The 56,648-nt window shown below is 75.0% G+C and carries 51 protein-coding genes and 4 tRNA genes (2 of these 55 only partly in view); 32 read left to right on the forward strand and 23 right to left on the reverse strand.

Annotated elements, in window-relative coordinates:
- A protein-coding gene (locus KKR89_RS06430; protein WP_208197497.1) for a DEAD/DEAH box helicase crosses the window boundary here: on the forward strand, positions 1 to 1,173 show its 3' portion. 633 nt of this gene lie to the left of the window's left edge; only the last 1,173 of its 1,806 coding nucleotides appear in the window; the start codon falls outside the window, past its left edge; the stop codon is at positions 1,171 to 1,173.
- Between the two features lie 256 nt (positions 1,174 to 1,429).
- The gene (locus KKR89_RS06435) at positions 1,430 to 1,585 is read left to right on the forward strand and encodes a hypothetical protein (RefSeq protein WP_013116552.1); all 156 of its coding nucleotides are present in this window, start codon (positions 1,430 to 1,432) and stop codon (positions 1,583 to 1,585) included.
- 120 nt (positions 1,586 to 1,705) lie between these two features.
- Here KKR89_RS06435 and KKR89_RS06440 read toward each other — a convergent pair whose 3' ends face one another.
- Positions 1,706 to 3,106, reverse strand: coding sequence for a nicotinate phosphoribosyltransferase (locus KKR89_RS06440; RefSeq protein WP_255540057.1), 1,401 nt, complete (start codon positions 3,104 to 3,106; stop codon positions 1,706 to 1,708).
- Positions 3,107 to 3,175: 69 nt separating this feature from the next.
- Here KKR89_RS06440 and clpS point away from each other — a divergent pair, with 69 nt between their 5' ends.
- The 7 genes from clpS (at position 3,176) to KKR89_RS06475 (ending at position 9,013) form a co-directional block, all read left to right on the forward strand.
- On the forward strand, positions 3,176 to 3,469 hold the full coding sequence (gene clpS, locus KKR89_RS06445; RefSeq protein ID WP_208197498.1) for an ATP-dependent Clp protease adapter ClpS: 294 nt from the start codon (positions 3,176 to 3,178) through the stop codon (positions 3,467 to 3,469).
- The gene (locus tag KKR89_RS06450; RefSeq protein ID WP_208197499.1) at positions 3,469 to 4,110 is read left to right on the forward strand and encodes a DUF2017 domain-containing protein; all 642 of its coding nucleotides are present in this window, start codon (positions 3,469 to 3,471) and stop codon (positions 4,108 to 4,110) included. Before clpS ends, KKR89_RS06450 begins: the two co-directional genes overlap by 1 nt.
- Before the next feature lie 10 nt (positions 4,111 to 4,120).
- Positions 4,121 to 4,933 (forward strand): glutamate racemase, encoded by an 813-nt coding sequence (murI, locus tag KKR89_RS06455; protein WP_208197500.1) that lies wholly within the window; start codon positions 4,121 to 4,123, stop codon positions 4,931 to 4,933.
- A complete protein-coding gene (locus tag KKR89_RS06460) occupies positions 4,930 to 5,718 on the forward strand; it encodes an MBL fold metallo-hydrolase (RefSeq protein ID WP_208197501.1) in 789 nt (262 codons plus the stop codon). The genes murI and KKR89_RS06460 overlap by 4 nt, the downstream gene beginning before the upstream one ends.
- Positions 5,719 to 5,859: 141 nt before the next feature.
- On the forward strand, positions 5,860 to 6,705 hold the full coding sequence (gene rph, locus KKR89_RS06465) for a ribonuclease PH (protein ID WP_208197502.1): 846 nt from the start codon (positions 5,860 to 5,862) through the stop codon (positions 6,703 to 6,705).
- Positions 6,702 to 7,355: an RdgB/HAM1 family non-canonical purine NTP pyrophosphatase gene (gene rdgB, locus KKR89_RS06470; protein ID WP_208197503.1), complete on the forward strand. Its 654-nt coding sequence runs from the start codon at positions 6,702 to 6,704 to the stop codon at positions 7,353 to 7,355. The genes rph and rdgB overlap by 4 nt, the downstream gene beginning before the upstream one ends.
- Positions 7,352 to 9,013 carry an ABC-F family ATP-binding cassette domain-containing protein gene (locus KKR89_RS06475; protein WP_208197504.1) on the forward strand — a complete coding sequence of 554 codons (1,662 nt, stop codon included), beginning with the start codon at positions 7,352 to 7,354 and terminating at the stop codon, positions 9,011 to 9,013. The genes rdgB and KKR89_RS06475 overlap by 4 nt, the downstream gene beginning before the upstream one ends.
- A gap of 28 nt (positions 9,014 to 9,041) precedes the next feature.
- On the opposite strand, the gene KKR89_RS06480 is transcribed toward KKR89_RS06475, so the two are convergent.
- Together KKR89_RS06480 and KKR89_RS06485 are read right to left on the reverse strand one after the other, a co-directional pair.
- The gene (locus KKR89_RS06480) at positions 9,042 to 9,725 is read right to left on the reverse strand and encodes a Pr6Pr family membrane protein (RefSeq protein WP_208197505.1); all 684 of its coding nucleotides are present in this window, start codon (positions 9,723 to 9,725) and stop codon (positions 9,042 to 9,044) included.
- Positions 9,704 to 10,258: an NUDIX hydrolase family protein gene (locus KKR89_RS06485; RefSeq protein ID WP_208197506.1), complete on the reverse strand. Its 555-nt coding sequence runs from the start codon at positions 10,256 to 10,258 to the stop codon at positions 9,704 to 9,706. Before KKR89_RS06485 ends, KKR89_RS06480 begins: the two co-directional genes overlap by 22 nt.
- A 123-nt stretch (positions 10,259 to 10,381) precedes the next feature.
- Here KKR89_RS06485 and trxA point away from each other — a divergent pair, with 123 nt between their 5' ends.
- A complete protein-coding gene (trxA, locus tag KKR89_RS06490; RefSeq protein WP_208197507.1) occupies positions 10,382 to 10,750 on the forward strand; it encodes a thioredoxin in 369 nt (122 codons plus the stop codon).
- Positions 10,751 to 11,036: 286 nt separating this feature from the next.
- Positions 11,037 to 14,069, forward strand: a complete 3,033-nt coding sequence (locus KKR89_RS06495; protein WP_251141045.1) for a glycosyl hydrolase — start codon at positions 11,037 to 11,039, stop codon at positions 14,067 to 14,069.
- 53 nt (positions 14,070 to 14,122) lie between these two features.
- On the opposite strand, the gene KKR89_RS06500 is transcribed toward KKR89_RS06495, so the two are convergent.
- Positions 14,123 to 14,205: transfer RNA gene (locus tag KKR89_RS06500), tRNA-Leu, on the reverse strand.
- Between the two features lie 45 nt (positions 14,206 to 14,250).
- Positions 14,251 to 14,718, reverse strand: a complete 468-nt coding sequence (bcp, locus tag KKR89_RS06505; RefSeq protein ID WP_208197509.1) for a thioredoxin-dependent thiol peroxidase — start codon at positions 14,716 to 14,718, stop codon at positions 14,251 to 14,253.
- Positions 14,719 to 14,842: 124 nt separating this feature from the next.
- Here bcp and KKR89_RS06510 point away from each other — a divergent pair, with 124 nt between their 5' ends.
- The 4 genes from KKR89_RS06510 (at position 14,843) to KKR89_RS06525 (ending at position 17,338) form a co-directional block, all read left to right on the forward strand.
- Positions 14,843 to 15,139 (forward strand): GroES family chaperonin, encoded by a 297-nt coding sequence (locus KKR89_RS06510; RefSeq protein WP_243883313.1) that lies wholly within the window; start codon positions 14,843 to 14,845, stop codon positions 15,137 to 15,139.
- 118 nt (positions 15,140 to 15,257) lie between these two features.
- Positions 15,258 to 15,518, forward strand: coding sequence for a hypothetical protein (locus KKR89_RS06515; RefSeq protein ID WP_208197511.1), 261 nt, complete (start codon positions 15,258 to 15,260; stop codon positions 15,516 to 15,518).
- A gap of 77 nt (positions 15,519 to 15,595) precedes the next feature.
- A tRNA-Lys gene (locus KKR89_RS06520) sits at positions 15,596 to 15,671 on the forward strand.
- A 158-nt stretch (positions 15,672 to 15,829) separates the two neighbouring features.
- Complete coding sequence (locus tag KKR89_RS06525; protein ID WP_208197512.1) at positions 15,830 to 17,338, forward strand: dihydrolipoyl dehydrogenase family protein; 1,509 nt, start codon at positions 15,830 to 15,832, stop codon at positions 17,336 to 17,338.
- A 22-nt stretch (positions 17,339 to 17,360) separates the two neighbouring features.
- Here KKR89_RS06525 and KKR89_RS06530 read toward each other — a convergent pair whose 3' ends face one another.
- The 3 genes from KKR89_RS06530 to KKR89_RS06540 all read right to left on the reverse strand — a co-directional run bounded on the left by KKR89_RS06530 (position 17,361) and on the right by KKR89_RS06540 (position 19,945).
- Positions 17,361 to 18,374, reverse strand: coding sequence for a glycine betaine ABC transporter substrate-binding protein (locus KKR89_RS06530; RefSeq protein WP_208197513.1), 1,014 nt, complete (start codon positions 18,372 to 18,374; stop codon positions 17,361 to 17,363).
- An 87-nt stretch (positions 18,375 to 18,461) separates the two neighbouring features.
- On the reverse strand, positions 18,462 to 19,232 hold the full coding sequence (locus KKR89_RS06535; protein WP_208197514.1) for an ABC transporter permease: 771 nt from the start codon (positions 19,230 to 19,232) through the stop codon (positions 18,462 to 18,464).
- A complete protein-coding gene (locus KKR89_RS06540; RefSeq protein WP_208197515.1) occupies positions 19,220 to 19,945 on the reverse strand; it encodes an ABC transporter permease in 726 nt (241 codons plus the stop codon). The genes KKR89_RS06535 and KKR89_RS06540 overlap by 13 nt, the downstream gene beginning before the upstream one ends.
- A gap of 183 nt (positions 19,946 to 20,128) precedes the next feature.
- On the opposite strand from KKR89_RS06540, the gene KKR89_RS06545 reads away from it, so the two are divergent.
- The 3 genes from KKR89_RS06545 to KKR89_RS06555 all read left to right on the forward strand — a co-directional run bounded on the left by KKR89_RS06545 (position 20,129) and on the right by KKR89_RS06555 (position 22,379).
- Complete coding sequence (locus tag KKR89_RS06545) at positions 20,129 to 21,124, forward strand: ABC transporter ATP-binding protein (RefSeq protein WP_208197794.1); 996 nt, start codon at positions 20,129 to 20,131, stop codon at positions 21,122 to 21,124.
- A gap of 106 nt (positions 21,125 to 21,230) precedes the next feature.
- Positions 21,231 to 22,154 (forward strand): ATP-grasp domain-containing protein, encoded by a 924-nt coding sequence (locus KKR89_RS06550; protein WP_208197516.1) that lies wholly within the window; start codon positions 21,231 to 21,233, stop codon positions 22,152 to 22,154.
- Positions 22,155 to 22,305: 151 nt separating this feature from the next.
- Positions 22,306 to 22,379: transfer RNA gene (locus tag KKR89_RS06555), tRNA-His, on the forward strand.
- 50 nt (positions 22,380 to 22,429) lie between these two features.
- Here KKR89_RS06555 and orn read toward each other — a convergent pair.
- Both orn and KKR89_RS06565 read right to left on the reverse strand, forming a co-directional pair.
- Positions 22,430 to 23,023 carry an oligoribonuclease gene (orn, locus tag KKR89_RS06560; protein ID WP_243883318.1) on the reverse strand — a complete coding sequence of 198 codons (594 nt, stop codon included), beginning with the start codon at positions 23,021 to 23,023 and terminating at the stop codon, positions 22,430 to 22,432.
- Between the two features lie 127 nt (positions 23,024 to 23,150).
- On the reverse strand, positions 23,151 to 23,456 hold the full coding sequence (locus tag KKR89_RS06565; RefSeq protein WP_208197518.1) for a hypothetical protein: 306 nt from the start codon (positions 23,454 to 23,456) through the stop codon (positions 23,151 to 23,153).
- A gap of 438 nt (positions 23,457 to 23,894) precedes the next feature.
- On the opposite strand from KKR89_RS06565, the gene KKR89_RS06570 reads away from it, so the two are divergent.
- Both KKR89_RS06570 and KKR89_RS06575 read left to right on the forward strand, forming a co-directional pair.
- On the forward strand, positions 23,895 to 25,457 hold the full coding sequence (locus KKR89_RS06570) for a DUF2079 domain-containing protein (protein ID WP_208197519.1): 1,563 nt from the start codon (positions 23,895 to 23,897) through the stop codon (positions 25,455 to 25,457).
- Complete coding sequence (locus KKR89_RS06575) at positions 25,450 to 26,058, forward strand: CPBP family glutamic-type intramembrane protease (protein ID WP_208197520.1); 609 nt, start codon at positions 25,450 to 25,452, stop codon at positions 26,056 to 26,058. Before KKR89_RS06570 ends, KKR89_RS06575 begins: the two co-directional genes overlap by 8 nt.
- Positions 26,059 to 26,095: 37 nt before the next feature.
- Here the strand turns inward: KKR89_RS06575 and KKR89_RS06580 are convergent, their stop codons facing one another.
- Positions 26,096 to 26,923: an NUDIX hydrolase gene (locus tag KKR89_RS06580; RefSeq protein WP_208197521.1), complete on the reverse strand. Its 828-nt coding sequence runs from the start codon at positions 26,921 to 26,923 to the stop codon at positions 26,096 to 26,098.
- Entirely contained in the window at positions 26,920 to 27,516 is a 597-nt protein-coding gene (locus tag KKR89_RS06585; protein ID WP_208197522.1) for an isochorismatase family protein, read from the reverse strand. The genes KKR89_RS06580 and KKR89_RS06585 overlap by 4 nt, the downstream gene beginning before the upstream one ends.
- 479 nt (positions 27,517 to 27,995) lie before the next feature.
- On the opposite strand from KKR89_RS06585, the gene KKR89_RS06590 reads away from it, so the two are divergent.
- Positions 27,996 to 28,844: a hypothetical protein gene (locus tag KKR89_RS06590; protein WP_214765742.1), complete on the forward strand. Its 849-nt coding sequence runs from the start codon at positions 27,996 to 27,998 to the stop codon at positions 28,842 to 28,844.
- 366 nt (positions 28,845 to 29,210) lie between these two features.
- Here KKR89_RS06590 and KKR89_RS06595 read toward each other — a convergent pair.
- Positions 29,211 to 29,283: transfer RNA gene (locus tag KKR89_RS06595), tRNA-Arg, on the reverse strand.
- Positions 29,284 to 29,456: 173 nt separating this feature from the next.
- Here KKR89_RS06595 and KKR89_RS06600 point away from each other — a divergent pair.
- From KKR89_RS06600 to KKR89_RS06630, 7 genes are all read left to right on the forward strand, one after another.
- The gene (locus KKR89_RS06600; protein WP_251141046.1) at positions 29,457 to 31,118 is read left to right on the forward strand and encodes a dynamin family protein; all 1,662 of its coding nucleotides are present in this window, start codon (positions 29,457 to 29,459) and stop codon (positions 31,116 to 31,118) included.
- Positions 31,115 to 32,689: a GTPase gene (locus tag KKR89_RS06605; RefSeq protein ID WP_208197525.1), complete on the forward strand. Its 1,575-nt coding sequence runs from the start codon at positions 31,115 to 31,117 to the stop codon at positions 32,687 to 32,689. Before KKR89_RS06600 ends, KKR89_RS06605 begins: the two co-directional genes overlap by 4 nt.
- A gap of 165 nt (positions 32,690 to 32,854) precedes the next feature.
- On the forward strand, positions 32,855 to 33,499 hold the full coding sequence (locus KKR89_RS06610; RefSeq protein ID WP_208197526.1) for a single-stranded DNA-binding protein: 645 nt from the start codon (positions 32,855 to 32,857) through the stop codon (positions 33,497 to 33,499).
- Positions 33,500 to 33,636: 137 nt separating this feature from the next.
- The gene (gene ettA / locus KKR89_RS06615; protein ID WP_208197527.1) at positions 33,637 to 35,319 is read left to right on the forward strand and encodes an energy-dependent translational throttle protein EttA; all 1,683 of its coding nucleotides are present in this window, start codon (positions 33,637 to 33,639) and stop codon (positions 35,317 to 35,319) included.
- A 102-nt stretch (positions 35,320 to 35,421) separates the two neighbouring features.
- Positions 35,422 to 37,398, forward strand: a complete 1,977-nt coding sequence (locus KKR89_RS06620) for a dynamin family protein (RefSeq protein WP_208197528.1) — start codon at positions 35,422 to 35,424, stop codon at positions 37,396 to 37,398.
- The gene (locus KKR89_RS06625) at positions 37,395 to 39,041 is read left to right on the forward strand and encodes a GTPase family protein (RefSeq protein ID WP_208197529.1); all 1,647 of its coding nucleotides are present in this window, start codon (positions 37,395 to 37,397) and stop codon (positions 39,039 to 39,041) included. The genes KKR89_RS06620 and KKR89_RS06625 overlap by 4 nt, the downstream gene beginning before the upstream one ends.
- Positions 39,042 to 39,169: 128 nt before the next feature.
- Positions 39,170 to 39,664 carry an acyl-CoA thioesterase gene (locus KKR89_RS06630; protein WP_208197530.1) on the forward strand — a complete coding sequence of 165 codons (495 nt, stop codon included), beginning with the start codon at positions 39,170 to 39,172 and terminating at the stop codon, positions 39,662 to 39,664.
- Here the strand turns inward: KKR89_RS06630 and KKR89_RS06635 are convergent.
- From KKR89_RS06635 to ptsP, 5 genes are all read right to left on the reverse strand, one after another.
- On the reverse strand, positions 39,645 to 41,354 hold the full coding sequence (locus KKR89_RS06635) for an SDR family oxidoreductase (protein WP_208197531.1): 1,710 nt from the start codon (positions 41,352 to 41,354) through the stop codon (positions 39,645 to 39,647). The two genes, KKR89_RS06630 and KKR89_RS06635, sit on opposite strands and share 20 nt — an antisense overlap.
- 47 nt (positions 41,355 to 41,401) lie before the next feature.
- Positions 41,402 to 42,394 carry a DNA topoisomerase IB gene (locus KKR89_RS06640; protein WP_208197532.1) on the reverse strand — a complete coding sequence of 331 codons (993 nt, stop codon included), beginning with the start codon at positions 42,392 to 42,394 and terminating at the stop codon, positions 41,402 to 41,404.
- A 92-nt stretch (positions 42,395 to 42,486) separates the two neighbouring features.
- On the reverse strand, positions 42,487 to 43,368 hold the full coding sequence (locus KKR89_RS06645; protein WP_208197533.1) for an acyl-CoA thioesterase: 882 nt from the start codon (positions 43,366 to 43,368) through the stop codon (positions 42,487 to 42,489).
- Positions 43,361 to 43,744, reverse strand: coding sequence for a globin (locus KKR89_RS06650; protein WP_307802235.1), 384 nt, complete (start codon positions 43,742 to 43,744; stop codon positions 43,361 to 43,363). Before KKR89_RS06650 ends, KKR89_RS06645 begins: the two co-directional genes overlap by 8 nt.
- Before the next feature lie 73 nt (positions 43,745 to 43,817).
- Positions 43,818 to 45,500 (reverse strand): phosphoenolpyruvate--protein phosphotransferase, encoded by a 1,683-nt coding sequence (gene ptsP / locus KKR89_RS06655; protein WP_208197535.1) that lies wholly within the window; start codon positions 45,498 to 45,500, stop codon positions 43,818 to 43,820.
- 200 nt (positions 45,501 to 45,700) lie between these two features.
- Here ptsP and KKR89_RS06660 point away from each other — a divergent pair, with 200 nt between their 5' ends.
- Complete coding sequence (locus KKR89_RS06660) at positions 45,701 to 45,931, forward strand: glucose PTS transporter subunit EIIB (protein ID WP_208197536.1); 231 nt, start codon at positions 45,701 to 45,703, stop codon at positions 45,929 to 45,931.
- A 13-nt stretch (positions 45,932 to 45,944) separates the two neighbouring features.
- Positions 45,945 to 46,415: a PTS sugar transporter subunit IIA gene (locus KKR89_RS06665; RefSeq protein WP_208197537.1), complete on the forward strand. Its 471-nt coding sequence runs from the start codon at positions 45,945 to 45,947 to the stop codon at positions 46,413 to 46,415.
- A gap of 7 nt (positions 46,416 to 46,422) precedes the next feature.
- Here KKR89_RS06665 and KKR89_RS06670 read toward each other — a convergent pair whose 3' ends face one another.
- From KKR89_RS06670 to KKR89_RS06685, 4 genes are all read right to left on the reverse strand, one after another.
- On the reverse strand, positions 46,423 to 47,679 hold the full coding sequence (locus KKR89_RS06670; protein WP_251141047.1) for a mechanosensitive ion channel family protein: 1,257 nt from the start codon (positions 47,677 to 47,679) through the stop codon (positions 46,423 to 46,425).
- Positions 47,676 to 49,934 (reverse strand): prolyl oligopeptidase family serine peptidase, encoded by a 2,259-nt coding sequence (locus KKR89_RS06675; RefSeq protein WP_208197538.1) that lies wholly within the window; start codon positions 49,932 to 49,934, stop codon positions 47,676 to 47,678. The genes KKR89_RS06670 and KKR89_RS06675 overlap by 4 nt, the downstream gene beginning before the upstream one ends.
- A gap of 68 nt (positions 49,935 to 50,002) precedes the next feature.
- Positions 50,003 to 50,773, reverse strand: a complete 771-nt coding sequence (locus KKR89_RS06680) for a hypothetical protein (protein ID WP_208197539.1) — start codon at positions 50,771 to 50,773, stop codon at positions 50,003 to 50,005.
- 47 nt (positions 50,774 to 50,820) lie between these two features.
- Positions 50,821 to 51,900 carry a DUF6782 family putative metallopeptidase gene (locus tag KKR89_RS06685; RefSeq protein ID WP_208197540.1) on the reverse strand — a complete coding sequence of 360 codons (1,080 nt, stop codon included), beginning with the start codon at positions 51,898 to 51,900 and terminating at the stop codon, positions 50,821 to 50,823.
- A 123-nt stretch (positions 51,901 to 52,023) separates the two neighbouring features.
- On the opposite strand from KKR89_RS06685, the gene malQ reads away from it, so the two are divergent.
- Positions 52,024 to 54,150, forward strand: coding sequence for a 4-alpha-glucanotransferase (gene malQ, locus KKR89_RS06690; protein WP_208197541.1), 2,127 nt, complete (start codon positions 52,024 to 52,026; stop codon positions 54,148 to 54,150).
- Entirely contained in the window at positions 54,147 to 54,689 is a 543-nt protein-coding gene (locus KKR89_RS06695) for an AAA family ATPase (protein WP_208197542.1), read from the forward strand. Before malQ ends, KKR89_RS06695 begins: the two co-directional genes overlap by 4 nt.
- Positions 54,690 to 54,779: 90 nt before the next feature.
- Here KKR89_RS06695 and pepN read toward each other — a convergent pair whose 3' ends face one another.
- Positions 54,780 to 56,648: the 3' portion of an aminopeptidase N gene (gene pepN / locus KKR89_RS06700; RefSeq protein ID WP_208197543.1), read on the reverse strand. The gene runs 738 nt beyond the window's last position; the window shows 1,869 of its 2,607 coding nt (coding positions 739-2,607); its start codon lies off the right edge, out of view; it ends in the stop codon at positions 54,780 to 54,782.

Consider the following 56,648-nt stretch of genomic DNA (forward strand, 5'->3'; position numbering starts at 1 on the left):
ATCCGTCGCTCGCTCGCCGACTTCACCTACGCGTACGGCGACGCGCTGCGCGACCACGTCGTGCGGCCCGTCATCTTCCTGTCGTACTCCGGGTCCATGCGGTGGCGCACCAAGGCAGGGGACGAGATCTCCGCACGCCTGGGCGAGCCGCTGACCAAGGACATGACGTCGCAGGCGTGGCGCACCGCGCTCGACCCCAACGGCGAGTGGATCCCCTCGGTGCTCGCGGCAGCGGACCGGCGGCTGACGGAGGTCCGCCGCACGGTCCCCGACGCGGGCGCCATGATCATCGCGACCGACCAGACCGACGCCCGCGCGTACGCGGGGCACCTGGCGCGCCTCACGGGGCAGTCGCCCGTCGTCGTGCTGTCCGACGACGACGGCGCGAGCGACCGGATCGAGGAGTTCGCCGAGGGTGACGCCCGGTGGCTCGTCGCGGTGCGCATGGTGTCGGAGGGCGTGGACGTGCCCCGGCTGGCCGTGGGCGTGTACGCGACCAGCACCGCCACACCCCTGTTCTTCGCGCAGGCCGTCGGACGGTTCGTGCGCGCGCGTCGACGCGGCGAGACGGCGTCCGTCTTCCTGCCCAGCGTCCCGCAGCTGCTCGAGCTGGCGGCCACCCTGGAGATCGAGCGCGACCACGCCCTCGACCGGCCGACGAACGGCTCCGAGGACCCCGAGGCCGACCTCCTGGCGCTCGCCGAGCGTGCGGAGAAGAGCGCGGACGCCGTCGGTTCGGACGGTGTCGCGGGGACCTTCGAGGCGCTCGAGGCGCAGGCGTCGTTCGACCGCGTCCTGTTCGACGGCGGCGAGTTCGGCACCGGCGCGGAGGTCGGCTCGGACGAGGAGCTCGACTTCCTCGGGCTGCCCGGGCTGCTCGACGCGGACCAGGTGACGACGCTCCTGCGGCAGCGGCAGGCGGACCAGCAGGGGGCCCGGCGGGCCCGGGGGCAGGCCGAGCCCGACGTGATGGACCACCGCAAGCAGGCCGAGCTCCGCAAGGAGCTGGCCCAGCTGGTGGGCGCGTGGGCGCGGCGCAGCAGTCAGCCGCACGCGACCGTCCACGCCGAGCTGCGCCGGCGGTGCGGCGGGCCCGAGGTCGCGGTGGCCGCGCCGGACCAGCTCGCGGCCCGGATCGCGATGCTGCGCGGTTGGTTCGTCGGCAAGCGCTGACCTCCCGGAGGCTCCACGCGGGCGCCGCCGTCTCAGCATGCGGACGATGAGAATCGCATGAAATCGCAGGGCAGCGCACTGGACACGTGACCACATACCAGTGCTGGACGGTCGCGCAAGTCGACCGTTCAGCGTGCCGAACCGGGCCGGGACTGCCAGGCTCATCCCCGACACAAACCCGGTCCGGGTACCCCCGGGCCGAACCCGGAGCCTGGCGGCCCACGTGCCGCCGGCGTTCGCACGAAAGAGGTGTTACATGCCGTCCTGGCTCATCCTCATCCTTGTCGGTGTCGTCCTCGTCATCCTTGGCGTCGCGACCAACATCGGCCAGTTCCTCATCTGGATCGGCGTCATCGTGCTGGTCGTCAGCCTCATCCTCGGCCTGGTGGGCCGCGGTCGCTCGAGGATCTAGCGCAGCCGCGACGGTCGACACCCCCCTCCGCCGACCGTCGCGCCGCACACAGCACCAGGCCGGGACGCCATGAGCGTCCCGGCCTGTGCTGTCCCCGGACGCCGTACCCGGGGCCACCCTTCAGACCAGGCGCATCTCGACGGTCTCCACCGCGGCCTCGTCGGCCGACAGGCGACGTGCGCCGCGGGGCAGCTCGTCGCGCGACGCGGCGTGGCGCGCCCGCGCCGCCTGCACGCCTGCGGCGGCGGTGAGTCCCGGCAGGACCTCGCCCTCGACCACGAGGGGCACGTGCAACGGCCGCAGCGCCGCGTCCGGCTCGCGCCGCTGGGCGTCGGTCCACGCGGCCACCTGCTCGTCGGGTCCCACGACCAGCACCTCCTCGACGGCGCGGCCGTCGCGCCCGAGGCGCCGCGCGGCGGCCTTGCGCCCGCCCAGGCTCGTCTTGGACCGCGACGCCTTCGCGACCGGTTCCATCGCGCCGGACGCCCCCTCACGCGCCACCAGCTTGTAGACCATGCCGCACGTCGGGGCACCGGAGCCCGTGACGAGCGAGGTGCCCACGCCGTAGGAGTCGACCGGCGCGACCGCGAGCGACGCGATGGCGTGCTCGTCGAGGTCGCTGGTGACGACGATCCTCGTGTCGCGCGCCCCGGCGGCGTCGAGCTGGGCCCGGACCTCGTGCGCGAGCACGCCCAGGTCGCCCGAGTCCAGGCGGACGGCACCGAGCCCGGTCCCGGCCGCGGCGAGCGCGCGCTCGACCCCGCGACGCACGTCGTAGGTGTCGACCAGCAGCGTCGTGCCCGGACCGTGCGAGCGCACCTGCGACGCGAACGCCGCCTCCTCGTCGTCGTGCAGCAGGGTGAACGCGTGGGCCGCGGTGCCGATGGTGGGCAGCCCGTAGCGGCGGCCGGCCTCGAGGTTCGACGTGGCCGCGAAGCCCGCGACGACCGCGGCGCGTGCGGCCGCCACGGCGGCGTCCTCGTGCGCGCGCCGCGCCCCCATCTCGAGGCACGGGCGGTCCACGGCCGCGCTCGTCATGCGGGACGCCGCCGACGCCACCGCCGAGTCGTAGTTGAGGACGGACAGCACGAGGGTCTCGATGAGCACGGCCTGCGCGAAGGTGCCCTCGACGACGAGCACCGGCGACTGCGGGAAGAAGACCTCGCCCTCGGCGTAGCCGACGACGTCCGCGGTGAAGCGGTAGTCCGCGAGGAACGCGAGGGTCGCGTCGTCGACGACGCGCTCGTCGGCCAGCCAGTCGAGCTCCGGCGTCCCGAACCGGAAGGCTGCGAGCTGCTCCAGCAGGCGGCCCGTGCCCGCCAGCACCCCGTACCGGCGTCCCGCGGGCAGCCGTCGGGTGAACACCTCGAAGACGCAGCGCCGGTGCGCCGTGCCGTCGGCGAGCGCCGCCTGCAGCATGGTCAGCTCGTAGCGGTCGGTGAGCAGCGCGGTGCTGCCGGAGCCGACCGCGGCCACGGCAGCGGTGGTCGGGGTGGGCGCGGGGGCGCTCGTGTCCGTCATGGCGCCAACGTAGTCCGGACCCACGTGCGGCACCCGGCGGCCCGTGCGCCGCGGCCTACAGTTGTCGTCGTGCCCGCGACGACCGCTCCTGACACGCGTCCCCACGTGGACGAGGCGACGTCCACCGCCGACGCGTGGGTGACGATCGTCTGGAACGACCCCGTCAACCTCATGTCGTACGTCACGTACGTGTTCCAGACCCACTTCGGCTACCCGCGCGAGAAGGCCGACCGCCTCATGCACCAGGTGCACGAGGAGGGTCGCGCGGTCGTCTCGACCGGCAACCGCGAGGCGATGGAGGTCGACGTGCAGGCCATGCACTCCTACGGGCTGTGGGCCACCATGCAGCGCGGCGGGCAGTGATGCGCGCGTTCCGTCGGCAGAAGGGGCAGTTCGTCGCGGGGCTGGACGCGGGGGAGCGGGCCGTCGTCGCGTCCGTCGTGGCGGACGTCGCCGAGCTGCTCGGCGCCGGCAGGTTCGAGGACGGGCCCCGCGCGGGGGCGTCCTCGCCCGCCCACCCGGGCGCGCCCGAGGGCTGGTCGCTGCGCACCGCGCCCGTGCCGCCCCCGCAGGACCCGGCCGTGCGCCGCCTCCTGCCCGACGCGTCGCGGGACGACCCGGAGGTCGCCGGCGAGTTCCGCCGGCTCACCGAGGACGACCTGCGGGCCCGCAAGATCGCGCGCCTGCGGACGCTGTGGACGTCGCTCGTGCACGGGGAGCCGGGCTGGCCCGAGCACGCCCTGGTCGTCTCGCCGCAGGCTGCGGACGAGGTGGCCGCCACCCTGACCGACCTGCGCCTCGTGCTGGGCGAGCGCCTCGAGCTGCGCACGGACGCGGACTCCGAGGCGCTGTACGACGGCCTGGCGGCGGAGGACGAGGACGACGTGCGGGCCTACCTGGCGTCGGTCTACGGCGCCCTGTCGTGGCTGCAGGAGTCGCTGCTGGCTGTGATGCTCGCCGCACCGCAGGGTGGCGGCGCGGGACGCGGGCGGTCCGGCGGCTAGTCTCGGTCGCGTGAGCGACGCCCCCATCGGCATCTTCGACTCCGGTGTCGGGGGCCTGACCGTGGCGCGGTCGATCCTCGACCAGCTGCCGCACGAGTCCACGCTGTACATCGGCGACACCCTCAACGGCCCGTACGGTCCCAAGCCGTTGGCGGTCGTGCGCGCGCACGCGCTGGAGATCATGGACGACCTCGTCGACGCGGGTGTCAAGATGCTGGTCATCGCGTGCAACAGCGCGTCCGCCGCGGTGCTGCGCGACGCGCGCGAGCGGTACACGCTGCGGCGCGGGCTGCCCGTCGTCGAGGTCGTGCTGCCGGCGGCCCGCCGTGCGGTCGCCGCGACGCGCAACGGACGCATCGGCGTCATCGGCACGCGGGCGACGATCGACTCGCGCGCCTACGACGACGCGTTCGCGGTCGCCGGCGTGGAGCTGACCTCGCGGGCGTGCCCGCGGTTCGTCGAGCTGGTCGAGGCCGGCGTGACGTCGGGGCCCGACGCGCTCGCGACGGCGCACGAGTACCTCGACCCGGTCCGCGAGGCGGGCGTCGACACGCTCGTCCTGGGCTGCACGCACTACCCGCTGCTGACCGGCGTCATCTCCTACGTCATGGGGGACCAGGTCACGCTCGTGTCGAGCGCCGAGGAGACCGCCAAGGACGTCTACCGGACGCTGGTCGCGCACGACCTCGAGCGCGACCCCGACCAGGGACCGGCGGCGCACCGGTTCCTCGCGACGGGCGACCCCAGGTCGTTCGCCACGCTGGCGCGCCGCTTCCTGGGACCCGAGGTCGAGTCGGTCGAGCCGCGGGGGGCGCTGCGATGAGGCTGGTCGTGCTGGGGTGCGCGGGGTCGTTCCCCGGGCCGGGTTCGGCGGCGTCGTCGTACCTGGTGCAGGCGGAGGACGCCGCCGGGCGCACCTGGTCCGCGCTGCTCGACCTGGGCAACGGTGCGCTGGGCGCGCTGCAGCGCTGGGGCGACCCCGCCGCGCTCGACGTCGTCGCGCTCTCGCACCTGCACGCCGACCACGTCGCCGACATGGCCGTCCTGGGCGTGTACCGGCGCTACCGCCCCGGTGGCGCGCTGCCGCCGGTGGCGGTCCACGGGCCCGAGGGCACCCGCGAGCGGCTCGGGCACATGTCCGGCGACGACCTGGCCGCCGACACCGGGGAGCAGTTCGACGTCCGGGTGTGGCGCGCGGGCGAGCAGGTCGTCGTCGGCCCGCTCACGCTCGAGGCCGTGCCCGTCGACCACCCCGTGCCGGCGTTCGGCGTCCGGGTCACCGGGCCGTCGGAGAGCGACCCCTCCCGGCGCGTCACGCTCGCCTACAGCGGCGACACCGACGCGTCCCCCGGGCTGGACGACCTGGCCACCGGCGCGGACCTCCTGCTCGCCGAGGCCGCGTTCGTCGAGGGACGCGACGACCACGTGCGTGGCATCCACCTCACGGGACGCCGCGCCGGCGAGGCGGCCGCCCGCGGCGGGGCACGCTCGCTCGTCCTGACGCACGTCCCCGCGTGGAACGACCCCGCGGTCGCCCTGGCGGAGGCGCAGGCCGTGTACGACGGTCCCGTGACCCTCGCCGCCCCCGGCGCCACCTACCCCCTCTGACCCCACCCCCGCCCCGTGCCGTCCTCGCTGCCGCGTGCGCGCCGCGGGCCGGCCTGCGGGCGCGGGAGGCGGAAGGGTCGGGTGGGGCGTGGGGGTGGGCGTGGTTCGGGGGCGGTCCCGGGTCCACGTAGGGTCGTGGGCATGGTGAGTGCCGGTGGTTCGGGTGCAGGTGTCGGGGCGGTCGCGGGAGTCGGGGCGAGCACAGCTGCCGTCGTACGGAGCGACGGGCGGCGGGCCGACGAGCTGCGGCCCGTGACGATCACGCGAAGGTTCCTCGACGCGGGTGAGGGCTCGGTGCTCGTGGAGTTCGGCGGCACCAAGGTGCTGTGCGTCGCGTCGTTCACCGAGGGCGTCCCGCGGTGGCGCAAGGGGTCCGGCGAGGGCTGGGTGACCGCGGAGTACGCCATGCTGCCGCGCGCGACGAACAGCCGGTCCGACCGTGAGTCCGTGCGCGGCAAGGTCGGGGGCCGCACGCACGAGATCTCGCGCCTCGTGGGTCGCTCGCTGCGCGCGGTGATCGACGTCGCGGCGCTCGGAGAGAACACGATCGTGCTCGACTGCGACGTGCTGCAGGCCGACGGGGGCACCCGGACGGCCGCGATCACCGGTGCCTACGTCGCGCTGGCGGACGCCGTCGCCTGGGCCACCGAGAAGCGTCTGGTCAAGCCGGGGCGGCAGGTGCTGCGCGACTCCGTGGCCGCCGTGAGCGTCGGCATCGTCGACGGCGTCCCGGTGCTGGACCTGCCGTACGTGGAGGACGTCCGCGCCGAGACCGACATGAACGTCGTCACGACGGGTGCCGGCACGTTCGTCGAGGTGCAGGGCACCGCCGAGCACGCGCCGTTCGACCGCGCCGAGCTCGACGCGCTGCTGGACCTCGCGGTCGCGGGCACCGCGCAGCTCGCGGCGCTGCAGGCGGCCGTGCTCGCGGCACCCGCGGGCGACGGCACCGCCACGCGGGCGGCGGTGCCGGGTCTCGCGCCGTGACGGCCCCCGACACGCCCGGACACGTCGCCGTCCCCCCGGGCGCGCGGCTCCTCCTGGCCACGCACAACGCGCACAAGGTCGCCGAGCTGCGCGCGATCCTCGCGCCGGCGCTGCCGGACCTGGACCCCGCGGCCGTGCTCGGTGCGGGTGACGTCCACGCACCGGAGCCGGTCGAGGACGGCGTGACGTTCGCGGAGAACGCGCTGATCAAGGCGCGTGCGCTCGCGGCGGCCACCGGCCTGCCCGCGGTCGCGGACGACTCCGGACTGAGCGTGGACGTCCTGGGCGGGGCGCCCGGCATCTTCTCGGCGCGCTGGGCGGGCCGCCACGGGGACGACGCCGCCAACCTCGCGCTGCTGCTCGCTCAGCTGTCCGACGTGCCGCCAGCCCACCGCCGGGCACGGTTCGTGTGCGCGGCCGCCCTGGTCACGCCCGACGGCACCGAGCACATCGAGATCGGGACGCTCGAGGGCACCCTGGCCGCTGCGCCGCGTGGCGAGCACGGCTTCGGCTACGACCCGGTGCTCGTGCCGCTGGGGGACACGCGCACGTGCGCCGAGCTGACGCCCGCAGAGAAGAACGCGATCAGCCACCGCGGGCAGGCGTTCCGCGCGCTCGTGCCGCACCTGGTGGCGGCGCTGCGCGCATGAGCGCGGCGGTGTCTCCCCGGCCCGGTGACGTGCAGCTCGTCGCGCAGGCCGTGACGTTCGGCTACCCGGGCCGGCGCATCCTGGACCGGCTCGACCTCACGGTCGCGCCGGGTGACCGCGTCGGGCTCGTCGGGGAGAACGGGGCCGGCAAGACGACGCTGCTCGGCGTGCTCGCCGGGCGCCTGCACCCGCAGGAGGGCACGGTGCGTCGGCACGGCACCCTCGCCGTCGTCGAGCAGGACCTGGCGGTCGCCGACGAGGACACGGTCGGCACGCTCATCGACGCGACCGCCGACGCCGCCCGCGCCGCTGCGGCCGACCTGCAGGCCGTCATCGACGCGTTCGACCACGACGGGGGCGACGTCGCGGCGCTGTCGGCGTCCATCGCGCGCTACGAGCACCTCGCCGCCTGGGACGTGGACCGACGCGTCGACGAGGGACTCTCGCGCCTGCAGGCGCCCCGGGACCGGGACCGGCGGCTCGCCGAGCTGAGCGTGGGCGAGCGGTACCGGGTGCGGCTGGCGTGCCGGCTCGCCGAGCGGGCCGACCTGCTGCTGCTCGACGAACCCACCAACCACCTCGACGAGGGTGGCGTCGCGCACCTGACGGCACAGCTGCGGGCGTGGACCGGTGGTCTCGTCATCGTCACTCACGACCGCCGGCTGCTCGACGACGTGATGACGGCCGTGCTGGACATGGACCCGTCGATGGACGGCCGGCCGGTGCTGTACGGCGCGGCGCGCTACGCGGACTACCGCTTCGCGCGCGACCAGATGCTGCGCCGCTGGCGCGCCCGCTACCGGGCCGAGCGCAAGCGCGCACGGGTGCTGGCGGAGCGGCTCGACGCGTCGTACGAGGGGCTCTCGGACGAGTGGCGCCCGCCCAAGGGCTCGCAGAAGCACCGTCGCGGCACGCGTGCCCGGCAGCACGTGAAGGCGGCCGACCGGCTGATCGAGCGGCTCGAGGCGCAGGCGGTGGACGTGCCGGTGCCTCCGCCGGCTCTGCACTTCCCCGACCTGCCGTCCGTGCCGCCCGGTTACCCCGGCGGCCCGTTGCTCGAGGTGCGGGGACCGCGCGTCGCGGCACGCCTGGACCTGCCCGGGCGCCGCGTCGACGTCATGCCCGCGGGCCGCCTCCTCGTCACGGGCGCGAACGGCGCCGGCAAGTCGACGCTGCTCGCGGCGCTCGTGGGCGGTGTCGGCCTGGACCGGGGGACCCGGACGGTCGCGCCGGGCGTGCGGTGGGGGGTGCTCGCCCAGGAGGGCCCGGGCGAGCGGGCCCCGGCGTCGGGCGGTCCGTCACCGACGGCCTTCGACGCCTACGCGCGTCACGCCCTCGACCTGCTCGACGCAGGTGCGCTGGACCCGGATGCGCTCGTCCCGGTGGCCGCTCTCGGCCTGCTGTCCGAGGCGGACCTCGAGCGTCCCCTGAGCGAGCTCTCCATCGGCCAGCGGCGCCGGTTCGACCTGGCGTGCGCGCTCCTGGCAGCGCCCCACGTGCTGGTGCTCGACGAGCCGACCAACCACCTGTCGGTCGGGCTCGTCGACGAGCTGACGGCGGCGCTGCGCGCCACGTCGGCCGCCGTGGTCGTCGCCACGCACGACCGCCAGCTGCGCGCCGACCTGGCCGACTGGCCGCACCTCGACCTCGGCGGGTGACCTCGGCGGGTGACAGGGCGCGCGGCCGTCAGCGCGGCGCGTTGGGCAGGGTGCGGTCGACGCCGCGCAGCACGGCACCGAGCAGCGTCCCGAGCGCGACGACCACGCCCGCCCCGGCGAGTGCCCGCGCCGTCCCCAGGCGCTCGGCGTCGAGGAAGGGGTAGGGGTACCAGCCCAGGGCCGGCCCGCGCACGAAGGTCCAGACGAGCCAGACCGCGGGCAGCAGCAGGGCGTCGGCGCACGTGCGCCACGCGATGCGGGGACGTGGTCCGACGGCGGCCCACACCACGACCGTCGCGAGCGGGACGACCGTGTGGGTGAGCACGTCGGCGAGGCGCCCTGCGAGGTCCTGCGCGGTGTACGGCGCCAGCACGAGGTGCGCGGTCACGGCGGTGACGACGACGAACAGGAGGGTGTCGAGGCGCAGTGCGCGGAACACGGGCCCGTCGTGCCGGGGGCGGATCACCAGCAGCGTCGACACGCCCGCGACCAGCACGTTCGTCCAGATCGTGAAGTAGCCGACGAGCCGGACGAGCCGCTGGGCGCTCGCCGCGTCACCCGCGGCGAGCGCACGTGCGACCTCGATGCCGACGCCTGCCACCGCGCACGCGGCGACCACGCCGTGCAGGACCCGGGCGGTGGTGTCGCGGCGTGTCGTCGCCGTGTCGCCCACCGCGCCCGGGGCGCCCGTCACGGCAGGCGGCCGGCCCACGCCATCGCCTGGCGCAGCAGGAGACCCTGCCCGCCGTTCATCTCGACCTGCACGGCCTCGGTGCACGCCTCCTCGGGCGTGAGCCAGGCCAGGTCGAGCGCGTCCTGCTGAGGGCGGCAGTCGCCGGTCACGGGCACGACGTACGCGAGCGAGACCGCGTGCTGCCGTGGATCGTGGTACGGCGTGACGCCGGGCGTCGGGAAGTACTCGGCCACCGTGAAGGGCTGCGGCGACGCCGGCACCTGCGGCAGCGCGACCGGGCCCAGGTCCTTCTCGATGTGGCGCAGCAGCGCGTCGCGGACGCGCTCGTGGTACATCACGCGGCCCGAGACGAGTGCGCGGGACATGACCCCCTCGCGCGTCACGCGCAGCAGCAGGCCGACGGCGACGACGTCCCCGGACTCGTCGACGCGCACCGGCACCGCGTCGACGTACAGGATCGGCAGCTGGGCGCGGGCGGTCGTGATCTGCTCGGCGGACAGCCAGCCGGCAGGTCGCTCGGGGCGAGGGGGGAACTCGGCGGACGCGGTCACCGTGCAGTTCTACCTCGTCGGGGCCCGCGGGGCCGCATCGCCTCGCGGCGGGGACGCGCGCGGGAATAGCCCGGAGCGGGCGGGCGCTGTACGCGGGGAACCCTGCAGGATGGAGAGAGACACATGGCCACCACCACGCTGACCGCCGAGACGATCGCCGACACGATCAAGGACAACGACATCGTCCTGGTCGACTTCTGGGCGTCGTGGTGCGGACCGTGCCGCATGTTCGGCCCTGTCTTCGAGGCGTCGAGCGAGCAGCACCCCGACATCCTTCACGCGAAGGTCGACACCGAGGCCGAGCAGCAGCTGGCCGCGGAGCTGCAGATCAGCTCGATCCCGACGCTCATGGCGTTCCGGGACGGCGTCCTCGTGTTCAACCAGGCCGGTGCGCTGCCGGCACCGTCGCTCGAGCAGGTCGTCACGGCCGTCAAGGAGCTCGACATGGACGACGTGCGCGCCAAGATCGCGGAGCGCCACGCGGAGGTCTGACACCCCCGGCACCGGTGCGGCGGAGGGCCCCACGGGGTCCTCCGCCGTTCGAGTTGACGCGTGTCAACGCGATGTTAACGTGGTGTCCAGAACGCACCCACCGCAGCGCGACCAACGGGGGCCGCGCGGGGCGCGTCACGGCGCACGGCAATGGAGCACGTGCACCGTTGAGACAGGGTGACACCCGGCGTGCGCGTCGCGCCTGGTGGTCGCCTGGGGGCTACGAGCCATGTCAACACGATTCCGGACCCCACAGGGGTCCCTGATTCAGCATGCCCTGAACACGGTGCCGGGACCGTGGTCGCGCCGTCGGGTGGCGGCCGGCGCCGCCCTCGCCGTGGCCGTCGCCGGGGCCCTGGTGGTCGTGCCCGGAGACCGTTCGACGGCCGCCGACGGCGTCGTCGACGTGGGCGCCGGCAGCTACGCGGCTACGCCCGTCGGCCCGACGCCCGAGGGCTGCGACTCCGTCGAGGCCGACCCCCGCGCGGCCCTCACGGACGACGCACCGCAGGGGCCGCTGCCGACGAACGACTGGTGGTCCTCGCTGCTCTACAAGCGGCTCGACTGCCGGATGAGCGAGCCGCTGCACGCGCACCCGGCGTCGTACCAGCCGACGCCCGGCGGCCTCGGCCTGTCGACACCGCGCGAGGCGACGCTGTCCGGCACGCCGGGCGGGATCGGTGAGTTCCACTTCACGTTCGTGCAGGACGTCGTCGTCGGCGTCGCCGGGCTCGACGCGCCGACCGTGCAGGTCGCGGGCTGGACCGACTGGACGGTGACGCCGTCGTGGTCCGACGGGACGCGCAGCATGCGCGCGACCATCGGGCACGGCCTGCCCACCTCCTGGTACCACCTCGAGGGCGGGGACGCGCTGCTGACCTCCCAGCACGACGTCCGCGTCTGGGAACGCGGCGGCGCGACGCTCGGGTTCACCGCGAACGGTCACGACTACGCCGCGTTCGCGCCGTCGGGCTCCTCGTGGCAGGTCTCGGGGTCCACGCTGCGGTCCTCGCTCGCCGGGCAGGGCTACCTCGCCGTCACGGCACTCGCGACGGACGCGGACGCGACCGACGCCGAGCGGGCCGCTGCGCTGGACGCCGTCGCCGGGTCCGCGTTCGCCGAGGTCACGAGCACTGTCGCGACCTACGACTACGACGCGGAGGACGCCGTCGTCCGCACGACCTACGAGATCGGGACCACGCCGCTGGAGGGCTACGCCGACGGCGCGGTCGTCGCGCTGTACCCGCACCAGCAGCGGTACCTGACCGACGTCGACGGTGCCGAGCTCGACGCGACCTACCCCAGCCCGCGCGGCACGATGGCCGCCTACGCCGGGACGACGTCGTTCACGACCGCGACCCCGTTCACCGGGATCCTGCCGGAGATCCCCGCCGTCGCCACGTCGACCGGCGCCGGCCGTGCGACGCTCGACCGGCTCCTCGCCGAGGCCGCCGCCGACCCGTTGCCGATCCTGCGGGCCGACACCTACTGGACCGGCAAGGCGCTGGGGCGTGCCACCCGGATCATCGAGATCGCCGACCAGCTGGGCGAGACCGAGGTGCGCGACAGGACCCTCGGGCTGGTCCGGGACACCCTCACCGACTGGTTCACCGCGACCCCGGGCAAGAGCGAGCAGGTCTTCGCCTACGACGGGCGCTGGGGCACCCTCATCGGCTACCCGGCCTCGTACGGCTCCGACACCGAGCTCAACGACCACCACTTCCACTACGGCTACTTCGTCGCGGCCGCGGCGACGCTCGCTCGGTTCGACCCGCAGTGGGCCTCCGACGAGCAGTACGGCGGGATGGTGGACCTGCTGATCCGCGACGCCAACGGCTACGACCGGGACGAGACCCGGTTCCCGTACCTGCGTGACTTCGACATCTACGCCGGCCACGACTGGGCGTCGGGTCACGGCGCGTTCGCCGCCGGCAACAACCAGGAGTCCAGCTCCGAGGGGCAGAACTTCGCCGGCGCGCTCGTGCAGTGGGGCGAGGCGACCGGGGACACGGCCGTGCGGGACGCCGGTGCGTACCTCTACGCGACGCAGGCCGCCGCGATCCAGGAGTACTGGTTCGACCAGGCCGGGGCGATCCCGGAGGGCTTCGGGCACACGACCCTCGGCATGGTCTGGGGCGACGGGGGCACGTACTCGACGTGGTTCTCCGCCGACCCGGAGATGATCCAGGGCATCAACACGCTGCCCATCACGGGGTCCCACCTGTACCTGGGCCAGCGTCCCGACGACGTGGTGGCCAACTACGCCGAGCTCGTCGACGTGAACGGCGGGAAGCCGTCGGTGTGGCAGGACATCCTGTGGAGCTACCTCGCCCTCGGTGACGGCGACGAGGCGCTCCGCCTGCTGGAGGCCGACCCGGGCTACGCGGTGGAGGAGGGCGAGTCGCGGGTGCACACGTACCACTGGGTCGCCAACCTCGCGGCCCTGGGGACGTTGGACACGACGGTGCACGGGTCGAGCCCGCTCTCGGCCGTGTTCGTCGAGGACGGCCGGCGCACGTACGTGGCAGCGAACGTGACGTCGCAGGCGCTCACGGTGCGGTTCAGCGACGGGACGCGTCTCGAGGTGCCCGCCGGCCGCACGGTGACCACCGGCGCGTACACCTGGTCCGGTGGCGGGGCGGTCGGCGGTCCGGCATCGCCGACGACGAGCCCGAAGCCGACGGCGAGCCCGAAGCCGACGGCGAGCCCGAAGCCGACGACGAGCCCGAAGCCGACGACGAGCCCGAAGCCGACGGCGAGCCCGAAGCCGACGACGAGCCCGAAGCCGACGACGAGCCCGAACCCGACGGCGAGCCCCAAGCCGACGACGAGCCCGAAGCCCGACCCGTCGCGGGGTCTCCTGCTCGCGTTCGGCGGGAACGGCACGCTCGTGCCGGCGCCGGGTCAGCCCGGGACGATCCAGCTGGCGCCGGCCCGCGGGGTCGACACCGCGACGGAGCCGAGTGGCGCGGTCGTGCTGCAGGCCAGGGGACTGACGGCGACCGCGACCGGTGGGTCGACGGCCTTCGACGTCGGGCTCGACGCCGGGAGCCACGTCGGCAACGGCACGCGGGTGTCGGTGCAGTACGACCTCACGGGCGACGGCACGTGGGACCGGGTCGAGGTGTACCGGTACTTCGCGACCGACCCGGTCCCGGGTACCGAGCGGTACACGCAGACCGTCGGTCTGGACCGTGCCACCGGCACGCTGGGTGACCTGCGCGGCGGCACCGTGCGTGTCGCTCTGTGGAACGCGATCGGCAGCGCGCCGACGGTCGTGACCGCACGCGACTCGGTGCTGGAGCTGCCGTTCCGCTGAGCCGTGCAGGACGGCGGGGTCGGGGCGCACGCGCCCCGACCCCGCCGTCGTCGTGCGGGAGGCGGGAGTCGAACCCGCACGCCCTTGCGGGCACCAGGACCTAAACCTGGCGTGGCTGCCGTTTCACCACTCCCGCGTGCGCCCCGAGTCTGGCACGCGTGCCAGTCGCCTGGGGCGGTCGTCAGTCGATGCCGAGGTCGCGCCGCAGCTTGGCCACGTGGCCGGTGGCGCGCACGTTGTACTGCGCGAGCGCGACCGTGCCGTCGGGGTCGACGACCACCGTGGAGCGGATCACGCCGGTGGACGTGCGACCGTAGCTCGTCTTCTCGCCCCACGCGCCCCAGGCCTCGATGACGTCGTGGTCGGGGTCCGACAGGAGGGGGAAGGTGAGCGCCTGGTCCTGCGCGAACGTCGCGAGCTTGTCGACGGGGTCCGGCGAGACGCCGAGCACGGTGTAGCCGGCGGCGGTCAGCGAGGCCAGCGAGTCACGGAAGTCGCACGCCTGCGTGGTGCACCCGGGGGTGGCGGCGGCGGGGTAGAAGTAGACGACGACCGAGCGGCCGCGGAGGTCCCGGAGGGACACCTGGTCACCGGTGGCGGTCGGGAGCGTGAGGTCGGGAGCGGGCTCTCCGACGGCGAGGCGGGGCACGGTGCACTCCTGCGGGGTCGGGGGTGGGGGCGACGAGCGTCAGCCTAGATCGCCGCGGGGTAGCGTCGAGGACGTGAGTGCACCGAGCGAGACCCCCGGGACCGGACGCGACCTGCCCCTGCGGATGCTCAACGACCGCCTGCTGGTCGAGCTGGACGCCGACGCGCCCGAGCGCCGCACGGGTGGGGGCATCCTCATCCCGGCGACGGCCGCGATGGGCAAGCGGCTGGCGTGGGCCGGCGTCGTCGCCGCGGGTGAGCACGTCCGGCAGGTCCAGGTGGGGGACCGGGTCCTGTTCGACCCCGAGGACCGCGCCGAGGTGGAGCTGTCCGGGCGGACGTACCTGCTCCTGCGGGAGAAGGACGTGCACGGCGTCGCCGACCCCCGCGCCGGGATCGAGGGCACCGGCCTGTACCTGTGAGGGGTGCCGCGCCCGCCGAGCGGGACGGTCGGGGCTCGCTCGTTCCCAGCCGGGCGGCGTATCTTCCGGGGGACAGGTCGGGACGAGGGCCTGACCACCGCGTGAGACGGAGTCGACGATGCACGAGCGCCATCTGCCGATCGACGCCGGCAGGACCCCGGAGCCCGCGTCGATCGGTCCGGACGAGTCGGTCGTCGTCCTGGGCGTCGACACCGCGCAGCACGCGCAGGAGCTGCTGGCCGAGCACGTCCCCCTGACGCTGCTGGTCGACCTGCTGCGTCCGACGGGCGAGACCTCGGCCGAGCTCCTGGCCGACGAGGGGCTCCCGGACGAGCCCTGGTGGTCGCCGTCGACGGACGGCGACGCTGCCGGCGCGTGAGCGTCGTCACAGAGCGACCGCTGGGTGCCGATCGGGTTCGCCCGCACCCCGTCGTCCTGCTAATCTCTTCGAGCCGCGCGCCTCTAGCTCAACTGGCAGAGCAGCTGACTCTTAATCAGCGGGTTCCGGGTTCGAGTCCCGGGGGGCGTACCACCCACGAAGCCCCGTCAGGTCCTCCTGACGGGGCTTCGTCGTTCCCTGAGCAGGAAGGTCCGTCGACGCTCGTCGCCCCGGGCTCCACCGCCCGCTCGACGCGCGCGACCTGCCGTCCCACGCCACGATGAACCGCATCCCGGGTGGACGGAGGAGCCGTGGCCGAGGTGACGGACGAGTACGACGTGGTGGTCCTGGGTGCCGGGGCCGTGGGCGAGAACGTGGCCGACAGGGCGTCGCGCACCGGCCTGAGCGTCGCCGTGGTGGAGCCCGCACTGGTCGGGGGCGAGTGCTCCTACTGGGCCTGCATGCCGTCGAAGGCGCTGCTGCGGCCGGGCGACGTGCTGGCCGCCGCGCGGGCCGTGCCGGGGGCGGCAGCCGCGGTCACGGGCCGCATCGACCCCGCAGCCGTGCTCGTGCGGCGTGACGAGGTGGCCGCGCACTGGGACGACACGGGTCAGGTCGCCTGGCTCGAGGGTGCAGGCCTGACGCTGCTGCGTGGCCGCGCGCGCTTCACCGCTCCGCGCGCCCTGGTCGTCGAGGGCGTCGACGGCACGGTCCGCACCGTCACGGCCCGTCGCGCCGTGGTCGTCGCGACCGGCTCCGTCCCCGTGGTCCCCGGGACGTTCGCGGACGTGCGGCCGTGGACGAGCCGCGAGGCGACCTCCACGCACCGGGTGCCGCCCCGGCTGGCGGTCGTCGGCGGTGGCGTGGTCGCCACCGAGCTCGCGACCGCCTTCGCGGACCTCGGTAGCGAGGTGACCGTGCTGGTGCGCGGCGGGCGCCTGCTGGCTGCGGCCGAGCCGTTCGCGGGAGAGGCCGTCGCGCGTGCCCTGACCGACCGCGGTGTGCGGGTCCTGCTCGGTACGTCCGTGACGTCGGCCGTCCGCGACGGGGACGAGGTGCGACTCGTCGTCGAGCGGCGCTCGACGGCGGGGCGCCACGGCGACGAGACGGAGCGTCTGACGGTCGACGAGGTGCTCGTCGCGACGGGACGCCGGCCGGCCACCGACGACCTCGGTCTCGAGACCCTGGGGCTGCGTCCCGGGGACGCGCTCGAGGTGGACGACCGGCTCCAGGTCACGGGTGTCGACGGCGGGTGGCTGTTCGCCGCCGGGGACGTCACCGGCCGCACCGCCACGACGCACCAGGGCAAGTACGACGCCCGCGTCGTGGGTGACGTGATCGCCGCCCGGTTCGACCCGCGTCCTGCCGCCGAGGGGCAGCCCGGTCGTGGCGGCCGCGGCCTGTCCCGGCAGGCGGAGGCGCAGGCCGCGCCGTGGTCCCGCTACCGCGCGACGGCGGACGTCGCGGCCGTGCCGCAGGTGGTGTTCACGCGCCCCCAGGTGGCCTGGGTGGGCCGGACGCACGACCAGGCGCAGCGCGACGGCCTGGAGGTCGAGGTGCTCGCGTACGAGCTCGGTGGCCTCGGTGGCGCGAGCGTGACCGCCGAGGGCTACGAGGGCCGGGTGCAGCTCGTCGTGGACGTGGCGCGCGACGTCGTCCTGGGTGCCACGTTCGTCGGCCCGGACGTGGCGGACATGCTGCACGCCGCGACCGTCGCGGTCGTGGGGGAGGTCCCGCTCTCGCGCCTGTGGCACGCCGTGCCGTCGTACCCGACGCTGAGCGAGGTGTGGTTGCGCCTGCTGGAGGCGGCGGGCCGCTGAGCCCACCGCCTCCGCGTCCCGGTCAGTCGCGGGTGGCGAGCGATCCGTCGGACGACGTGACGAGCCCCACCGCGGCGTCGCCCTGCCGCACGGCCTGACCGATGAGGGCGAAGTCGTAGGACTTGAACTCGCCGACCGACAGGCCGTACGTCTCCTCGAGGCCGATCTGGCAGAACGGCCGCTCGGGGCACTCGGGCGGACCGGCGAGCACGACCTCGCCGCAGGTCGCCGCGAGGTCCGACAGCGTGGTCAGCTCGTGCTCGGCGGCGAACTCCGCGGTCACGGCGAACGCGTTCTGGTCCTGCGCGGCCGACGCGGCACCCACCACGAGGCCGCTCTCCTCGGCGAGCGGTTCCAGGGCGGTGACCGTCTCCTCGACGTCGCTGGACGCGACCGAGGGTGCGTCCGCACCGTTGACCTCGGCGTTGAGGTAGGTCACGAGCGTCGCCGCGTACTCGGGGACGACGGCGATCTCGCCGGACTGCAGCGCGGGCAGGTACGTCTCGCGCGCACCGATCGTCTGTGCCTGCGCGTCGAAGCCGGCGCTGCGCAGCACCTGCGCGTAGATCTCGGCGAGCGTGATGCTCTCGGAGAAGTTGGCAGCACCGACGGTCAGGCTCGTCCCGCTGCCGACCGACGCGTCGGGCGACTCCAGGGACTCGTCGGTCACGAACTGGGCGGCGACCTCGGTCGGGGTGCGCCGCTCGACGTCGACGGCACGGTTGAGCTCGATGAGCCGGTCGGTGTCGAGCGCGGCCGACACGGCGTCGAGCAGCTCGACGACCTGCGGGTGGTCCGCCGCGGCCTGGGCGTTGATCGCCGGGATGACGTTGTCGGCGTTCTGCAGGCCCAGGTCGTCCTCGAGCACGACGAGCGTCTCGCCCGCGACGGGCTCGCAGGCCGGCGCCCCACCGGCCGCGCTGGTGGGGTCGGACTCGGCCTGACCTCCTCCGGAGCCGGGCGTGCCGCACGCGCTGAGCGCGAGGACCGCGGCGGTCAGGACGCCGAGCGTGCGGGTCCGCGGGTTGGTGCGCATCGGAGGTCTCCTGTCATGGGTACGGCACGGGTGGCGCGGGGGTGCGGCCGGGCGACCTGTCGGCTGCGGGACCGGGAAGAGCGGTGGTCAGGGAGACGGCGCGGGATCATTCGATCCGTCTGCGGCGCCGACGGCAACCGGAAGCGCCCGCGTGCGTCGAGGGCCGGGCCGGGCGTCCGTGGCCGTGGCACGCGTGCGGCTCCGGAGCCCGCGCGGTGTCACGACGCGCTCGAGGACCGCGAGCAACCCCTCGACGAGCAGGCACAGGCCGGCCACCAGGATCCCCCCGGCGAGTGCCTTGCCGTAGCGCTGCGTGGCGAAGCCGCTGACCACGACGGTGCCGAGGCTCGTGCCGCCGACCAGGGCGGCGAGCGGAACCGTCGCGAGCACCTGCACGGCGCCCGTGCGGATCCCCGCGGCGATCAGCGGCACCGCGAGCGGCACCTCGACCGACCACATCACGCGGGCACCGGACATCCCCAGCCCGCGCGCGGCGTCGCGCGCGTCCGGGTCGACGCCCCCGACGCCGGTCACGGCGTTGGCGAGGATCGGCGGCACCGCGAAGACGGCGCACGCGAGGGCGGTGGCCGTGTTGCCGAACCATCCGGTCGCGGCGAGCAGGGTGAGGAGGGCCAGCGTCGGCAGCGCACGCGTCGTGTTCGCGACCACCACGCCGACGGTCGCCCCGCGCCCGCGGTGACCGAGCCAGAGCCCGACGGGCAGCGCGACGAGGAGCGCGACGGCGACGGCGACGGCCGACACCTCGAGGTGCGTGCGGGTCAGGGCGAGCACGCCCTGCCGCCCGGTCCAGTTGAGGGGGTCGTTGAGCCAGCGCACCGCCTCGGTCAGGACGTCCACGCGGCCTCCTCGGATGCGCTCGCAGGCGGGGTCGCCGCCGCCGAGGAGCGCCGCCACGGCGTCAGGACGCGACCCAGCAGGGCGAGCGCGAGGTCGGCGACGAGCGCCAGCACCAGGCACAGCACCGTGGCCGTCATGACCTCGGCGTGGTAGTTGCTGCGAAAGCCGCGGAACATCAGCTGGCCGAGGCCGCCGTACCCGACGACGACACCGACCGTGACGAGCGCGACGGTGCTCACCGTCGCCAGCCGGAGGCCCGCGACGACGGCCGGGACCGCCTGCGGCAGCTCGACGCCCAGCAGCAGGCGCAGGCGGCCGTAGCCCATGCCCCGGGCGGCGTCGCGCACCGCGGGGTCGACGCCCTGCAGCCCGGCCAGCGTGTTGCGCACGAGCACCAGCAGCGCGTAGAGGACGAGCCCGATGAGCACGGTGGTGCGTCCGATGCCGGTCACGGGCGCGAGCACCGCGAACAGCGCGAGCGACGGGACCGTGTACAGCACGCCCGTCGTGGCCAGCACCGGACCGGCGAGCCGCGGGCGGGCGTGCGCGAGCGCCGCGAGTGGCAGGGCCACGACGAACGCGATGAGCACGGCCTGCACGGTCAGCGACGCGTGCTGCTGGGTGTAGCGCAGCACGTCGGACCCGTTGCGCTCGAGGTAGTCCCACGAGAACCACGGGTTGGCGACGGTCGTGACGGCCTGACCGGACGGCATGCGCTCGAACCTACTGACGGGGACCGACACCCGCGCGCGGGACGCCCGGCGCGCGGGTGTCGGCGGCTGCCGCTAGCGTCGCTGGGCGTGACGCCGTCCGTACCCGGAGCCGACCGGAGCACGACCGCGCACGCGAGCGCGCCCACGAGCGTCGCCGGGGCCGACGAGGGGCACACCGTCGCGATCCGGTTCGACTCCGTGCGCAAGGAGTACGCGGGATCGGTCGCGGTCGACGACCTGTCGCTCGCGGTGCGCGAGGGCGAGCTGCTCGTGCTCGTCGGGGCGTCCGGCTGCGGCAAGTCGACGACGCTGCGGATGGCCAACCGTCTCGTCGAGCCGACCGCCGGGCGCATCGTGCTGGGCGACGAGGACGTCACCGACGTCGACCCCGTCGCCCTGCGGCGCCGCATCGGCTACGTCATCCAGAACGTGGGCCTCTTCCCGCACCGCACGGTCGCCCAGAACGTCGCGACGGTGCCCACGCTCGTGGGGTGGGACCGTCGGCGCACGCGCGACCGCGTCGCGGAGCTCCTCACGCTCGTCGGGCTCGAGCCCGCCCGGTACGCCCGACGCTGGCCGCACGAGCTGTCCGGCGGGGAGCGTCAGCGCGTCGGCGTGGCCCGGGCGCTCGCGACGGACCCGCCGGTGCTCCTCATGGACGAGCCCTTCGGGGCCGTCGACCCGGTGGGGCGTGCGCGCCTGCAGCAGGAGTTCAGCCGCCTGCAGCGCGACCTCGGGACGACCGTGATGATGGTCACGCACGACATCGACGAGGCCGTCCGCATGGCCGACCGTGTCGTCGTCCTGAGCCGCGGGGCGCGTGTGGAGCAGCTTGCGTCCCCGCTGGAGGTCGTCGCGCGGCCCGCGACCGAGACGGTCGCGGGCCTCGTCGGACGCGGTCGCACGGCGCGCCTGCTCGCCCTCGGCCGGCTGGAGCCGGCGGACCTCGACGCACCGCGCGAGGACGACGGCTCGGGGCACGCCCGTCCCGGACCTTCCGTGCGGCTCGGAGCCGAGCTGGGCGACGTCGTCACCGCGCTGACCGCCGCCGTCGAGTGCCCCGACGGGACGACCGTGGGGGTCCTCGACGAGGCGGGACGGCACGTGGGGACGGCGTCGGCCGCGAGCGTCGTGCGGGCGCTGCACCGTCTCACCGCGGCGGGCGGCGCACGCGCCTGACCGCCGCGCCCGACCGGTCCGGCGGCGGCGAGGTGCAGCCGGTGCGTCGACCGCGCGTCACGCGGCGGCAGCGTGCGCGACACACCGCGTGGGTACAGTGCGAGGTGTGAGCGAACCCACCGCACGTCTTGCCCTTGCCACGTGCGCCCAGCTGCCGCAGCTCGACCCCGACGACCTCCCGCTGCGGGCCGCGCTGACCGAGCGCGGCGTCCCCACGGACGTCGTCGTGTGGGACGACCCGACGGTGGACTGGTCGGCGTACCCGCACGTGCTCATCCGCTCCACGTGGGACTACACGGACCGGCCCACGCAGTTCGCCGACTGGACCCGCCGGGTCGAGCGCACGTCGAAGCTGCTCAACCCCGCCGACGTCGTCGCCTGGAACATCGACAAGACCTACCTGCGCGATCTCGAGCAGCGCGGGATCCCGATCGTCCCGACGATCTGGCTCGACCCCGAGCGCAACCTCGACGCCCGGGCGATCCACACACGCTTCCCCGCGTTCGGCGACTTCGTCATCAAGCCGACCGTCAGCGCCGGCTCGCGCGACACCGGCCGCTACGACGCGGGGCAGACCCCGTCGCGGTCCCTCGCCATCACGCACGCCAAGAACCTGCTGGCCGTGGGCCGGCGCGTCATGCTGCAGCGCTACCTGACCCAGGTCGACACGCACGGCGAGAGCGCGCTGGTGTACGTCGACGGAGCGTTCAGCCACGCGGTCCGCAAGGAGCCGCTGCTGGAGGGTCCGTACCGGGCGGGGGAGAAGGAGGGCGTGCTCTTCCGTGAGCGCGTCCTGGCCGCGCGTGACGTGACCGAGCAGGAGCGTGCGGTCGGCGACCTGGTCGTCGAGGAGCTCGGCAAGGTGTTCCCCGACCGCGCGCCGCTGCTGTACACGCGCGTCGACCTGATCCCCGACGACGAGGGTCGCCCCGTCGTCCTCGAGGTCGAGCTCGCGGAGCCCGCGCTGTTCTTCGAGCACGCCCCCGGCGCGGCCGAGCGGTTCGCGGACGCGGTCGCCGCGCGGTTGTGACGCGTCTCGCACACCCCCGGGCCCGCCCCGGGGCGGATGCGTGACGAAGGTCGGCGCCGCACCCGCTACACTCATCGTCGGCCCGGCGCGCGCGTCGGACCAGGTGCAGGACGGCCGGACTCCCTCGGGATCCCGGTCCGACGGCACCGCGGTGGCTATAGCTCAGCTAGGTAGAGCACCTGGTTGTGGTCCAGGGGGTCGCGGGTTCAAGTCCCGTTAGCCACCCAGCAGTCGCAGGGCGTCGACCTCGGTCGGCGCCCTGCGGCGTTCCTGGGTCACGCCCCGGGGAGCACACCCCGCTTGACGCTCGTCGCGACGACGTCGGCCGCGATCCTGCGCGCCTGGCCCGAGTCCGGCCCGGGGGCGGCGGGCAGCAGCGCCGCCCGGTAGTAGCGCAGCTCGTCGATGCTCTCGAGGATGTCGGCGAGCGCGCGGTGGCCGCCGTTCTTCTCGGGCGCGGCGAAGTACACACGGGGGTACCAGCGGCGCGCGAGCTCCTTGATGGAGGAGACGTCGACGATCCGGTAGTGCAGGTGCCCGACGAGCTCGGGCATGTCGCGGTCCAGGAACGCCTTGTCGGTGCCCACCGAGTTGCCCGCGAGGGGAGCCTTGCCGGCGTCGGGGACCCAGGTGCGGATGTAGTCGAGGACCTGCGCCTGCGCGTCGGCCAGGCTCACGCCGTGCTCGAGCTCGGGGAGCAGCCCCGAGGTCGTGTGCATGGTGCGGACGAAGTCGCCCATCTGCGCGAGCGCCTCCGGCGGCGGGGCGACGACGACGTCGACGCCGTCCCCCAGGACGTTGAGCTCGGAGTCGGTCACCACGGCCGCGACCTCCACGAGGGCGTCGTGGGCCAGGTCCAGGCCGGTCATCTCGCAGTCCACCCACACGATGCGGTCGGTGCTGGAGTGCGTGCCACCCGGGGGAGCGGCGGTGGTGGCAGTGGTCGGTGCGTCGTCGGCGGTGCTCGTCACCTCGACAGACTAGGACCAGCGCACGTCACCGGTCGTCGGGCGACGGGTCGCGGCGCGTCCCGGCCCCGTCGTCGCGGGTGGTGGTCGGTGGTCCCGGCACCAGCGGCAGGGTCGCAGCCAGGGCCGTCGCGACGACCGTGAGGACGGCCGCGGCGGCACCCAGCGCCCGCGCCGACTCCCACGAGGTGCCCGCCCACAGCGTCGCACCCAGGACCATGCCGCCCGCGAGCGCACCGACGACCACCCGGCCCAGCCAGCGCAGCGCCGCGCGTGCGGCCCGGACGTACCAGGGGGGCCGCGGTGCGGTGGCGGCGCCGTCGTGGCGGCCCATCACGCGCGACGCCCGCCCGCGGCGGGGACGCAGCGGGCGGGCGTGAGCACGGGGTCATGGTGCCACGGGTCGGGCCGTCGGTGCCGTCGGCCGTCCGGGGGGCGTCCGGCGGGTGCCGGACCCGGGATCCGGCGGTCGGCCGCGGGCGTCGTCCCGGGACCGTGGGACCGGCTCGCGCGTGCCCTGCCGGGTCGAGCGACGCAGCAGGGCGACCTGGTCCTGCCGGTGGAGCTCGAAGGTGCTGAGGGGGTGCATGGTGTCCTCCTGCGGACATGACGGGTCGCACCCGCAAGGGGTGTGGCTCGTGGTGGATGGGTGCTTCCAGGGCACCAGAGCGCAGGGGGTCGTGTCATCACATTTCCGGCGTCACGGCGGGCGTGGCAGGATGCCAGGCGTCCACCGGTGGGTCGCCCGCCGCCGCATCCCGCTGGAGGTGACGTGACGTCACGAGAGCCCGTGCTACCGGCGGTGCGGCCGGAGCACGACGTCGCTGCGCCCGCGGACGTCACCGCGCCGCAGGACGTCACCGCGCCGCAGGACGTCACCGCGCCGCAGGACGTCACCGCGCCGCAGGACGAGACCGAGACGCCCGCGGCCCCGCGACCTTCGTGGCGGGAGCGCGGTCACCGCGTCGCGCGGGTGTGGGCGCTGCCCGCGGGCGTCGGGCTGCTCGTCGCGACGCTCTACACGGTGTACTCCGTGGCCCAGTGGCGGGCGTTCGTGGTCCGCTCGTGGGACCTGGGGATCTTCACGCAGCTCGCCTCGCGGTACGCGGGGCTCGAGGCGCCGATCGTCCACATCAAGGGCCCGGACTACCACCTGCTGGGCGACCACTTCCACCCGCTGCTGGTGCTGCTCGGGCCGGTGTACGCGGCGTTCCCGCACGCCCTGACGCTGCTGGTGCTGCAGAACGTGCTCTTCGGTGTCGCGGCCGCCGTCGTCACGCGGGCCGCCGTGCCGTTGCTGGGGCGCGTGGTCGGCGGGCTCGTCGGTGTCGCGTTCGGGCTGAGCTGGGGGCTGCAGTACGCGGTGGAGGCCCAGTTCCACGAGATCGCGTTCGCGGTCCCGCTGCTCGCGATCGCCCTGGTGGCGGTGCTGCGCGAGCAGTGGCGCACGGCCGTCGTCGCCGGTGCCCTGCTCGCGCTCGTCAAGGAGGACCTCGGCCTGACGACGGCGGTGCTGGGCGTCGTCATCGCGTGGCGCGCGCGCAGGCCCGCTCTGCTGTGGCTCTCGGCGTGGGGCGTCGCGGGGTTCGTCCTGGCGACGCGCGTCGTGCTGCCCCGGCTCAACCCCGAGGGCGAGTGGGCGTACGGGTCCCGGCTCGACCTGGCCGCCGCGCTGTCGGACCCGCTGGCGCTGTACGCGCCGGCCAAGGGCTACACGCTGTGGCTGCTGGTCGTCGTCACCGGGGCGATCGCGCTGCGCTCCCCGTTCCTGCTCCTGGCCCTGCCGACCCTGGCCTGGCGCTTCCTGTCGGCCGAGCCGGGCTACTGGGAGCCGACGTGGCACTACAGCGCCGTGCTCCTGCCCATCGCGTTCGTGGCGATGCTCGACGGCATCGACCGAGCGCGGCGGGGACGCGTGCGCTGGCTGCGCCACTACAGCCGGTACGCGCCGGTCGTGGGCCTGACGGCGTCCCTCATGCTGATCCCGCAGCTTCCTCTGTGGCAGCTGACGAACCCGGGCCTGCACTTCGGTGCGCCGCGCGCCCAGGCCGCCCGCGACACGCTCGCGGTCATCCCCGACGACGTCGTCGTGGAGACGGACGTCGGCCTGATGTCGTACCTCGTCGACCGCACGGACGTGTACTACCTGGGCAACCGCAACCCCGTCCCGGACTACCTGCTGATCGACCGCCAGGGCGGCGGGACGCCGCAGGAGTGGGGCGACGTGCTGCAGGTGGCCCAGCTGCTGCACCCCGGCGTGCCGTTCGAGGTCGTGCACGTGCAGGACGGGTACGAGGTGGCGCGGCACGTGGGCACGTCCGCGGTCGATGACTGACCTCGCCCCCGACCGGCGGGTACGAGGGGGCACCGTCGTCGCGGCGTGTGCCGCGTGGCTGGTCCTGTGGTGGCTGACTCCCGGGCTGCACGCGCGCGGCGCCGGGAGCCTCGTGACCGATGACGACGCGACCTCCGTGCTGGTGGAGAGTGCCGTCGCGCTGGTCGTGCTTGCGGCACTCGCCGTCGCTCACCGCGGCGTGACCCGCTCGCTGCTGGCACCGTCGCGGGCCTGCTGGGCCTACGTGCTGCCCGCCGCCCTGGCGATCGCCCTGCCTTTCCACTACGGGCTGACCCTGCCTGTCGGCGTCTACGTGGCCTGGATGGCCGTCTCGGTGCTGTGGCAGCAGTACCTGACCTTCGGCCTGCTGCAGCACCACGTCGGCCGGCGGCTGTCGACGCCGTGGACGATCGTGGTCGTGGCGGTCATCTTCTGGGCCGGCCACGCGTGGGTGCTGCCCGACCGTTTCGGCCTCGACCAGCCGGTGCCGGCACTCGGGATCGTGGCCCTGGGTGTGGCACTCGCGACCATCCGTGCGCGGCTCGGCACGCTGCACGTGCCGGTGGCGCTGCACCTGGCGTTCTACCTGGCGTTCGCGTGAGGGGCGTCGTGGTCCGGTGGGACCACCGAGGGTGCCGTCAGCGTGCGGACCGGTCCGCCCGCAGCGCTCGTGCGTCGGCGGGCCGCAGGAGCGGCGGATGGAGCGTCCGGACGCCCTCGGTCCGGGCCTCGAACAGCGCGGCGGGCCGCCCGCGCCCCTGAGGCGGCCGCACCTCGTCGGTCGGCGCTGGGCGCACGAGCCCGGTGGTCTGCTGCACCCACCGGCGGAAGTTGGAGCGGTCGAGCCGTACGCCCCACACCGCCTCGTACACGTGCTGGAGCTCCCCGAGCGTGAAGGTCGGGGGGCAGAACGCCGTGGCGAGGGACGTGTACTCGATCTTCGCGGCGACGCGGTCGAACGCGGCGGCGAGGATGCGGGCGTGGTCGAACGCGAGCGTCGGCGCACCGTCGACGTCGCTGTCGTGGTCGCCGCCCCGCAGTCCCGGCAGGTCGAGGTCGTCCACGGCCCACCAGCGCGCACAGCGGGCGTCCGAGCCCGCCTGCGGGTCGGGCAGGTCGGGTGCGAACGCGACGTGCGCGACCGAGACGACGCGCATGCGGGGGTCGCGCCCCGGCGTGCCGTAGGTCCGCAGCTGCTCGAGGTGCCAGTCCGTGCGGGTCAGGCCGGTCTCCTCCGCGAGCTCGCGCCACGCGGCGTCGTCGATGTCCTCGTCGACACCCACGAACCCGCCGGGCAGCGCCCACGCGCCCTCGTACGGGTCCGCGGACCGCTCGACGAGGAGCACCTTGAGAGCGCCGTCGCGCACCGTGAAGATCGCCAGGTCGACCGTGACGCCGAACGGCGGGTAGTCCCCGGCGTCGTAGCCCTCGGGTGCCGTGGCCGGCGCGTCGGTGCCCGTGCTCATCGCGACTCCTCGAGCCGGATCCTCCGGGCGGTCAGGTCGGTCAGCGCCCGGATCGCGGTCGGCGCGGACACCGCCGCTGTCAGGTCCGTCAGGACGGTGACGATCGTCGCGCCGCCGCGTCGGGCGTCCACGGCGGTCGCGGCGACGCAGAAGTCGGTGGCCAGGCCGACGACGTCGACGCACGCGATGTTCCGGTCGAGCAGCAGGCTCGCGAGCTGGCGCCCGTCGGGGGCGTCGAGGATGCGGCCCTGGAACCCCGAGTAGTCCTGGCGCGACTCGCCCTTGACGACGTGCACCGTGCGCTCGGGCAGCTCGAGGTTCGGGTGGTACTCGGCGCCGGGGGTGCCGGCCACGCAGTGCACGGGCCACGTGGTGACGTAGTCGGGGTCGCCGTCCGCGGCGAAGTGCCCGTCGTTGGTGTCCGGCAGTGGTGCGTGCCAGTCGCGGGTCGCCACGACGGTGTCGTAGCGGGCTCCGCGCCGCCGGAGGTAGTCGCTGATGCGCGCCGCGACGTCCGCGCCGCCGGCGACGGCCAGGGCCCCGCCCTCGCAGAAGTCGTTCTGCACGTCCACGACGATCAGTGCGCTCTTCATGGTGAGGCTCCGCTCCGTTGCCGACCTACAGTGGTCGGAGTGACCACTATTGCATGTCGCGGGCGCGCTCGCGAGGGCAGGGGGTCGACGCGACCGTCGCACCCGCTCACGTCGACCCCGTGCCTTCGCGTCGCCCTCGAGGACGGCTGGGCAGGGACGCGGCGCCTCGCGCTGGCGCCCTGCCCTGGCCGGGTGGAGTCGCTCGGTGTTTGCGACCGAAGACAGCACCCAGCTCGCGGTCTTGGGGGCACGCCACCACCGTGGAAGACACGCCCAACCCAACGCCGGCGTGCCGGCGGTCGTGGCGTGCCGGCGGTCGCGTGTGGGCGGACGGGCTCGTGTCAGGGGGTGGCGGGTGCGCGCGCCCCGGACGAGGATGACCCTGATCGGGCTGTACTGCTCATCGGACGGGGGGAGGCTGCCCGATGTCGGGGTCCAGTGAGGAGGGGTCGGACTCGGACCCCAAGCTGTACACGACGGTGCAGCGACTGCAGAAGCATCCGGTCGCGGTCGTGGGGGCCCTGTTGCTCGGGGCGCTTGGTGCGGTGGCGACGGTCGGGGGCTTCTTCGGTGTGGTTCAGGAGTGGCTGTGGCCGGCGCCTTCACCTACTGCGACTGCGGCACCGACTCCGACGTCGTCACCGTCGCCGTCGGTGGACCCGTACGCGGAGCTGGCGGCGTTGGACCTGGATATCCGGCTGGCGTACTTCGAGGAGACGTTCGGGGTCGCGAAGTCTGCGGTCGACGTGTGCGCTGATGGGGAGTGCCTGAGCCCGCCGCCGGTGCCGGCGCAGCTGGTCATCCACGAGACCGACGACGTCATGGTGCGGGCGTTGTTCGCTGACGATGCCCTGGCGGCCTACACCGTGACGACGAAGGACGAGTCGTTCACACCGCCGGTGCGGTGGATCGGGATGGACCTGGGGCCGTTGGGGACCCTGACGACGCAGGAGCTCCTCGACGAGGTGGAGCCGGTCGCGCCGGACGGTGTCGCGTCGGTGCGGCACGGGATGGTGTGGCTCGCGTACGTGGACGTGTTCGTCGGTGGTGCTCCGGCGGACTACCGGGGTCTGGTGCTGGCGTGGACCTTCGATGGTGCGCCGACCCCGATCGACACGGAGGTCGCCGATGGGCTGATGTTCGCTGGGGACGGTCCGGGTGGGCATGACCCGTTGGCGAATGCGGAGTACGCGAAGGGGCTCGTGGCCATCAGGGGCACGACGGTGCCGAACACGTACGGCGAGTACCGCGATGACGGGCCGTTGGCGCAGTGGCTGCACGACCCGGAGAACGTGCACGGGCTGCTGTTCGAGGGCAGCGAGTACTGACCCCGCCCCGCGGTCCTGTGCCGGGGGCCGCGAGTGCAGCACGTCGGTCGCCGACCTGGAGCTCCTCACAGACCTGGTTGGTCGTGAGCAGGCGGCCGGAGGACTGGAGGCGAGTTGTCGTTGCCATACGGGCACTGGTGCCTGACGGTGAGAGCCTGTCAATGCCTGCACGCCCCCACAGCGGGTGAAGCCGACGGACGGTGGGGACCGCGGGGAACAAGCGGGACATCGCCAGCCTGTGCGGGACCTGCTGGGACGCCCGGCGGGGGCCGTTTTCGGGCCTCAGCGGGACACGAGCGGGACAAGCTCCCGGTGAGGGCGCGGTCCCGGTGGGGTGGTCAGCGCATCGTCCCTGGTCAGACTGGGCGCCCCCGGCAGGACTCGAACCTGCAACCGACGGATTAGAAGGCCGTTGCTCTATCCATTGAGCTACGGGGGCTGGTGCCGAACAGCGTAGTGGGGCCGGGCGGACGGCCCTCGTGGGTGACGTGCCGCAAGTCCGTCACCAGACCCGTGGCATGTCACCCGCGCGCCGCGTTTGGCCTGGTCAGGTGTGGGACCGACAATGGGCACGTGAGTGCGCAGCCCGGAACCGTGCCTGCGCAGAGCTCAGTGCCTGCGCCGGGGGACTTCGGCGAGCCGTCGGTCGCCCACCACGTCCTCGCACGTCCGCTCGCGCAGACGTCGCTGCTGGACGCCGTGCGCGACCTGCGCCGTGACGTCGAGGCCACGACGTTCCCGCTGGAGATCGTGGGGGTCGAGGAGGCGCGCGCGTCGCGTGCGCGGCTGGTCGACCAGCTCGACGAGCACCTCGTGCCGCGCCTGACCGAGCTCTCCGCGCCGGCCGTGGTGGTCGTGGCCGGGTCCACGGGCGCCGGCAAGTCCACCCTCGTCAACTCGCTGGTGGGGCGCGAGGTGAGCGCCGCGGGCGTGCTGCGCCCGACCACGCGCGAGCCCGTGCTCGTCCACCACCCGCTGGACGCCGACCTGCTGTCGCACCACCCCGTGCTCGACGAGGTCCAGGCCGTCGCCGCGGACACGGTGCCGCGCGGCATCGCGATCCTCGACGCGCCCGACCTCGACTCCGTCCTGGACTCCAACCGCGACACCGCGCACCGGCTGCTCGAGGCGGCCGACCTGTGGCTCTTCGTCACGACCGCGTCCCGCTACGGCGACGCCCTGCCCTGGCGGGTGCTCCGCTCGGCCGTCGAGCGCAGCACGTCCGTCGCGATGGTGCTCAACCGGGTGCCTGCGGCGTCCCTGCCGACGGTCCGCGGGGACCTGCTCGACCGGTTGCGCGCGCACGGCCTGGCAGGGGCGCCGCTGTTCGTCATCCCGGACGTCGGCCCGCACTCCGGCCCGCTGACGACCGCCGTCGTGGCGCCCGTCCTGCGCTGGCTCAACATGCTCGCCGGCCCGGACCGGGCCCGCACGGTCGTGGCCCGCACGCTGCGCGGCGCGCTCGCGGCCCTGCGGCTGTGGGTCGACGAGCTCGCGGAGGCCGTGCAGGACCAGGCCGACGCGGCGGCCCGCATCGCGCGGACGCTCGACGGGGCGACCACGGCCCCGGGCGACGCCGCCGCCGAGACGATCCGTGCCGGAGCCGTCGCCGACGGGGCCGTGCGGGCGCGCTGGGCCGAGCTGGTGGCCAAGGGTGCGCCCTTCGCGCGGCTGGTGCGCCGCTCGGGCCGGGTGCGCGGCTCGGGGCGGACCGGGCGTGCCCGCGGTGCAGCCGTCGCACCGCTGATGAGCGACCTGACCGCGTCGACCACCTCCGTGCTCACCGCCGTGGGGCTGCGGGGCAGCGCCGCGCTCCGGGCGGCGCTCACGGGCCCGAGCGCCCCGCCCGGCGGCTCGTCGGTGCTCGCACGCTGGCCCGACGGCGAGGCCTCCCGGGTCGCCGCCGCCGAACGAGCCGCGCGCGCCTGGACGGGCGAGGGCGCACGGCTGGTGCGCGTCGTCCTGGCCGGGAGCGGAGCCGACGCCCGGCGTCGCGCGCAGGTCGGCAAGGCGGTCGGCGAGGACGCCCTGGCGGCGATGGTGCTCGCGGCCGCAGCCGGCGTCGACGAGGCGGCACAGGCCGTCCGGACGCTGCTGGGCGACGCCGGCGACGACGTCGTGTCGGCGCTGCGCGAGGACCTGGTGCGCCGTGCACGCGCGCAGGTGGACCTCGAGCGGACCATCGCCGACCGCACCCTCGACGACCCGGACCTCGCGGCCGACGCGTCGTCGCGCCTGCGGCTGCGCCTCGCCGTCCTCAAGGGGCTGACGTGAGCGACGACCCGACCAGCACCACGACCATCCCCGTCGTCCCCGGCGGCGACGGACCCACGCACGACGTGCGCGTCGAGCCGCCGGCCACGTCGCAGGGTGCCGTGCGCGGCGCCACGACCGCGGCGCTCGACGAGCGGGTGGACGCGCTCGACGGCGCGCTGGCCGTCGGCGGTGCCCGGTTCGACCCGGCCGTGGTGGCGCGGGTCGGCGCGACGATCGAGCGCGTGCGGGAGCGCCTCGCGCTCGGCGTCGACCACACGGTCGTCGCGCTCGCGGGCGGGACGGGGTCCGGCAAGTCGAGCCTCTTCAACGCCGTGAGCCGCCTGCAGTTCGCCGACGTGGGTGTGCGCCGGCCGACCACGTCACGCGTGACCGCGTGCGTGTGGGGCGCCGACGGCGGGCCCCTGCTCGACTGGATCGGCGTCGAGCCCGAGCACCGCATCGAGCGGGAGAGCCTGCTCGACGGTGACAGCGAGGCCTCGCTGCGCGGCCTGGTGCTGCTGGACCTGCCCGACCACGACTCGATCGCGCCCGAGCACCGCGAGGTCGTCGACCGGGTGCTGCCGCAGGTGGACCTGCTGGTCTGGGTCGTCGACCCCCAGAAGTACGCCGACGACGCGCTGCACTCGGGGTACCTGCGGCGCATGACCGGCCGGGACGCGTCGATGCTGCTCGTCCTCAACCAGGTCGACACCGTGCCGCCCGACGTGCGCGGCGACCTCGTGGCCGACGTGCGGCGGCTGCTGGTGGAGGACGGGCTGCCCGACGTGCTGGTCCACGAGGTGTCGGCGGTGACCGGGGAGGGTGTCGGTGGGTTGCGCGACGCGCTCGCCGGCACCGTCGCCCGCAGGTCGGTCGCCGCCGTGCACGCCGACGCCGAGATCGCGGACGCGGCGCGTCTGGTGCAGGCGCAGGTCGCGTCGCGTGAGCCCGCGCCGAGCGCGCTGGCCGTCGGGGTCGTCGTCGACCGGCTGTCGTCGGCCGCGGGGCTGACCGCCGTCGGCGCGGCGGTCGCGGCCGCCGTCCGCGGTGGTGCCGGCACGCCGCCGCGGCTCGGTGAGGTCCACGCCGACGGTGTCGGGCTGGCCCGGGCGTCGTGGCTCTCGAGCGTCACGCAGGGGCTGCCCCGGCCGTGGGCCGAGGATCTGCGCTCACGCGTCGCGACGACGGCGGAGCTGCGCCTCGCGGTCACGGACGCGCTCGCTCACGTCCCCGTCGCGGCGCGGCGCTCGCGCGCGGCGACGGTCCTGCTGCTCCTCGCGGTGGTCGCCGGGGTGGCCGGTCTCGCCGGTGCGGGCGTCCTGCTGGCCGACCGCCTCGGGGCGTCCGTGTCGTGGCTGCCGCCGGTGGCGCTCGTGGCCGCCGTGCTCGCCCTGGGCGTGCTGCTGCTGGTGGTGTCGACGCTCGTCCGGCGCCGGGCGGCGCGCACGCGTGGCGCGCGCGTCGTCGCGGACGGTCGCGCCGCGATCGAGTCGGCCGCGCGCGGGCGCCTGCTGGTGCCGACGCAGGACGTCCTGGCGGAGCACCGGCACGCGCGCGAGCTCGCGGCGCGAGCCCTCGGCGAGGGCTGACACCCGCCCTCTCCGCCTGTGCGCGCGGTGAGCCGCCCACAGGCCCTGTTGTCGGCGTGCTCGTCCACCGATGCGCGTCCCGGCGCCCCGCGCGGCACCCCCGGCCGTCGACGATGACGGTTCGACGCCCCGCGCTCGCGGGGCCACGGCAGACAGGGGACCACGATGGGAACGCACACCCAGGACGTGACGGTCGTCGGATGGGTCGGCTCCGACCTGCGCACCTACCACCTCGACGGGGTCGGCGGAGTGCCCTACGCGCAGTTCCGGCTCGCCTCCACGCGGCGCGTGCTCGACCGGCAGTCCGGTGCCTTCCGCGACGGCCCGACGCTGTGGTTCACGGTCAAGGCGTGGCGGACCGCGGCCGTCAACCTCGACGCGTCCCTCGCGAAGGGCGATCCCGTGCTCGTCGTCGGGCGGCTCGGTCAGTCGGAGTGGGTCGCGCAGGACGGCGCGCCACGCTCCGAGCTCGTGCTCGAGGCGCTCGCCGTCGGGCACGACCTGAGCTTCGGGACGACGAAGTTCCGCCGCACCCTCTCGGGCCCGCGGCGGGCGCGCGACGACCAGCCCGACGCGACGCCGCAGGACGACGACCACGGCCCGGCCGAGGGGCGCGCGGGCGTGGGGGCCGTCCTCACCGACGACCCGTGGGCGTCGCTCGTCGACGAGGCGCCGGTCGAGGAGCCGGCGGCCGACGACGCGGACGTGGTGGACGGCGACGGCGGCGATGGCGGTCCGGAGGGCGCGGGTATGTCGTCCGCCGGGACCGGTGCGCGGCCGGGCGCTGGTCGGACGCGGGTGATCGCCTAGGCTGGTGGATCGGCACCCGGCGCCCGCGGCCGGGCGGTGACGGCGCGACACCCTGCACGTACCTCGCGTGCGTCCAGGGGCCGCGCGCCCCCGCCTCCGCGGCACCACAGAACCTACGAGGAGCGGACGAGCACTCAGTGGCTGAGTTCATCTACACCATGTACAAGGCGCGCAAGGCGCACGGCGACAAGGTCATCCTCGACGACGTCTCCCTCAACTTCCTGCCCGGCGCCAAGATCGGCGTCGTCGGCCCCAACGGCGCGGGCAAGTCCACGATCCTCAAGATCATGGCCGGCCTCGACCAGCCGTCGAACGGCGAGGCGCGTCTCGCGCCCGGGTACACGGTCGGCATCCTGCAGCAGGAGCCGCCGCTGAACGAGGAGAAGACGGTCCTCGGCAACGTGGAGGAGGGCGTCGCCGAGATCAAGGGCAAGCTCGACCGCTACAACGAGATCTCGGCCCTGATGGCGGACCCCGACGCCGACTTCGACACGCTGCTGGCCGAGATGGGCCAGCTGCAGGAGGCGATCGACGCCGCCGACGCGTGGGACCTCGACGCCCAGCTCGAGCAGGCGATGGACGCGCTGCGGTGCCCGCCGCCCGACGCGGACGTCACCGTGCTGTCGGGTGGTGAGCGGCGACGCGTCGCCCTGTGCAAGCTCCTCCTGGAGAAGCCCGACCTCCTGCTCCTCGACGAGCCCACGAACCACCTGGACGCCGAGAGCGTGCTCTGGCTCGAGGCGCACCTCAAGAGCTACCCGGGCGCCATCCTGGCCGTCACCCACGACCGGTACTTCCTCGACCACGTCGCCGAGTGGATCTGCGAGGTCGACCGGGGTCGGCTGTACCCGTACGAGGGCAACTACTCGACGTACCTGGAGAAGAAGGGCGAGCGCCTCGCCATCCAGGGCAAGAAGGACGTCAAGCTCGCCAAGCGCCTCAAGGAGGAGCTGGAGTGGGTCCGGTCCAACGCCAAGGGCCGGCAGACCAAGTCGAAGTCGCGCCTGGCGCGCTACGAGGAGATGGCTGCGGAGGCGGACCGCACCAGGAAGCTCGACTTCGAGGAGATCCAGATCCCGCCGGGCCCGCGCCTGGGCTCGATCGTGCTCGAGGCGTCGAACCTGCAGAAGGGCTTCGACGGGCGCGTGCTCATCGACGGGCTCAGCTTCACGCTGCCGCGCAACGGCATCGTCGGCGTGATCGGCCCCAACGGTGTCGGCAAGACGACGCTGTTCAAGACGATCGTCGGCCTCGAGCCGCTGGACGGCGGTGACCTCAAGGTCGGCGAGACCGTCTCGATCTCCTACGTCGACCAGTCCCGCGGCGGGATCGACCCGAAGAAGACGCTGTTCGAGGTCGTCTCGGACGGGCTGGACTTCCTCAAGGTCGGCAACGTCGAGATGCCCTCGCGCGCCTACGTCGCCGCGTTCGGGTTCAAGGGCCCGGACCAGCAGAAGCCCGCCGGCGTGCTGTCCGGCGGTGAGCGCAACCGCCTGAACCTCGCGCTCACGCTCAAGCAGGGCGGCAACCTGCTGCTCCTCGACGAGCCGACGAACGACCTCGACGTCGAGACGCTCGGCTCGCTGGAGAACGCGCTGCTCGAGTTCCCCGGCTGCGCCGTGGTCGTCTCCCACGACCGGTGGTTCCTCGACCGCGTGGCGACGCACATCCTGGCGTACGAGGGCACCGAGGAGAACCCGGGCAGCTGGTACTGGTTCGAGGGCAACTTCGCGTCGTACGAGGAGAACAAGGTCCAGCGCCTCGGCGCGGACGCCGCGCGGCCGCACCGCGTGACGTACCGCAAGCTGCGCCGCGACTGACGCACGGCCCTGCGACGGCCCGGACGAGCACCGCGTCCGGGCCGTCGCCGTGCGCGCGGGGGTCGACAGGTGGGCGGAGCCCGTGTCGGGCACACTGACGCCATGACGGAGCCCGAGGTCGGCGGTACGACGGAGCCCGAGGTCAGCGGCGCGTCCGTGACGTTCGACGGGGCGGTGAGCGGCCTGCTCGACGCGCTCGAGCGTCTGCAGCAGCGGCTCGCGACGCTCGCGCTCCCGCTCGAGGCGCCCGGCGTCGCCGAGGCGCGCCGCGACCGGCAGGCCGCGCTCGCACAGCTCGACGACTACCTGCTCCCACGCCTGCGCGCACGCTCGGCTCCGCTTCTCGTCGTCGTCGGCGGATCCACGGGCGCCGGCAAGTCCACCCTCGTCAACTCGCTCCTGGGGGTCCAGGTGTCGGCCCCCGGCGTGCTGCGCCCCACGACCCGGGCGCCCGTCCTCGTGCACCACCCGCTCGACGAGCGCTGGTACTCGACCGACCGCGTCCTGCCCGGCCTCGCACGTCTGACCGCCGTGCCCGTGACGGGTGACGCACCGGCGGGCAGCGGTGTCGCCGATCCGGCGCGGGCCCTGCGGCTCGTCGCGTCGCCGGCGCTGCCGCGCGGGCTGGCGCTGCTCGACGCGCCCGACGTCGACTCGGTCGACGTCGGCAACCGGCGCCTCGCCGCGCAGCTGCTCGATGCGGCCGACCTGTGGCTGTTCGTCACGACCGCGGCGCGGTACGCCGACGCCGTCCCCTGGGACCTGCTGCTCCGGGCCGCGCAGCGGCACGCACAGGTCGCGCTCGTCGTCGACCGCGTGGACCCGGGGACAGAGGAGGTGGCCGCGGACCTGCGGCGGATGATGGACGAGAACGGCCTGCCGGACGCCCGGCTGTTCCTCGTCCCCGAGTCCCCGCTGGTCGACGGGCTGCTGCCCGAGTCGGCCGTGTCCGGCGTCGCGGCGTGGCTCACGGCGCTGGGCGCCGACGCTCCCGCACGTGAGGCGGTCGCGCTCGCCACCCGGGACGGCGTGGTCGGCGACCTGGCACGGCGCGCACAGGTGCTCGCCGACGCGGCGGACGTGCAGGTGGCGACCGACCGCAGGCTCCGCGAGGTGGTGGCGGCCGCCTACGCCGACGCCGCGACGCACGTGCAGCTGGCGACGTCCGACGGGGCGATGCTGCGCGGCGAGGTCCTGGCCCGCTGGCAGGAGTTCGTCGGGACGGGTGAGCTGCTGCGTTCGGTCGAGCACGGCGTCGGCCGGGTGCGCGACGCGGTCACGGCGTTCTTCCGCGGCACGCCGACGCAGGCGCCGCGCGTCGAGCAGGCGATCGCGCACGGGCTCACCGCCGTCGTTCTCGACGCGGCCGACGAGGCCGCCGAGCGCACGCACGCGGCGTGGCGCGGCGACCCCGCGGGTGCCGCGCTGCTGCCCGGTCTGGACCTGGCGCGTGCGTCCACGACGCTGCGGGCCGAGGTGGACGCGCAGGTGCGCGGGTGGCAGTCGGACGTGCTGGAGCTCGTGCGGGAGCAGGGGGAGTCGCGGCGGGGGACTGCCCGCTACCTGTCGTTCGGCGTCAACGCGGCCGGTGTGAGCCTCATGGTGCTCGCGTTCGCGTCGACGGGCGGTCTGACGGGCATCGAGGTCGGCATCGCCGGCGGGACCGCGGTCGTCGCGCAGAAGCTTCTCGAAGCGGTCTTCGGTGACGACGCGGTCCGGCGGCTGACGACTTACGCGCGGGAGCGGCTGGACGCCCGCGTCGAGGGCGTGCTCGCGCGCGAGGCCGAGCGGTACACCGCGCAGCTCGACGCGCTCGGCTCCGCCGCCGTCGACGGGGCCGCGCTGCGCGCCGCGGGCCGGGACGTCGAGCGGGCGGCGAGCGCCGAGCGGTCCGTGCGCCCCGAGCTGGTCCCCGGCACGGCTCCCGCGGTGAGCAACGCGCTGCGCGGCGCAGGGGCGGGCGTCGATGCGGGTGGTCGGGGACACGACGCACCGCACGGAGCGGACCGCGAGCAGCCCGACTCCCGGCGCCCCGGGTTCTGGCGGCGGCTGCTCGGCGGGACGCAGGGCGAGGCATGAGCCTGACCCTCGACGAGCGCGTCGCCGCGCTCGACGCCGCGCTGGACGCCGGCGACGGACGGCTGCCCGCGCCGCTGGTCACGCAGACGCGCGACCTGCTCGCGCGCGTGCGGGAGCGTGCCGGGCTGTCCGCCGAGCACACCGTGGTCGCGCTCGCGGGCGCGACGGGCTCCGGCAAGTCGTCCCTCTTCAACGCGCTCGTCGGCGCGGACCTGGCCGGCACGGGCGTGCAGCGGCCGACGACGTCCCACCCGCTGGCCGTCGTGGTCGGGGACGACCCGGACGGCGACGGACCCGCTCGGCTGCTCGACTGGCTCGAGGTCGGGCGGCGGCACGCCCTGCCGGCAGGGCAGCCGGGGGCGCCCGACGGCCGGCCCCGTGCCGGGGCGGACGCGCGGGGTGCCCGGCTCACCGACGGGCTCGTGCTGCTGGACCTCCCCGACCACGACTCGGTCGTCGTCGAGCACCGCGTGCGGGCCGAACGGCTGGTGTCCCGTGCCGACCTGCTGGTCTGGGTCGTGGACCCGCAGAAGTACGCCGATGCGGCGCTGCACGAGCGGTACCTGCGGCCCCTCGCGGGTCACGACGACGTCGTCGTGCTCGTCCTGAACCAGGCGGACCGGCTCAGCGCGGGCGACGTCGACTCCGTCCTGGCGGACCTGCGCCGGCTCGCCGCCGCCGACGGCCTCGAACGTGCGCGGGTCCTCGCCGCGTCAGCACGGACGGGCGCCGGTGTCGACGACCTGCGGGCGCTGGTCGCGCAGGCCGTCGAGCGCCGCGAGGCGACGAACCAGCGCTTCGGCGCCGATCTGCGCACCGCCGCCCGCGGTGTCGCCGACGCCTGCGGTCCGGAGCCGCGCGGGCGCCGCCGTGACGTCGCCACCGACCGGCTGCTCGACGCGCTGGAGGACGCGGCGGGCGTGCCGACCGTCGTCACCGCCGTGCGGCGGTCGGCGGTCCGCCGTGCCGGCGCGCACACCGGCTGGCCGCCGGTGCGCTGGCTGGCGCGGTTGCGTCCCGACCCGCTGCGTCGGCTGCACCTGGCACCCCGGCCCGCCGCCGAGGCCGACCTCACCCGCACGTCGCTGCCGCCGGCCGGGGCCGCCCAGCGGGCGACGGCAGCGACCGCCGTGCGCGACCACGCGGACGCCGTGCTGGCGGGTGCACCCGACACGTGGGTGCTGGCGGCTCGCGCCCGCCTCGACACCGGGGCGCTGCCCGACGCGCTCGACCACGCGGTGGCGCGCACGCCGCTGCTGCCCGAGCGCCCGCTCTGGTGGTGGCGCGTCGCTGGGGCCGTGCAGTGGCTGCTGCTGACCGCCGCCGTGGTGGGTGCACTGTGGCTCGGGGGGATCGCCCTGCTCGCCTACCTGCAGCTCCCGGAGCCGGTCACCCCGGTGTGGGGCCCGGCGCCCGCACCCACCGTCCTGCTCGTCGGGGGTGTCCTCGCCGGTCTGCTCGTCGCGGCCCTCGGGGCGCTCGCGGGGCGCTGGGGAGCGCGGGCGCGCGCCCGCGCGGCCCGCCGGCGGCTGCGGGCGTCCGTCACCGAGGTCGCGCAGCGGCTCGTCCTGACGCCGCTGGCGGCGGAGACCGACGCGTTGGCCGCGTGCCGCCGGCAGGCCGCGCGGGCCGCCGGCCGCTGAGGCGGTCGGGTGCGCGTGCGCCGCACGCCGACGGCGTGCCCGCGGGGGCCGATTTCCGCCGGTGACGCACGCCGCGCGACGATACGACCTGGCGCCGCGACCGAGCGCCGGGGGCACGAGGAGGACGCATGGCCAGGATCACGGTGCCGGTGCAGCTGCGCTGGTCCGACATGGACGCCTACGCACACGTCAACAACGTGGAGATGCTGCGGCTCCTGGAGGAGGCGCGCATCGAGGTCTTCTGGCGCCACCCCGAGGGCCCGGACGGCACGGTCCCCGACGGTGCCCGTCCGACGGCGGTCCTCGACGCGGGGCCGGGCGCCCTGACGTCGACGCTCGTGGCGCGCCAGGAGATCCAGTACGTGCGTCCCCTGCCGTACCGCCGGGCACCCGTCGTCATCGAGCTGTGGCTGGGGCACCTCGGCGGTGCGAGCCTGGACGTCTGCTACGAGGTCCGCGACGCGCCGACGACCGTCGAGGGGTCGGTCGTGTTCGCGGTCGCGACCACGACGATCGTGCTGGTCGACACCGCGACCGGGGCCCCGCGCCGTCTGACCGCGGACGAGCGTGCCGTCTGGAGCCCGTACCTGGAGGCCCCCGTCGTCATCCGCCGTCGCGCGTGAGGTCGGCCCGCGCGCGCTCGGCCCGCTCGGCGGCGCGTGCGACGTTGCGCTGCATGCCACCGAACACGACGCCGTGGAACGGGTACACCGCCCACCAGTAGAGCTGCCCGCCGAGCCCGTGCGGGTGGAACAGCGCACGCTGCGCGAAGACCACCGGCGGCCTGCGCCACGCCGCGGGGTCCCACGACCCCTCGGCGTCGTGCGCGCCGGGATCGGGCTGCGGGCCGGCTCGCGTCCCGGGCGCGGTGCTCTCATCCTCCTCGACGCGCAGCTCGAGCCACGCCAGGCCCGGCAGCCGCATCTCGGCCCGCAGCCGCAGCATGCGTCCGGGCACCAGCTGCTCCACGCGCCAGAAGTCCACGGCGTCGTCGACGAGCAGGCGCGCGGGGTCGCGACGTCCGCGCCGCAGCCCCGGCCCGCCGACCACGCGGTCGAGCAGACCGCGCACGCGCCACGCCAGCGCCCAGGAGTACCAGCCGCGCTCACCGCCCACGGCCTCGACGACGCGCCACAGCGCGGCCGGTGACGCGTCGACCACGACGCGTCGCTCGTCGACGTACAGCGAGCCGCCGGCCCAGTCGGGGTCCGAGGGGAGCGGGTCGCTGGGGGCGCCGGGGGGAGCGGCGGAGGACCAGCGCGTGCTGACGCTCGCGCCCTGGACGCGGGCCAGCGCGAGCCGGACCGCGCGGTCGAACCCCACGAGGCCGCCGGGCGGATCGGGGACGTGGTCGGCGATGTCGTGCTCCTCGCAGACGACCTCGTGGATGAGCGACTCGACGAGCGGCCGTGCCAGCCCACCGGGCACCGGCGTGACCAGCGAGACCCACAGGCTCGACAGGCGCGGCGTCAGCACGGGGACGGGCACGATGACGCGCCGGGGCAGCCCCGCGATCCGGGCGTAGCGCTGCATCATGTCGCGGTAGGTCAGCACGTCGGGCCCGCCGATGTCGAAGACGCGGGACACGTCGCGCGGCATGGCCGCGGCGCCCACGAGGTAGCGCAGGACGTCGCGTATCGCGATCGGCTGGATCCGGTTCGACACCCACCGGGGCACCGTCATCGCCGGCAGCCGCTCGGTGAGGTAGCGCATCATCTCGAACGACGCGGACCCCGAGCCGAGGATGACCGCGGCCCGCAGCACGGTCGTCGGCACCCCCGAGGCCAGCAGGATCTCGCCGACCTCGGTCCGCGACGCCAGGTGGGGCGACAGCTCCTCGTCGCGCGGGGACAGCCCGCCCAGGTAGACGATGCGCCCGACGCCCGCCGCGTGGGCGGCCCGTGCGAACGTCCGCGCGGTGCGCCGGTCCCGCTCCTCGAACGTCTTCCCGGTCCCGAGGGAGTGGATGAGGTAGTACGCGACGTCGACACCCTCGAGCGCGGCCCGGATCTGCGCGGGCTCCGCGGCGTCCGCGGCGACGACCTCGACGGAGTCGTACCAGGGGCGCCCGCGCAGCCGGTCGGGGTGGCGTGCCAGCGCCCGCACGCGGTACCCCGCCGCCAGGAGCTCGGGCACCAGCCGCCCGCCGACGTACCCGGTGACGCCGGTGACGGCGACGAGCGGCGCGTCGGGCCGCGGCCGGCCGTCGGGTCCCGGCCCGGGCACCAGCCCGGTGAGCGTGCGCGCGACGGGCTCAGGGGCGAGGTCCGGCTCGGGCGCGGTGCCCGGCAGGTCGTCGCGGCTGTCGCTCATCCGGGCAGTCTGCGGCCACCCGCAGGCGCCCGCACGCGGTCGTGGCGTCAGGACGTCAGCAGGGCGAGCGTGCGACGCTCGGCCACCTGCTGCGAGCGTGTGGGGGCGATCGTCTCGCCCCGCTCCCACAGGTCGACGACGCGCGGGTCGATGTACGACGAGCGCGCGACGGTCGGCGTGTTCCCGAGCTCCTCGGCGACGTCCTTGACGACCGACGCCACGACGCGTCGGCGGGCCCGCTCGCTGCGGGGCGGCGGACCGGCGTCGGCCAGCCCCCGGGCTGCGAGCACGGTGGCGTGCCACGTGCGGAAGTCCTTGGGCGTGGCCTCCCCGAGCCGGTCGCGCACGTAGCGGCCGACGTCCGCGCTCGTGACGTCGTGCCAGCCGGCGTCGTCGCGCCAGGCCAGCAGCTCGGGGCTCTCGTCGCGTCGGCGCAGCAGCGTGCGGACGAGCTCGGCGACGACCTCGTCGTCGACCACGGTGTCCCGCACCTGACCGGACTTGGCGGGGAAGACGAGGTGCACGGCGCCGGGGCGCCCGTTCTCGTCGGGCAGGACCCGCACGTGCTCGCGTCGCAGCGTCGCCAGGCCGAAGGAGCCGTGCCGGCGCGTGTAGCCCTCGGTGCCGACGCGCAGGTACGCGCGGTCGAGCAGGCGGAACGCGAGGGCCAGCGCCTTGTCCCGCGGCATGCCGTCCAGCGCGAGGTCGGCCCGCACGCGCCGGCGCGCCGCCGGCAGCCGGCGCGCGACGTCCAGCACGTGCTCGTGCTTGAGCCGGGCGCGGCGCGCCTGCCACTGCTGGTGGTAGATGTACTGGCGCCGGGCGGCGTCGTCGAGGCCCGCCGCCTGGATGTGCCCGCTGGGCCACGGGCTGATCCAGACGTCGCGCCACGCCGGCGGGATCGCGAGGGTCGTGACGCGCTCGAGGTGCCCCGGCTCCACGATGCGCTGCCGGTCGACGTCGAGGTACACGAAGCCGCGGCCGGTGCGGCGCCGGGTCCACCCGGGCTGGTCGAGGCGGACACGTCGCAGGCGAGCCATGCCGGAGAGTGTCACCCGGCGGCGGCCGTCGCGCGCGGCGAGGCGCGCGACCGGCGCGCGGTGCCGTCGGGGGGAGATGGTCGACGCCCCCGTCAGTCGGGGACGCGCACCATGCCCTCCTGCGCGATCGACGCGACGAGCGCACCGTCGCTGTCGAACACGCGCGCGGCGCCCAGGCCGCGGCCGCCCTGCGCGCTCGGGGTGGACTGCGTGAACAGCAGCCAGTCGTCGACGCGCACGTCGCGGTGCCACCACATGGCGTGGTCCAGGCTGGCCATGGACAGCCCCGGCGTGGCCCAGGGCCGGCCGGCCCGGCGGAGCACGGGCTCGAGCATGATCTGGTCGCACGCGTACGCGAGGAGCGCGCGGTGCAGCAGCTGGTCGTCGGGCACGGGGCCACGGGCACGCGCCCACACGCTCTGACGGCCCAGCGGCGAGTCGGCGTCGGGCCGCAGGTAGATGGGCCCGGGGATGTGCCGCAGGTCGAACGCCGACTCCTGCGCCCAGAACTTGGCCATGGGGTGGTCGACGTCGCCGAGGACGTCGAGGGCCGAGGCGACCTCGTCCGGTCCCGGCACGACGGGCATGGCCTCGGCGTACTCGATGCCCGGCTGACGCTCCTGGAACGAGGAGATCATCGACAGGATCGGCACGTCGCCCTGCAGCGCGTGCGTGCGGCGCGCCGAGAAGGAGCGGCCGTCGCGGAGCCGCTCGACCGCGAAGCCGATGGGAGCGGCGTCGTCGCCGGGACGCAGGAAGTACCCGTGCAGCGAGTGCGGCAGCCGCCCGTCGGGCACGGTGCGGCCCGCGGCGAGGAGGGCCTGCGCGAGGACCTGCCCCCCGAAGACGCGTCCCTGCGGCTGCGGCAGGCTCTGGCCCTCGAACACGTCGGGCTGCTGCGCGTCGGCGGTCAGGTCGAGCGCCCGCAGGACCGCGCCCACGGGGTCGTGGCTCGCTCCCCCCGGCTCAGTCATCGAACGTGTTGAGCATCGAGTGCGCGGCACGCTCGAGGTAGTCCCAGAGCTCGGCGTGGTGCAGCGGGGCGAGCGCGAGGGAGTCGAGCGCTGCGCGCATGTGCAGCATCCAGCGGTCCCGGGCGTCCGGGTTGACCTTGTAGGGCGCGTGGCGCATGCGCAGCCGCGGGTGGCCGCGCTGCTCGGAGTAGGTCGTGGGGCCGCCCCAGTACTGCTCGAGGAAGTGCGTGAGGCGCTCGGCCGCGGGGCCGAGGTCCTCCTCGGGGTACATGGGACGGAGCACGGGGTCGGTCGCGACGCCGCGGTAGAACTCGTCGACGAGCCGGACGAACGTCTCGTGCCCGCCGACGGCGGCGTAGAACGAGTCGTCTCTCACGTCGACCATCCTCACACGCGGGGCGCCGCGCCCCGGCAGCGACGGGGTGTGGGCCGCACCACGCCGACGACCGTCACAGCCCGAGCTCGTCCAGGACGGGCAGCCCGGCACGCACGACGGCGCGTGCGTCGGCGGCGCTCGACGCGTCGGCGGCACGCCGGGCCAGCACGCGGCACGTCGCCAGGTCGGTCGCGCCCAGGACCGCCGCGACGTCGGGCAGCGCGCGCGGCGTCATCGACAGCGACGTGACGCCCAGGCCGACGAGCACGACGGCGAGGGCGGGGTCGGCGGCCGCCTCGCCGCACACGCCGACGGGCCGCGCCTGTGCCGCACCGCCGAGAGCGGTGGCCTCGACGAGCCGCAGCACGGCGGGCTGCCAGGCGTCGGACAGCGCGGCCACGGCGCCCAGCAGCCGGTCCGCGGCCATCGTGTACTGCGTGAGGTCGTTGGTGCCGATGCTCGCGAACCGGGCGTGCGCGAGCATCGGGCCGGCCAGCAGTGCCGCGCTCGGCACCTCGACCATGATCCCCGCCGTGGTCAGGCCGTGCCGCGCGCACGCGGCGACGAACTGCTCGGTCTCGTCGACGGTCGCCACCATCGGCGCCATGACCCACGTCGTCGTCCCCGGGTGCGCCGCGGCGGCGCGCGCGATCGCCGTGAGCTGGTCCTCCAGCACGTCAGGCCGCTCCTGCGCGACCCGTAGGCCGCGCACGCCGAGCGCCGGGTTGGTCTCCGGTGCTGCGTGGAGGAACGGCAGCGGCTTGTCGGCACCCGCGTCGAGCGTGCGCACGACGACCTTGCGGCCCGTGAACGCCGCCAGCACGCGCCCGTAGGCGGCGGTCTGCTCGTCGACGTCCGGCGCCTGCGTGCGGTCGAGGAACGCGAACTCGGTGCGGAACAGCCCGACCCCCTGGGCGCCGGAGTCGGCCGCCGCCTGCGCCTCGGCCGGGTCACCGACGTTGGCCACCAGCTCGACGCGGTGCCCGTCCGCTGTGCGGCCGTCGCCGTCGAAGGTGCGGACGGCACCGGCCAGCGCGCGCACGCGTCGCACGGCGTCGTCCGACGGGCCGGGTGTCACGGTGCCCGCGGCGCCGTCGACCAGCAGCAGCGTGCCGTCGGGGACGTCCAGCACGCCCGGGGCGGCCACCACCGCGGGGATGCCGCGCGAACGGGCGAGGATCGCCGTGTGCGACGTCGGGCCGCCGGCTGCGGTGACCACCGCGACGACCCGCTGCGGGTCCAGCGTGGCCATGAGCGCCGGGGCGAGGTCCTGTGCGACCAGCACGTAGGGCTCGGCCCGCACGGGCACGCCGGGCGCCTGCTGACCCGTCAGGTGGGCGACGAGCCGGTTGCGCACGTCGACCACGTCGCGCACCCGCTCCGCCATGCGCCCACCGAGGGCCTCCAGGTCGGCGGACACGGTGTCGGCCGCCTCCCAGACCGCACGCTCCGGGACGAGGTGCTCGTCACGGACGCGTTGCTGGGCATCGGCGACCAGCGACGGGTCCGCGGCCATCGCGGCGGTGGCGTGCAGCAGCGCCGCGGCGTCACCCTCGGCCGCGAGCGCCGCGGCGTCGAGCTCGTCACGCACGGCCGCCGCCGACCGCGCGACCTGCTCGACGGCCGCCTGCCGGTCCGCACCAGGGGGCAGGCGGCGACCCGCCGGCGGTTCGGCGACCGCGTCGGGCAGGTGGACGGCCGGGCCGACCGCGCGGCCCGGGCTCACGCCGATGCCGACCACGTTGGTGGTGACCACCTGCGACCTCCTCGGTGCCTGCGCGCGACGCGGGCTCCGTCGCCGTCCGTCGTCGTCGTGCCCGCAGTCTGTCGCTCGCGCGCGCCGCGGGCCAGTGACGACACGCGTGTGCGTCGTCACCCTGCCCGGTGGACGCGGGGTCCGCGGGGCCCGGGACGGCGGTAACCTGGGGACGAGAAGCCGACACCCGGGGAGAGCCATTGAGCAAGGCAGAGCAGATCCTGGCCGCACTGGGTGGGGAGACGAACGTCGTCGACCTCGAGCCGTGCATCACGCGCCTGCGGGTCGAGGTCGGTGACGCGCAGCTCGTCGACGAGGCGGCGCTGCGGGCGAGCGGCGCGTTCGGCGTCGTGCGCTCGGGCCGCATCGTGCAGGTCATCGTCGGGCCCGAGGCGGACAGCCTCGCGGCCGAGCTCGACCACCTGCGCTGATCGTGACGCACGCGTGACCGCGCTGCGTCTCGCGAGCCCGGTCCCCGGCGTCGTGCGGCCGCTGTCGGCCGTGCCGGACCCGGTGTTCGCCGAGCAGATGGTCGGTCCCGGGGTGGCGGTCGAGCCCGACCGCACCGGGCGCCAGGACGTCCTGGCCCCCTGCGACGGCGTCGTCGGTGCGCTGCACCCCCACGCGTTCGCGCTGGAGCTCGACGACGGCCGCGGCGTGCTCGTGCACGTCGGCATCGACACGGTCACCCTCGCCGGGCTGGGCTTCGACGTGCACGTCGAGCGGGGGCAGCGCGTGCGCGCGGGGGAGCGCGTGCTGAGCTGGTCGCCGGTGGACGTCGCCGCCGCCGGGCTGTCGACCGTGTGCCCCGTGATCGCCCTGCAGGCGGACCCCGCCGCTGTCACGGCCGTGGTCGCGGACGGCGAGCACGTGGCCGCGGGTCAGGCCCTCCTGGCGTGGTCGCCCGCGCCCTGACGCCGCGTCACCCGGGCGACCGCCCCTGCGGCTGCTCGGGCTCGACCGCCTCGTGCAGCGGGGTGTCATGGGGGTCGCGCCCGCCGTCGGCGGGGTCGGTGCTCTCGCGGGACCCCGCGCCGGACCCAGCGTCGGTCCCGCCCTCGGGGCCGGCGTCCGGTGCGGACGCCTCCGGCGCAGGCGGGACGGGCGCCGCCGCGACCGCGGCGCCCACCATGCCGCCCCCGTCCGCCCCGGCGGGCCGGTCGCGGCGCTCCTGGTGCGCGACCAGCGCGTCGCGCTGCCCGGCGAGCGGCACACCGGCCGCCTCGAGCGCGTCCCGCACGGCGACCCGCAGGTGCCGGGCGACCTCCCAGTGCATCGCCGGCGCGGTCCGCACGGACAGCCGCAGGCCCACGGCGTCGGCGGCCAGCTTCTCGGCCCCCGTGACGCTCGGCTCGCCCTGCAGGTAGGCGCCCACGAGGGGGTCCGTGGCCACCCGGCGCGCCGCCTCCTCGAGCAGGCCGCGCGCCTCGTCGAGGTCGACGAAGTAGTCCACGTCGACCTCGACCACGGCGGTGCTGAAGCCCTGCGTCTTGTTGCCGACGCGGATCATCGACCCGTTCGGGACGTACCAGAGCGTCCCGTCGACGTCGCGCAGCTTGGTCACGCGCAGCCCGACGGCCTCGACGGTGCCCGTGGCAGCACCCACGTCGACGACGTCACCCACCCCGTACTGGTCCTCCAGCAGCATGAACAGCCCGGACAGGAAGTCCTTGACCAGGCTCTGCGCACCGAAGCCGACGGCGACGCCGACGATGCCCGCCGACGCGATGAACGGCGCCAGGTTCACGCCCAGCGCGTCGAGCACGAGGACGGCGGCGATGGACCCCACGACGATCGAGGCGGTCGAGCGCAGCACCGAGCCGATGGTCCGGGCGCGCTGTGCGCGGCGCGCGGTCGCGAGCGGGTTCGCCTTGAGCAGCACCGACCCGACCTCGGAGCGCCCGAGCGGACGCAGCAGGCCGCGCTCGGTGAGGGTCTCGCCCTCGGCGACGTGCGTCGTGATGCCCGCGATGGCGCGCCGCAGGAGGAGCAGCACGATCGCGCTGATGATGACGATGAGGACGATGCGCAGGGGGACGCCGACGAACCACTTCCCCCACTCGCCCGCCCAGGCACCCCAGTCGCCGTCCTTGGGCGCGATGGTCCCCGGGGACGGGTTGCTCGTGGACGCGGTCGGGTCTGCCGAGAGCAGAGCCGCGAACGGGATCGCCGCGGTCACGGGCCGACCGCCGCGAGCAGGTCCGTGCGGTCTGCGACGAACTGCAGCTGCTCGACCGACAGCCCGATCGTGCGCGACAGCGCGCGCGCCCCGTGCCCGACGCCGATCTCGCGGCGCACCAGCACCGGCCGCTGGGCGGGGTCGGACGTCGTCGCGGCCTGCAGGGCCGCCGCGAGCTTGCGTGCGTGCAGCGGGTCGACGCGCGAGTCGCCCTCGAAGACCGTGAACAGCACCGCGGGGTAGGCGGCGCCGTCGACGACACGGTGGTACGGGGAGTAGCCGAGCAGCCACCCCAGCTCCTGGGGGTCCTCCGCGTCGCCGTACTCCTCGGTCCACGTCACGCCCAGGCCGAACCGCTGGTAGCGCACCATGTCGAGCAGCGGTGCGGAGCACACCGCGGCGGCCCACAGGTCGGGGCGCTGCGTGACCGCCGCGCCGACGAGGAGGCCACCGTTGGAGCCGCCCCAGCACGCGAGCGCGCCCGTGGTCGTCCACCCCTCGGCCACCAGGTGCTCGGCGACCGCGTGGAAGTCGTCGAAGACGTTCTGCTTGTGCGCGCGCATGCCGGCGCGGTGCCACTCCTCGCCCTCCTCGCCGCCGCCGCGCAGGTTCGCGACCACGTAGACGCCGCCGGCCTCGACCCACGCGAGCGTGGTCGCGGAGAACGCCGGGTCCAGGCTGACCTGGAAGCCGCCGTACCCGTAGAGCGCGGTCGGGGCGGGCGACAGCGGCTGTCCGTCGGGTCCGACGTGGTCGGCGCGCGCGAGCACGAACGCGCGCACGGTCGTGCCGTCGGCGCTCGTGACCTCGATCTGCTGCGTGCGGACCTCGGGCAGGTCGGGCAGGGCCCCGGGGGGCGCCGCCCACAGCGTGACCACCCCGGTCGTGGCGTCGTACCGGTGCACGTGCGGCAGCGTCACGTGGTCGGTGTAGGCGAACCAGACGTCGGGGCCGCCCTCGGGGCGGGTCACGAGGCCGGACACCGAACCGAGCCCGGGCAGCGGGACCCCGCCCGTGCGGGCACCCGTGCGCGGGTCGTGGACGGTGACCTCGCTCACCGCGTGGCGACGCCACGCTGCCAGCAGCCCGGTGGGCGCGGTCGGGTCGCCATCGTCGACGAACGCGACGTCCTCGAGCACCGCGACGTCGTCCTGCGGCAGCAGGGTGGCCCAGTGCGTGACGCCGGGGGTCGTGGGGTCGGTCACGACGAGCCGGCCGCGGGGGGCGTCGAGGTCCGTGTGCAGGTAGAGCCGCCCGTCGCGACCGACCCACGCGCCGACCTCGGCGTCCAGCCCCACGGCGACCTCGACGAACGTCGGTGCCTCGTGCGCGCCGGGCGCCGCGAGGTCGGCGATCCAGACGTCGGTGCGCGGTGCGGTGCCCGCCGCCGCGGAGACGAGCAGCCAGCGGCCGTCGCGGCTGACCTGCACGCCGTAGTAGCTGGTCATCGGCAGGCCCGCGCCGAACACCTCGACGTCCTGCTCCGGCGGCGTCCCCACGCGGTGCAGCCAGACGCGCCGGTGGTACTGCTGCTCGTCGGCCGGGACGAGGTCGGGCGCGAGCCGTCGGACGTAGTAGAACGCGTCACCGCCCGGCAGCCACGCGACGGGGGAGTAGCGCGCGCGGTCGATCGGCCCGTCGACGCTCTCGCCCGTCGCCACGTCGAGCACGTGCAGGACGCTCTCCTCGGTGCCGCCGTGCGACACCTGGTAGGCGAGCAGGTCGCCCTCCTTCGAGGGCTGCCAGGCGTCCAGGGTCGTCGTGCCCGTCGCGTCGAGCGCGAGCGGGTCGATGAGGACCCGTTCGACCTCACCGGGCGCGGCACCCGCCGCGGCCACGTCGCCCGGCTCGGCGACCACGACGACCGCGTGCTCCTGGTCCCCGGTGCGACGTGAGAAGAACCGCCGGTCGCCGCGCCAGGCCGGTGCTCCGACGAACCCCGCGCCGAGCAGGCCGCGCAGGCGCGCCGAGAGGGCCGCATCGGCGAGCGGTGTGCCGGCGGCCCGTGCCGCCAGGCCCTCGCGGTAGGCCGCGTACAGGTCGTCCTGCGCGCGCGACCAGCGCTGGGTGCGCTCGTCGTCGGGGTCCTCGAGCGTGCGGTAGGGGTCGGCCACCCGGTGGCCGGCGAGCTCCTCGACGAGGTCGGTGCGCGGCGCCGGAGGGTAGGCGGCGACCGGGACCGCGGTCGGCGCGGGGGTGGTCGCGGGGCTCGTCGCGGGGGTGGCTGCGGCGGTGGGTGCGGGCTCGGTCGTCACGACGCCACAGGCTACGTGGCCCGGGCGTGCGGTCGCGCAGGCCGTGGCCCGTCCGGGGGAGCGGTGCCTCAGCGGGAGATCGGCACCGGCAGGTCGGTCACGACGTCCTGCGCGCTGTCCTCCAGCGCACCGTCGCCGGTCAGACGCACGGTGTGACGCACGATCGTGCCGCCGTCCTGGACCCACGCGACGACCTCGAAGCCGTCGGCGGTCGGCGTGGCCGTCGTCGGGGCGACCTGCCCGTCGAGGGCGGCCCGGGCCGTGTCCGCGGCGGCCTGCGCGTCGGCGTCGAGCCGGGGGCGCAGCCGGACGTCGTCGAACGAGGCGATGCGCTGCGACCACTGCGTGAACGAGCGCGTCGCGTCGAGGTACGTGTCGACGACGGCCGCGGCGGTCGCGGCGTCCGCGACGTGGACGTCCGCCTGCGCGAGCAGGTCGACGAACACCTCGGGTGCGCCCGCGAGGACCACGGCACGGTCGTCGTCCGAGAGCGCGACGTACGCCCGCGAGCCGTGCGACCCGCCGCGCGCGAGCACGTCGAGGACCTGCCACCCGGTCAGCCACGGCGTGTCGAGCGGGGTCACCGTGGTGCCGTCGGACGTCACGAGGTCGGCGAGCGCGGGGTCGTCCGCGCGCAGCGCATCGGCCAGCCTCGTGCTCACGTCGTCCTCCTGGGGACCGTCGGTCGTCGGGGTGCCGCCTGCCGGCGCGGTGGTCGCGGCAGTCGTCGTCGGGGTCGTCGTGGGGCTGCTGGCGCCGTCGCACGCGCCGAGCGTCAGCAGGGCGCAGAGCGCGGCAGCCGCGCCGACCGCTGCCCGGTGGTGGTTGGTGCGTCGCACGCCTGCTCCTCGTCCCGTCGTCCGTCGCGTCACGCTAGCCGCTGCCCTCAGTGCCTGTCGTCCCACGCGTCCCCGTAGTAGTCGTCGTACGGGTCACCGGTGTTCGACGTCACGTACGTGCCGTCGAGGAACAGGTTCCGGACCGCGGCGAACCCGGCGTCCCGCGCCTGCGCCCCGGTGCGGCCCGCCTTGACGGCGGCGTCGTACGCGTCCCAGTAGGTGTCGTCCGAGACGTCGGTGGGCATCTTCACACCCGCGTCCTCGAGCTCACGGGCCGCGAGGATCTCCTCCACGACGCCACGCGTCTCCTCGTCGAGCATCCCGTTGACGTAGTCGTCGCGGGAGTCCTGGTCGATGTCCGGGCTCTGGCCCGCACGGTCGCTCTGCGCGTGGTTGACCTCGTGGACCAGGGTCCGGACGGTCTCGAGCGGCGTGTGGCCCGCGTCGATGTAGACGTCCGTGCCGTCCCAGTACGACCCGCGGCTGCTGTCCTTGATCGAGATGCCGTTGTCCGCGAGCCACTGCAGCATCTCGCGGCCGCGCTCGGTCTCCAGGAGGGTTCGCACGGCCTCGCCGTCGGGGTCCAGGCCCTCGGGGATCGTGACGCCGTCGACGACGGGCAGCCCGTTGGACGGGTCCGTGGGGTGGCCCGTGGGCGTGGGTGTCGACGTCGGGTCGTCGGTGGGGTCCTCGGTGGGGTCCTCGGGGCAGAACCACCCGAGCGTCTCGCACCACCAGCTCGGTTCGTCGTCCTTCGTCTCCTCCTCGTCCTGGGGGTCCGAGCAGAACCAGCCGACGTTGTCGCACCACCAGCTCGGTTCGTCGTCGTCGGGCGCGTCGGTCCCGGGGTCACGCGTCGTGGGGGTGCTGCAGTCGGCCTGCCCCAGGGACGAGACCTCGCACACGAGCCGCGCGACGAGCGCCTGGGCGACGGGGCTGACGGCCAGGACGACCGACCCGATGATCGCGACGACGACCACCACGATGCCGACGTACTCGATCGTGCTCTGACCGCGGTCGCGCAGCGGGTCGCCGACGGGACGGCCGGTGGTGAGGCGTTCCCTCCACGCCCCACCACGGGGCCGTCCCGTCGGCCGTCCTGGCACCCGCTCGCTCGTCGCGGTCATGTGCCCAGCGTCGGGGAGCGGTGTGGGGGCGACCAGGGCCTGGAGCCCCTGTGCACGGGACCCGCCCTGGGTCCCCGGGCCCGGCGTCAGGCCGGGCGCCCTTCCCTCTGGCAGGATCGAGACGTGCCGGACACCACCTCTCACGCGGACCTGCGGCGACTCGCCGTCGCCTACGACGTCGTCCCGGGCTACCGGGGTCACGACGGGCACGACCACGAGGCCTCTGACGAGACGCTGGTCCGCGTGCTCGCCGCGCTCGGCGTGGACGCGTCCTCGCCGGAGCGCATCGCGCTGGCCCTCGCGAACGTCGAGCACATGCCGTGGCGGCGGGTGCTGCCGCCCGTGGTGGTCGTCCGGCAGGGCACGTCCGCCCACGTGCCGGTGCACGTGACGCACGGCGACCCCGTCGACGTCTGGGTCGAACTCGAACCCGAGGCGGGCGGCGGGCGTCGTGAGCTGACCCAGGTCGACGTCGTCGTCGAGCCGCGCACGGTCGACGGGCGTCTCGTGGGCCGCGCGACGTTCGAGCTGCCCGACGACCTGCCGCTCGGGTGGCACGAGATCCGCACCGACGGGCCCAGCGCGCACGCGCACAGCCCTCTGGTCGTGACCCCGCAGAGGCTCGAGCTGCCCCAGCGGCTGCGTGAGGGCGGCGTGTGGGGGCTCATGGCCCAGCTGTACTCGGTGCGGTCGCGCACGTCGTGGGGCGTCGGCGACCTCGCGGACCTCGCGGAGCTCGGCTGGCTCGCGGCCCACCGGTGGGGGGCGGACTTCCTGCTCATCAACCCGCTGCACGCGGCGGAGCCCGTCGAGCCGCTGACGCCGAGCCCGTACCTGCCGACCACGCGGCGCTTCGTCAACCCGCTGTACATCCGCGTCGAGGACGTGCGCGAGACGGCGTACCTGTCGGCGGCCGACCGTGCGCTGCTGGAGTGGGCGGCCGAGCCCGTGATCGCGCTCGACGACGACCCCGGCCCGATCGACCGCGACGCCGCCTGGGCCGCCAAGCGGGCCGCCCTCGAGGTCGTGCACGCCCACCCGAGGTCGGCGGCCCGGCAGGCGGCGTTCGACGCCTTCGTCGAGGAGGAGGGCGAGGGGCTGCGCGAGTTCGCGTTGTGGTGCGCGCTCGTCGAGCGTCACGGACCCGTCGCGGACTGGCCCGAGGACCTGCGCGACCCCCTCTCCGACGCCGTCGCGGCGGCGGCGGTCGAGCTCGCCGACCGGGTCGTCTTCTGGTCGTGGCTGCAGTGGGTCGCCGACGAGCAGCTCGAGCGCGCCCAGCGCGTGGTGCGCGAGGGCGGCATGGCGCTGGGGATCATGCACGACCTGGCCGTCGGGGTGCACCCCGAGGGTGCCGACTCGTGGGCGCTGCGCGACGTCCTCGCGACGGGTGCGTCGGTGGGCGCGCCGCCCGACATGTACAACCAGCAGGGCCAGGACTGGGCGCAGCCGCCGTGGCACCCCGAGGCTCTCGCGCGCGCCGCCTACCGCCCGTACCGCGACATGCTGCGCACGGTGCTGCGGCACGCCGGCGCCATCCGGATCGACCACGTCCTCGGCCTGTTCCGGCTGTGGTGGGTGCCCGCGGGCAACAGCGCCAAGGACGGCGCGTACGTGCGGTACGACCACGACGCGCTCGTCGGGATCCTCGCGCTCGAGGCGCACCGGGCGGGTGCCGTCGTCATCGGCGAGGACCTCGGCACGGTCGAGCCGTGGGTGAGCGACTACCTGTCGGAGCGCGGCGTGCTCGGCACGTCGGTGCTGTGGTTCGAGCAGGAGCACGACGGTCGGCCGCGCCCGCCGGAGAGCTACCGCCAGCTGGTGCTCGCCACGGTGACGACGCACGACCTGCCGCCGACCGCCGGGTACCTCGCGGGCGAGCACGTGACGCTGCGCGACCGTCTCGGGCTGCTGTCCGAGCCCGTCGCCCAGGTGCGCGCGCACGCCGAGGCCGAGCGGGACGCCATGCTCGACGCGCTGCGCGAGCGTGGGCTCGTCGGGCACGACCCCTCGGAGCGTGAGGTGGTCGAGGCGCTGCACCGGTGGATCCGGGCGACCCCCGCCGCGCTGCTGGGCGTGTCCCTGGCCGACGCCGTGGGGGAGCGCCGGGCGCAGAACCAGCCGGGCACCGACCGGGAGTACCCGAACTGGAAGGTGCCCCTCGCCGACGGCACCGGACGGCTGGTGCTCCTCGACGACCTGTTCACCAACGCGCGCGCACAGTCGCTCGCCGACGCGATGAACGAGTGAGCCGTCCGCTGCAGCGCGTGCGGGTGGTCGGGACCTCCGGCGCCGGGAAGACGACGTTCGCACGACGGCTCGCGCGCGCCCTGGGCGCGCCGCACATCGAGCTCGACGAGGTGTTCTGGGGGCCCGGCTGGGTCAAGCGCGACGCCGAGGAGGCGCGGACCGACCTGCGGGCGCGCACGGCAGGCCCGCGCTGGGTCGTCGACGGCAACTGGGACTCCCGGCTCGACGGCGCGCTGGACGGCGCCGACGCCGTCGTCTGGCTCGACCACCCGCGGCGCACGGTGATGTCGCGGGTCGTGCGTCGCACCCTCTGGCGCGGGATCACGCGCCGCGAGCTGTGGCACGGCAACCGCGAGTCGCTCGCGAACCTGCGGCACACCGACCCGCACCGCAACATCGTGCTCTGGGCGTGGCACCACCACGCCGGGGTCGCCGACAGGTACGCCGCCCGCGCCCAGGCCCCGGGCTCGGACGTCGTCCGGCTGCGGGGCCCGCGCGCGGCCGAGCGATGGCTGCGCGCGGTGGAACGCGGTCGCTGACCCGGTCACGGCGGATCGGGACGGCGGGACCTCACACCACGGACGACGACGGCCGGGCACCCTGCGGTGCCCGGCCGTCGTCGTCGTGCGTCAGACGCGGCGGCGGTCGGCCTCCTGCGCGGCGAGCGCGCGTCGCACGCCGTCGCGCGACTCCACGACGAGACGCCGCAGCGCCGCCGGGGCGTCGCCGTGCGCGGCCAGCCACGCGTCGGTCGCCCCGAGCACGTCCACCTGGGGGTGGTCCGCGAGGGCCGTCGGGTAGAGCCCGAGCACCACGTTCTGCGCCATCTCGTTCGTCTTGTCGGCCCAGACACGCTCGAGGTCGGCGAAGTACGGCTCCACCCACGGCACGAGCAGCGCGTTGTCGTGCACGCGACCGAACCCGCCGATCGTCGCGGCCTGCAGGGCGTTCGGCAGGTCGTCGCCCTGCACGACCGCCGACCACGCCCGCTCCTTGGCCTCCGCGGTCGGCACCGCGGCCCGGGCGGCAGCGGCCGCGCGCTGCCCGGTGGCCGTCGCGTCGGCCGCCTGCTGCGCGGCGATGTCGGCGTCCCCCGCACGGCCGCCCGCGACGAGCGCGGTCAGCAGCTCCCAGCGCAGGTCCGTGTCCACGGACAGCCCCTCGAGGGCGCGTCGTCCATCGAGGATCTCGGTCACCACGTCGAGCTGTGCGGCGGTGCGCGAGCGGCCCGCGAACGCCTTGAGGAGCTGGAGCTGCTGGTCCGAGCCGGCCGGTGCGGCCAGCGCGAGCTCGAGCAGCCGGTCGGCCGCCGCCGTGGCAGTGGCCTCGCGGTGCTCGGGTGCGACGTACAGGTCGAGGGTCGTGGTGAGCTGGCGCAGCAGCACGAGGATGACGGACGAGTCCGTCTCGTGCGCGATGTTGCCGAGCACGAGGTCGACGAAGTCCCGGGCGGGGGTCTCGCCGTCGCGCGTGGCGTCCCAGGCCGCGTTCCACACCAGGGTGCGCGGGAGGGAGTCGGTGAACTTGTCCAGGTGCGCGACCGACGTCGCGAGCGACTCGGGGTCGAGCCGGACCTTGGCGTAGGCCAGGTCCTCGTCGTTGACGAGCAGCAGCGCCGGGCGACGCACCCCCACCAGCTCGGGGACCTCCGTGCGCGCGCCGTCGACGTCCAGCTCGACGTGCACCGTGCGGACCAGGCGCGCGTCGTCGCCCTCGCCCACGAGGTCGTAGCCGCCGACCGCGAGCCGGTGCGGACGCTGCACCGGGTGCTCGTCCGGGACCTCCTGCAGGACCGCGAAGGACGTGATCACGCCGTCGCCGTCGACCTCGACCGCGGGACGCAGCAGCGTGACGCCCGCCTGCTCGAGCCACAGCGCCGACCACGCCGACAGGTCGCGCCCGCTCGTCGTCTCGAGCTCGGTCAGCAGGTCGTGCAGCTGGGTGTTGCCCCACGCGTGCCGCTGGAAGTAGGCGCGCACGCCCGCGAAGAACTGCTCCTGGCCGACCCAGGCCACGAGCTGCTTGAGCACCGACGCGCCCTTGGCGTACGTGATGCCGTCGAAGTTGACCTCGACGTCCTCGAGGTCGCGCATGTCCGCGACGATCGGGTGCGTCGACGGCAGCTGGTCCTGCCGGTACGCCCACGACTTCTCGAGGGAGGAGAACGTCGTCCAGGCGCTCGTCCACTGCGTCGCCTCGGCCGTCGCGAGCGTCGAGACGTACTCGGCGAACGACTCGTTGAGCCACAGGTCGTCCCACCAGCGCATGGTGACGAGGTCGCCGAACCACATGTGGGCGAGCTCGTGCAGGATGGTCACCGCGCGCCGCTCGACCGTCGCGTCGGGCACCTTGGAACGGAAGACGTAGGACTCGAGGAACGTCACCGCGCCCGCGTTCTCCATAGCGCCCGCGTTGAACTCGGGGACGAAGAGCTGGTCGTACTTGGCGAACGGGTAGGGGTGGCCGAAGCGCTCCTCGTAGAACGCGAAACCGGCGCG

This window comes from Cellulomonas dongxiuzhuiae (genome assembly GCF_018623035.1).
In the GTDB taxonomy this organism is placed as follows: Bacteria; Actinomycetota; Actinomycetes; order Actinomycetales; family Cellulomonadaceae; genus Cellulomonas; species Cellulomonas dongxiuzhuiae.

What these genes read in the sequence shown, in the direction of transcription:
- KKR89_RS06435 (WP_013116552.1), top strand. Translation starts at nt 1,430, where the DNA reads ATGCCGTCCTGGCTCATCCTCATCCTTGTCGGTGTCGTCCTCGTCATC.
- KKR89_RS06440 (WP_255540057.1), bottom strand. Translation starts at nt 3,106, where the DNA reads ATGACGGACACGAGCGCCCCCGCGCCCACCCCGACCACCGCTGCCGTG.
- KKR89_RS06450 (WP_208197499.1), top strand. Translation starts at nt 3,469, where the DNA reads ATGCGCGCGTTCCGTCGGCAGAAGGGGCAGTTCGTCGCGGGGCTGGAC.
- KKR89_RS06460 (WP_208197501.1), top strand. Translation starts at nt 4,930, where the DNA reads ATGAGGCTGGTCGTGCTGGGGTGCGCGGGGTCGTTCCCCGGGCCGGGT.
- rph (WP_208197502.1), top strand. Translation starts at nt 5,860, where the DNA reads ATGGTGAGTGCCGGTGGTTCGGGTGCAGGTGTCGGGGCGGTCGCGGGA.
- KKR89_RS06475 (WP_208197504.1), top strand. Translation starts at nt 7,352, where the DNA reads ATGAGCGCGGCGGTGTCTCCCCGGCCCGGTGACGTGCAGCTCGTCGCG.
- trxA (WP_208197507.1), top strand. Translation starts at nt 10,382, where the DNA reads ATGGCCACCACCACGCTGACCGCCGAGACGATCGCCGACACGATCAAG.
- KKR89_RS06510 (WP_243883313.1), top strand. Translation starts at nt 14,843, where the DNA reads ATGCTCAACGACCGCCTGCTGGTCGAGCTGGACGCCGACGCGCCCGAG.
- KKR89_RS06515 (WP_208197511.1), top strand. Translation starts at nt 15,258, where the DNA reads ATGCACGAGCGCCATCTGCCGATCGACGCCGGCAGGACCCCGGAGCCC.
- KKR89_RS06530 (WP_208197513.1), bottom strand. Translation starts at nt 18,374, where the DNA reads ATGCGCACCAACCCGCGGACCCGCACGCTCGGCGTCCTGACCGCCGCG.
- KKR89_RS06540 (WP_208197515.1), bottom strand. Translation starts at nt 19,945, where the DNA reads ATGCCGTCCGGTCAGGCCGTCACGACCGTCGCCAACCCGTGGTTCTCG.
- orn (WP_243883318.1), bottom strand. Translation starts at nt 23,023, where the DNA reads ATGACCGGCCTGGACCTGGCCCACGACGCCCTCGTGGAGGTCGCGGCC.
- KKR89_RS06565 (WP_208197518.1), bottom strand. Translation starts at nt 23,456, where the DNA reads ATGGGCCGCCACGACGGCGCCGCCACCGCACCGCGGCCCCCCTGGTAC.
- KKR89_RS06575 (WP_208197520.1), top strand. Translation starts at nt 25,450, where the DNA reads ATGACTGACCTCGCCCCCGACCGGCGGGTACGAGGGGGCACCGTCGTC.
- KKR89_RS06580 (WP_208197521.1), bottom strand. Translation starts at nt 26,923, where the DNA reads ATGAGCACGGGCACCGACGCGCCGGCCACGGCACCCGAGGGCTACGAC.
- KKR89_RS06585 (WP_208197522.1), bottom strand. Translation starts at nt 27,516, where the DNA reads ATGAAGAGCGCACTGATCGTCGTGGACGTGCAGAACGACTTCTGCGAG.
- KKR89_RS06610 (WP_208197526.1), top strand. Translation starts at nt 32,855, where the DNA reads ATGGGAACGCACACCCAGGACGTGACGGTCGTCGGATGGGTCGGCTCC.
- KKR89_RS06620 (WP_208197528.1), top strand. Translation starts at nt 35,422, where the DNA reads ATGACGGAGCCCGAGGTCGGCGGTACGACGGAGCCCGAGGTCAGCGGC.
- KKR89_RS06625 (WP_208197529.1), top strand. Translation starts at nt 37,395, where the DNA reads ATGAGCCTGACCCTCGACGAGCGCGTCGCCGCGCTCGACGCCGCGCTG.
- KKR89_RS06630 (WP_208197530.1), top strand. Translation starts at nt 39,170, where the DNA reads ATGGCCAGGATCACGGTGCCGGTGCAGCTGCGCTGGTCCGACATGGAC.
- KKR89_RS06635 (WP_208197531.1), bottom strand. Translation starts at nt 41,354, where the DNA reads ATGAGCGACAGCCGCGACGACCTGCCGGGCACCGCGCCCGAGCCGGAC.
- KKR89_RS06640 (WP_208197532.1), bottom strand. Translation starts at nt 42,394, where the DNA reads ATGGCTCGCCTGCGACGTGTCCGCCTCGACCAGCCCGGGTGGACCCGG.
- KKR89_RS06645 (WP_208197533.1), bottom strand. Translation starts at nt 43,368, where the DNA reads ATGACTGAGCCGGGGGGAGCGAGCCACGACCCCGTGGGCGCGGTCCTG.
- KKR89_RS06685 (WP_208197540.1), bottom strand. Translation starts at nt 51,900, where the DNA reads ATGACCGCGACGAGCGAGCGGGTGCCAGGACGGCCGACGGGACGGCCC.